This is a genomic window from Streptomyces sp. CS113 (genome assembly GCF_002188365.1).
GTDB lineage: Bacteria > Actinomycetota > Actinomycetes > Streptomycetales > Streptomycetaceae > Streptomyces > Streptomyces tendae.
Genome location: NZ_KZ195574.1, coordinates 4,715,443 through 4,755,906, shown reverse-complemented (window position 1 = coordinate 4,755,906; position 40,464 = coordinate 4,715,443). Strand labels below are relative to the sequence as shown.

General features: G+C 71.6%; 37 protein-coding genes, 1 tRNA gene and 3 pseudogenes. 26 read left to right on the top strand and 15 right to left on the bottom strand.

Going from position 1 to position 40,464, the window contains the following annotated elements:
* The 9 genes from B9W62_RS40805 to B9W62_RS21190 form a co-directional block, all read left to right on the top strand.
* The coding region (locus B9W62_RS40805) for a hypothetical protein (protein WP_256976537.1) at nt 1–2,373 on the top strand (2,373 nt) is incomplete at its 5' end.
* A gap of 89 nt (nt 2,374–2,462) precedes the next feature.
* Nucleotides 2,463–2,885: a phage tail protein gene (locus B9W62_RS21225; RefSeq protein ID WP_076975496.1), complete on the top strand. Its 423-nt coding sequence runs from the start codon at nt 2,463–2,465 to the stop codon at nt 2,883–2,885.
* Nucleotides 2,886–2,913: 28 nt separating this feature from the next.
* Entirely contained in the window at nt 2,914–3,636 is a 723-nt protein-coding gene (locus B9W62_RS21220) for a CIS tube protein (protein ID WP_076975495.1), read from the top strand.
* The gene (locus B9W62_RS21215) at nt 3,636–5,570 is read left to right on the top strand and encodes a VgrG-related protein (RefSeq protein WP_087808648.1); all 1,935 of its coding nucleotides are present in this window, start codon (nt 3,636–3,638) and stop codon (nt 5,568–5,570) included. The genes B9W62_RS21220 and B9W62_RS21215 overlap by 1 nt, the downstream gene beginning before the upstream one ends.
* A 34-nt stretch (nt 5,571–5,604) precedes the next feature.
* On the top strand, nt 5,605–6,057 hold the full coding sequence (locus B9W62_RS21210; RefSeq protein ID WP_003974730.1) for a GPW/gp25 family protein: 453 nt from the start codon (nt 5,605–5,607) through the stop codon (nt 6,055–6,057).
* The gene (locus tag B9W62_RS21205) at nt 6,057–8,015 is read left to right on the top strand and encodes a putative baseplate assembly protein (protein ID WP_087808647.1); all 1,959 of its coding nucleotides are present in this window, start codon (nt 6,057–6,059) and stop codon (nt 8,013–8,015) included. The genes B9W62_RS21210 and B9W62_RS21205 overlap by 1 nt, the downstream gene beginning before the upstream one ends.
* 59 nt (nt 8,016–8,074) lie before the next feature.
* On the top strand, nt 8,075–8,584 hold the full coding sequence (locus B9W62_RS21200) for a phage tail protein (RefSeq protein ID WP_179236069.1): 510 nt from the start codon (nt 8,075–8,077) through the stop codon (nt 8,582–8,584).
* Nucleotides 8,581–10,020: an NADase-type glycan-binding domain-containing protein gene (locus B9W62_RS21195; protein WP_087808645.1), complete on the top strand. Its 1,440-nt coding sequence runs from the start codon at nt 8,581–8,583 to the stop codon at nt 10,018–10,020. The genes B9W62_RS21200 and B9W62_RS21195 overlap by 4 nt, the downstream gene beginning before the upstream one ends.
* Before the next feature lie 106 nt (nt 10,021–10,126).
* On the top strand, nt 10,127–11,776 hold the full coding sequence (locus B9W62_RS21190; protein WP_087808644.1) for an alpha/beta hydrolase: 1,650 nt from the start codon (nt 10,127–10,129) through the stop codon (nt 11,774–11,776).
* A gap of 64 nt (nt 11,777–11,840) precedes the next feature.
* Here the strand turns inward: B9W62_RS21190 and B9W62_RS21185 are convergent.
* Nucleotides 11,841–11,914: transfer RNA gene (locus B9W62_RS21185), tRNA-Thr, on the bottom strand.
* 219 nt (nt 11,915–12,133) lie between these two features.
* Here B9W62_RS21185 and msiK point away from each other — a divergent pair.
* From msiK to B9W62_RS21170, 3 genes are all read left to right on the top strand, one after another.
* Entirely contained in the window at nt 12,134–13,270 is a 1,137-nt protein-coding gene (gene msiK, locus B9W62_RS21180) for a diacetylchitobiose ABC transporter ATP-binding protein MsiK (RefSeq protein ID WP_087808643.1), read from the top strand.
* Between the two features lie 264 nt (nt 13,271–13,534).
* Nucleotides 13,535–13,990: a hypothetical protein gene (locus B9W62_RS21175; RefSeq protein WP_087812012.1), complete on the top strand. Its 456-nt coding sequence runs from the start codon at nt 13,535–13,537 to the stop codon at nt 13,988–13,990.
* A 42-nt stretch (nt 13,991–14,032) separates the two neighbouring features.
* Complete coding sequence (locus B9W62_RS21170) at nt 14,033–14,770, top strand: nucleotidyltransferase family protein (protein WP_087808642.1); 738 nt, start codon at nt 14,033–14,035, stop codon at nt 14,768–14,770.
* 82 nt (nt 14,771–14,852) lie between these two features.
* On the opposite strand, the gene B9W62_RS21165 is transcribed toward B9W62_RS21170, so the two are convergent.
* From B9W62_RS21165 to B9W62_RS21135, 6 genes are all read right to left on the bottom strand, one after another.
* The gene (locus B9W62_RS21165) at nt 14,853–16,601 is read right to left on the bottom strand and encodes a DoxX family protein (protein ID WP_179235591.1); all 1,749 of its coding nucleotides are present in this window, start codon (nt 16,599–16,601) and stop codon (nt 14,853–14,855) included.
* A 117-nt stretch (nt 16,602–16,718) separates the two neighbouring features.
* Nucleotides 16,719–17,663 carry a 23S rRNA (guanosine(2251)-2'-O)-methyltransferase RlmB gene (gene rlmB / locus B9W62_RS21160; RefSeq protein ID WP_087808641.1) on the bottom strand — a complete coding sequence of 315 codons (945 nt, stop codon included), beginning with the start codon at nt 17,661–17,663 and terminating at the stop codon, nt 16,719–16,721.
* Nucleotides 17,664–17,782: 119 nt separating this feature from the next.
* Nucleotides 17,783–19,183: a cysteine--tRNA ligase gene (cysS, locus tag B9W62_RS21155; RefSeq protein WP_087812010.1), complete on the bottom strand. Its 1,401-nt coding sequence runs from the start codon at nt 19,181–19,183 to the stop codon at nt 17,783–17,785.
* Between the two features lie 158 nt (nt 19,184–19,341).
* Complete coding sequence (gene ispF / locus B9W62_RS21150) at nt 19,342–19,854, bottom strand: 2-C-methyl-D-erythritol 2,4-cyclodiphosphate synthase (protein WP_087808640.1); 513 nt, start codon at nt 19,852–19,854, stop codon at nt 19,342–19,344.
* Nucleotides 19,844–20,620, bottom strand: a complete 777-nt coding sequence (gene ispD / locus B9W62_RS21145; RefSeq protein ID WP_087808639.1) for a 2-C-methyl-D-erythritol 4-phosphate cytidylyltransferase — start codon at nt 20,618–20,620, stop codon at nt 19,844–19,846. Before ispD ends, ispF begins: the two co-directional genes overlap by 11 nt.
* Before the next feature lie 314 nt (nt 20,621–20,934).
* A complete protein-coding gene (locus tag B9W62_RS21135) occupies nt 20,935–21,417 on the bottom strand; it encodes a CarD family transcriptional regulator (RefSeq protein WP_003953493.1) in 483 nt (160 codons plus the stop codon).
* 620 nt (nt 21,418–22,037) lie between these two features.
* Between B9W62_RS21135 and B9W62_RS21125 the strand changes: the two genes are divergently transcribed.
* A complete protein-coding gene (locus B9W62_RS21125) occupies nt 22,038–22,790 on the top strand; it encodes a copper chaperone PCu(A)C domain-containing protein (RefSeq protein ID WP_087808638.1) in 753 nt (250 codons plus the stop codon).
* Between the two features lie 145 nt (nt 22,791–22,935).
* On the opposite strand, the gene B9W62_RS21120 is transcribed toward B9W62_RS21125, so the two are convergent.
* Nucleotides 22,936–23,616: a two-component system response regulator PhoP gene (locus B9W62_RS21120; RefSeq protein WP_003974745.1), complete on the bottom strand. Its 681-nt coding sequence runs from the start codon at nt 23,614–23,616 to the stop codon at nt 22,936–22,938.
* Complete coding sequence (locus B9W62_RS21115) at nt 23,613–24,902, bottom strand: two-component system sensor histidine kinase PhoR (protein ID WP_087808637.1); 1,290 nt, start codon at nt 24,900–24,902, stop codon at nt 23,613–23,615. The genes B9W62_RS21120 and B9W62_RS21115 overlap by 4 nt, the downstream gene beginning before the upstream one ends.
* 214 nt (nt 24,903–25,116) lie before the next feature.
* Here B9W62_RS21115 and phoU point away from each other — a divergent pair, with 214 nt between their 5' ends.
* The 3 genes from phoU (at nt 25,117) to B9W62_RS21100 (ending at nt 26,692) form a co-directional block, all read left to right on the top strand.
* Nucleotides 25,117–25,806 carry a phosphate signaling complex protein PhoU gene (phoU, locus tag B9W62_RS21110; protein ID WP_087808636.1) on the top strand — a complete coding sequence of 230 codons (690 nt, stop codon included), beginning with the start codon at nt 25,117–25,119 and terminating at the stop codon, nt 25,804–25,806.
* Nucleotides 25,807–25,939: 133 nt separating this feature from the next.
* Nucleotides 25,940–26,095, top strand: coding sequence for a hypothetical protein (locus B9W62_RS21105; protein WP_167458176.1), 156 nt, complete (start codon nt 25,940–25,942; stop codon nt 26,093–26,095).
* Nucleotides 26,096–26,335: 240 nt separating this feature from the next.
* Nucleotides 26,336–26,692, top strand: a complete 357-nt coding sequence (locus tag B9W62_RS21100) for an SCO4225 family membrane protein (protein ID WP_087808634.1) — start codon at nt 26,336–26,338, stop codon at nt 26,690–26,692.
* Between the two features lie 55 nt (nt 26,693–26,747).
* On the opposite strand, the gene B9W62_RS21095 is transcribed toward B9W62_RS21100, so the two are convergent.
* Nucleotides 26,748–27,632, bottom strand: a complete 885-nt coding sequence (locus tag B9W62_RS21095; protein ID WP_143665470.1) for an SDR family NAD(P)-dependent oxidoreductase — start codon at nt 27,630–27,632, stop codon at nt 26,748–26,750.
* Nucleotides 27,633–27,732: 100 nt separating this feature from the next.
* Between B9W62_RS21095 and B9W62_RS21090 the strand changes: the two genes are divergently transcribed.
* The gene (locus B9W62_RS21090; RefSeq protein WP_087808632.1) at nt 27,733–28,383 is read left to right on the top strand and encodes a TetR/AcrR family transcriptional regulator; all 651 of its coding nucleotides are present in this window, start codon (nt 27,733–27,735) and stop codon (nt 28,381–28,383) included.
* A gap of 91 nt (nt 28,384–28,474) precedes the next feature.
* The gene (locus B9W62_RS21085; RefSeq protein ID WP_179235590.1) at nt 28,475–29,344 is read left to right on the top strand and encodes an AraC family transcriptional regulator; all 870 of its coding nucleotides are present in this window, start codon (nt 28,475–28,477) and stop codon (nt 29,342–29,344) included.
* 12 nt (nt 29,345–29,356) lie between these two features.
* On the opposite strand, the gene B9W62_RS21080 is transcribed toward B9W62_RS21085, so the two are convergent.
* The gene (locus B9W62_RS21080; protein ID WP_087808630.1) at nt 29,357–29,737 is read right to left on the bottom strand and encodes a VOC family protein; all 381 of its coding nucleotides are present in this window, start codon (nt 29,735–29,737) and stop codon (nt 29,357–29,359) included.
* 108 nt (nt 29,738–29,845) lie between these two features.
* Here B9W62_RS21080 and B9W62_RS21075 point away from each other — a divergent pair, with 108 nt between their 5' ends.
* Entirely contained in the window at nt 29,846–30,244 is a 399-nt protein-coding gene (locus B9W62_RS21075) for a cupin domain-containing protein (RefSeq protein WP_087808629.1), read from the top strand.
* A gap of 192 nt (nt 30,245–30,436) precedes the next feature.
* On the opposite strand, the gene B9W62_RS21070 is transcribed toward B9W62_RS21075, so the two are convergent.
* Entirely contained in the window at nt 30,437–31,171 is a 735-nt protein-coding gene (locus tag B9W62_RS21070; RefSeq protein ID WP_087812009.1) for a dienelactone hydrolase family protein, read from the bottom strand.
* A gap of 235 nt (nt 31,172–31,406) precedes the next feature.
* Nucleotides 31,407–31,598 (bottom strand): DUF6381 family protein, encoded by a 192-nt coding sequence (locus B9W62_RS21065; protein ID WP_087808628.1) that lies wholly within the window; start codon nt 31,596–31,598, stop codon nt 31,407–31,409.
* A 150-nt stretch (nt 31,599–31,748) separates the two neighbouring features.
* Between B9W62_RS21065 and B9W62_RS21060 the strand changes: the two genes are divergently transcribed.
* The 3 genes from B9W62_RS21060 (at nt 31,749) to B9W62_RS21045 (ending at nt 34,754) form a co-directional block, all read left to right on the top strand.
* Nucleotides 31,749–32,327 carry a TetR/AcrR family transcriptional regulator gene (locus B9W62_RS21060; RefSeq protein WP_087808627.1) on the top strand — a complete coding sequence of 193 codons (579 nt, stop codon included), beginning with the start codon at nt 31,749–31,751 and terminating at the stop codon, nt 32,325–32,327.
* Nucleotides 32,328–32,451: 124 nt separating this feature from the next.
* Complete coding sequence (locus B9W62_RS21055) at nt 32,452–33,828, top strand: hypothetical protein (protein WP_256976533.1); 1,377 nt, start codon at nt 32,452–32,454, stop codon at nt 33,826–33,828.
* 44 nt (nt 33,829–33,872) lie between these two features.
* On the top strand, nt 33,873–34,754 hold the full coding sequence (locus B9W62_RS21045) for an alpha/beta fold hydrolase (RefSeq protein WP_179235589.1): 882 nt from the start codon (nt 33,873–33,875) through the stop codon (nt 34,752–34,754).
* 167 nt (nt 34,755–34,921) lie between these two features.
* Here the strand turns inward: B9W62_RS21045 and B9W62_RS21040 are convergent, their stop codons facing one another.
* Nucleotides 34,922–35,680, bottom strand: coding sequence for a GntR family transcriptional regulator (locus B9W62_RS21040; RefSeq protein WP_087808625.1), 759 nt, complete (start codon nt 35,678–35,680; stop codon nt 34,922–34,924).
* Between the two features lie 332 nt (nt 35,681–36,012).
* On the opposite strand from B9W62_RS21040, the gene B9W62_RS21035 reads away from it, so the two are divergent.
* Nucleotides 36,013–36,453 carry an ATP-binding protein gene (locus B9W62_RS21035; RefSeq protein ID WP_087808624.1) on the top strand — a complete coding sequence of 147 codons (441 nt, stop codon included), beginning with the start codon at nt 36,013–36,015 and terminating at the stop codon, nt 36,451–36,453.
* A gap of 420 nt (nt 36,454–36,873) precedes the next feature.
* Here the strand turns inward: B9W62_RS21035 and B9W62_RS21030 are convergent, their stop codons facing one another.
* Nucleotides 36,874–38,418 carry an ATP-dependent nuclease gene (locus B9W62_RS21030; protein ID WP_087808623.1) on the bottom strand — a complete coding sequence of 515 codons (1,545 nt, stop codon included), beginning with the start codon at nt 38,416–38,418 and terminating at the stop codon, nt 36,874–36,876.
* 211 nt (nt 38,419–38,629) lie between these two features.
* On the opposite strand from B9W62_RS21030, the pseudogene B9W62_RS40245 reads away from it, so the two are divergent.
* From B9W62_RS40245 to B9W62_RS21015, 3 pseudogenes are all read left to right on the top strand, one after another.
* Nucleotides 38,630–38,901 (top strand): annotated as a pseudogene (locus B9W62_RS40245) (replication initiator); the annotation flags it as partial.
* Nucleotides 38,897–39,138, top strand: a pseudogene (locus tag B9W62_RS21020) (helix-turn-helix transcriptional regulator). The pseudogenes B9W62_RS40245 and B9W62_RS21020, both read left to right, overlap by 5 nt.
* A pseudogene (locus B9W62_RS21015) lies at nt 39,024–40,350 on the top strand (tyrosine-type recombinase/integrase). Before B9W62_RS21020 ends, B9W62_RS21015 begins: the two co-directional pseudogenes overlap by 115 nt.
* Nucleotides 40,351–40,464 lie beyond the last annotated feature (114 nt).

The window sequence follows — 40,464 nt, the reverse complement described above, 5'->3', positions numbered from 1 at the left end:
CAGCCCGGCGGCGGCACCCCGGCAGCCACCGCACCGGGCGACAGCACCACGCCCGTCCAGCGGGCCACCACACGACCGACCGGCGCTGGCAATCCGACGCCCCCCGCACCGGCCAACAGCGGCACCGCACCCGGCACACCCCCCGTCCAGCGCGCCGCCACCCGCCCGTCCGGCTCCCCGGCCCAGCCCGGCAGCAACAGCCCGGCGGCCGCACCGGCCGACAGCGGCACCGCGGCGGACCCGGTACGGCGAGCCCCCGCACCACACGGCGGCGGCAACCCGGCGGCGACCGCACCGGACATCGGCACCACGCCCACCGCCCGCCCGTCCGGCGGCAGCAGCCCGACGCCCCCCGCACCGGCAAGCAGCGACTCCCCGTCCGGCACACCCCCGGTCCAGCGCGCCGCCGCACAGCCGTCCAGCCCTCCGCCGGCCGGCGCCGCGGGCAACGGGCCCGCGTCCAGCGCCCCGATGGGCAGCGGTGCCGCGGCCCCGACGCCTCCGGTGCAGCGTGCCGTGCGCCGCACGGACGGCGGCACGCCTCCCCCGGCGGGCAACGACACACCCGGCGGCCACCGAGCCACCGCACGGCCCGACCGGCCCGCCCCCGCAGGTGACCGCCGGACCGGTTCGCCAAAGGACACGACGGCCGGTGCCCCGGTGCAACGCGCCGTGCCGCAGCCCGAGTCGGGGTCCCGCGCTCCCGTGCGGCCCGCCACGCCCGCGTCCGGCACCACCTCGGACCCGGCGCGGGGCGGGGCCGCCCCGGTGCGCCGGGCGGAGTCCCAGCGCGCCACCGGCCCGGCGACTGGCGGCGCGGCGGCACCCTCGCCGTCGCCCTCGCCCACGCCGGGAGCCACCCCCGCCGGTCCCCCGGTCCAGCGAGCCGTGTCCGCGGCCGAGGGGCCCACGGCAGCGACTCCGGCCCGGACCACCCCGGCCCCGGCGCCCGGCGGCGCCCCGGCGGCACCGCCCGCCGCACACCCCACCAGCACCGGCACCGGCGATCCCGCCGCCTCGGACGGCCGGCAACCCCCCGTCCAGCGCCGGGTGTCGGCCGCCCAGCCGTCGCGCCCCGTGCAGCCGTCCGGGGCTCAACCGGGCGGCGCGCGGCGGCCCCCGGCCGCACCGGCAGTGCCGTCGGCACCGACCGGACCGACCCCCGCGACCACCGTCAACGCGCCTACCGCGCCCACTTCGCCCACCCCCGCCATACCGCTGTCCCGGCCGGAGACCGGCAAGACGGTCACCCCGTCGGCCCCCGTGCAGCGCAGCGCGGCCGGGCGGCGTCCGGGGCTCGGCGCGCCCACCTCGTCCGGCCCGGTCGGCGCCGTACGTCCGACCGCGACACCGGCACCGACGGCGGCGCAGCCGTCGGCACAGGCACAGGCACAGGCACCGGCACCGGCGTCCACCGCCCCGGCGGGACCGCCCGCGGGGCCCGCGCGTCGTTCTCCGCTCGGCGCGCCCCTCTCCGCGCCGCCGCCCGACACCACGTCGCTCACCACCCGGCCCCCGGCGCCGCTGCCCTCCGCGACCGAGGGCGGCGCACCGCGACCGCCGGTCCAGCGGGCCACCGCCCGGTCCGTCGCGCCCGCGGCACCTCCCGTCACGACGACCGCGGCCACCGGCACGCCCCCCTTCGCCGCCGTGACCACGCCCGCCACCTCCGCCCTGCCCGGCATGCCCCCCTTCGCGGCCATGACGGCGCCCCCGGCGGTGCCGTCCCTCACGCCTCCGCCGCTGCCCGGCGGCGACGGGCCCCCGCCCCCCGTCGTGCAGCGCGCGCCCGCCCGGGCCGTGCCCCTGCGCAAGCCCGTGTCCCCCGGCGCCGCCACCGGAGCCCCGCTCCCGGTGGCCCCGCTCACGCCGCCCCGGCCGTCGGCCGCCGCGCCCGCGCTGCCCGTCGCCCCGCAGGCCGCGCCCGCGGACACCGCGCCGGGCACCCTCGGCCCGTCCGACGCCCCGACCGGCGCCGCGCCCGCAGGCATGCCGCCGGTCCAGCGGTTCTCCTTCCGCCGTTCCCGTCGCGCCGGACACACCACCGCGGCCCTGGCCTCCCACACGGCCGCCACCGTGGTGGACAACCTGACCCGGCTGGACCCCCCGGCGTCCCGGCCCGCCCCGAACGACCCGCCGCCGCCGTACGACGACCCACCGCCCTCGTACGAGGCGAGCGGGGGCGCACGGCCTCCCGAGGATCCGCCGCCCGCGTACGCGGCGGTCCCCGAAGGCGGGTTCGACCCGCGGGAACTCACCGACTTCCAGCTCGACGAACTGGTGCACCGGATCATCGGCCGCGTCACCCGTCTCGTCCGCACCGAACTGCGTATGGACCGCGAACGGATCGGCAGACTCCGCGACCCGCGCTGACCGGACCGCACCGGCCCCGCCGGACGGCCGGACCGCACCGAGGGCCACGCCGCCCGCCATCGTTCCCCGACAAGAAAGGTCGACCCCCGATGTCCCGTAAGGACCCGGGCTCTTCCATCTGGTTCAGCCTCGCCATCGACGGCGAGAGCCTCGGCTACTTCAACGGGTGCGAGGGCCTGTCGACCCAGGTGGAGGTGGAACAGCGCCAGGAGGGCGGCAACAACGGCTTCGTCTGGCAGCTGCCCACGCGCGTCACCTACTCCAACATCCGGCTGACCCGCCCGCTCACCCCGGACACGGCGAAGGTCGCCAAGTGGATCTCGTCCGTGCAGACCGGCATCCAGCGGCCCACGGCTCAGATCTCCGCCCTGCGCGCGGACGGGTCGCTGGTCGCCCGCTGGGGGCTGATCGACGTCCTGCCCGTCAGCTGGCAGGGCCCCAGCCTCGACCCCGGCAGCGCGTCCGTGGCCAACGAGGTGCTGGAGATCGCCCACCACGGGTTCACGGACTGACGGCGCCGCGGAGCAGAGAGGAAGAACCATGGCCAAGAGCAGCAAGGGCGCCGGCAAGAGCCTCGTACGCGCCAATCTCGCCATCCACGAGCCGCCCACCGGCAAGTCCACCTCGCCCGGTGCGCTGATCAAGCGGTTCCCGTTCGAGTTCAACCCGGCGCAGCTGTCGATCAGTCAGCGCTCCCAGTGGAAGTCGACCCCGACGGCGGCCGTGCGGAAGGCCGCGAAGCCGCAGTTCATGGGTGCCGAGCCGCGGGAGATGACCCTGGAGATCTTCCTGGACTCCTCGATGAAGCCCGGCGGCAACACCGTCATGAAGAAGGTCGAGTCGCTGCTGATCTGCTGCGAGGTCACCGCCAAGAGCCTGGCCGCCAAGCAGCCCTCCCCGCCCTGGGTGATCTTCGAGTGGGGCTCGTTCTCCACGGCCCGGTTCAACGCCTACGTCGCCTCCATCGAGACCCAGTACACGCTCTTCGGCACCGCCGGCGTGCCCATCCGCGCCACCTGCCAGATGGCCCTGGTGGAGATTCCCGGCCCGACGCCGAGGCAGAACCCGACCTCCGGCGCCCTCACCGCCCAGCGCGTGCACCGGGTCGTCGCGGGGGACTCGCTCCAGTCGCTGGCCTGGAGCGAGTACGGCAGCGCCAACGCCTGGCGGGTGATCGCCGAGGCCAACGGCATCGACGACCCGTCCCGCCTGCCGACCGGTACCGAACTCATCCTGCCGGCCACCGAGGAGGTGCCTCACTGATGGTGCGTCCCGCCTTCTCCAGCATCGTCGAGGTGAAGATCGGTGGCGCCCCGCTGTCCGACACCGTCGCCCCGATGCTCACCGACGGCTGGGTCGACCAGGGCGTCAACGTGCCCGCGGCGTTCCGGCTCACCTTCCGCGACCCCCACCACAAGCTCCTCGGCGACCTGAACGTGCAGTTCGGCACCAAGGTCGTCATCACGCCGATCGCCGACGGCGAGGGCAAGGGCAACCCGCTGCTCACCGGTGAGGTCACCGGCCTGGAGGCCGACTACGACGGCACCGGCAGCTTCACCGTCATCCGCGGCTACGACTACGGGCACCGGCTGATGCGCCAGCGCCGCGTGGCCGCGTACCGCAACCAGAAGGCCTCCGACATCGCCCGCAAGCTCGTGGCGATGGACGGCGTCTCCATCGGCCGCATCCAGGCGACCAAGGGCACCTACGCGTTCATCTCCCAGTCCAACGTCACCGACTGGGACTTCCTCGCCCGGCTCGCCGACGAGAACAAGATGATCATGTACCTGGACTCCAAGGGGAAGTTCCGGTTCGTCACGCCGAAGCCGTCGGCCGGCGCGCCCTCGCCGAACACGGACGGCGACCAGAGCACCTTCGTCCTCCAGGCCGAGCACGACATCCTGCGGCTGCGGGCCGCCGTCACCGCCGCCGACCAGATCGGCAAGGTCGAGTCGCGCGGCTGGAACGTCACCACCAAGAAGAAGATCACCGAGACCGCGCCGGCCACCACCGACCCCGGCATCAACATCAAGTGGACGCCCGGCACGGCCGCCGGCAAGTTCAAGCCCGGCAAACTCGTCGAGACGGCCAACCCGTACGACAAGCAGGACGAGGTCCAGAACGCCGCGAAGGCCCTCGCCTCCGACGTCACCGCCTCCTTCGCCGAGCTGGAGGTCGCCGCCAAGGGCCACCCCGACCTGCGGCCCGGCGTCCCCGTCGCCCTCGCCGACGTCGGCACCCCCTTCGAGGGCAAGTACACCGTCACCTCGGTACGCCACCACTTCGGCGACGGCGTCCCCTACGAGTCCTGGATCACGGTCAGCGGACGCCAGTGGCGTTCCCTGTACGGGCTCGCCTCGGGCGGCGGCGGGAGCGCGGACCCGGCGAGCGCCGCCCGGCTGCCCAGCGTCGCCAACGCCATCGTCACCGACGTGCAGGACCCCCTCAAGCAGGGCAGGGTCAAGTTGCAGTTCCCATGGCTGGACGACACCTACGTCAGCGACTGGACGCGCAGCGTCCAGATGGGCGGCGTGGCGGGCGGCGGCATCTTCCCCATGGACGTCGGCGACGAGGTCCTGGTCGCCTTCGACCGGGGGGCGCTGGACCACCCGTTCGTGATCGGCGGCCTCTACAACGGCCGGGACGTGCCGACCAAGAGCGACGTGCCGCTGCACGACGGCCTGAAGAAAAAGGCCGTGCGGCACACCCTGTCCGACCGCCAGGGCAACCGCGTCGACCTGCTCAGCCAGCGCACCGGCGGGCGCAAGCAGGGCGTGCGGATCGCCAGCGGCAACGACAAGCTGACCATCAACCTCGACCGCACCAAGACCGAGATCACCGTCGACAGCAAGGGCTCCGTCAGCATCACCGGCAGCCGCTCGGTGTCGGTGGACGCGGGCACGGACCTGTCGCTCAGCGCCAGACGGTCCCTGACCATCAAGAGCGGCGGCCCCCTCAGCATCCAGGGCGGCAGCATGATCAACATGCGCAGCGGGGGCGTGGTCGGAGTCAACGCGGGAGGCGCCCTGAACCTGGGGGCGGGCGGCGCCGCGACGCTGAGCGCCGGGGCCGCGACGACCATCTCCGGCACCGTCAACGTGCAGATCAACTCCGTCATGACGAGGGTCATCGGCGCAACCTTCGAGGTCAAGACCCCCATCTTCAAGGTCGCGACCGTCCCCGTGCCGGGCCTGTGACGAAGCGTTTCCGAGGAAGGCAGGTTGCTCTCTGATGGCCGAACAGTTCGTCGGCTCCGGCTGGTCGTTCCCCCTGCGGATCGGGCCCACCGGCGGGATCGCCCTCGTCAGCGGCGAGCAGGAGGTGGAGGAGGCCATGCGGCTCATCCTCGCCACCGCGCCCGGAGAGCGGCCGATGCGCCCCGAGTTCGGCTGCGCCATCCACGACCTCGTCTTCGCCCCCGTCAACGAGCAGACGGCGGGCCGCATCCAGCACGAGGTCTATGTCACCCTGGACCGCTGGGAACCACGCATCGAGGTCCACGACGTCGACGTCACCACCGGCGAGGAGCAGAACGTCCTCTTCATCGACGTCCGTTACTCGATCCGCGGCACCAACAACCCGCGCAGCCTCGTGTTCCCGTTCTACGTCATCCCCTCCCACGACGAGCCCGACCTCCCCGACGCTCCGGCCGGTCTCCCGGGCTCTCCCGAAAGCGACCGCTGATGCCCCTGCCCTCTCCCAACCTCGACGACCGCCGCTTCCAGCAGTTCGTCGACGATGCCAAGCGCTACATCCAGCAGCGCGCCCCGGAGTGGACCGACCACAACGTCTCGGACCCGGGTGTCACGCTCGTCGAGACGGTGGCCCACATGGCCGACCAGATCGTCTACCGGCTCAACCGGGTCCCGGACAAGAACCACCTGGCCTTCCTGGACCTGGTCGGCATCACGCTCTTCCCGCCGTCGGCCGCGCGCACGGACGTCACCTTCTGGCTCTCCGCGCCGCAGGAGGACGCGATCCTCGTCCCGGTCGGCACCGAGGTCGCCACCCTGCGCACCGAACGCGACGAGGCCGTCGTGTTCGCCACCGAGCAGGACCTGCGCATCGTCCCGTGCACGATGAGCCGCCTGGTGACCCAGGTCAGCGGCGAGGCCGTCAGCGACCGCACCACGGACCTCGCCGAGAGCAAGGACGTGCTGTGCTTCGCGGAGGCACCCAACCCCGGCGACTGCATGCTCATCGGCCTCAGCGCCGCCGTCCCGGACTGCGCGCTCGCCCTCGAACTCGACAGCCGCGTCGACGGCGTCGGTGTCGACCCGCGCCAGCCGCCGCTGGTGTGGGAGGCCTGGACCGAGGACGGCTGGCAGCCCTGCGAGGTCGACCGCGACGGCACCGGCGGTCTCAACCGGCCCGGTGACGTGGTGCTGCACATACCCGGCGGGCACGTCCTGTCCCGCAACGGCGGCCACGAGGCCGGCTGGATCCGCTGCCGGGTCACCGAACCGCTGACCGGCCAGCCCTTCTACACCACCTCGCCGACCATCCGTTCCGCCGAGGCCTACACGATCGGCGGCACCACCGGCTCCATCCACGCCGAGACCATCCTCGACGAGCCCCTCGGCGAGTCCACCGGCCTGCCCGGCCAGCGGCTGCGGCTCGAACACGCACCCGTCGTCGCCGGTGAGCCGTCCGTCCTGCTCCAGACCGCCGCCGACGACGGCTGGCAGGACTGGCAGGTCGTCCCGCACTTCGCCGGCTCCCACCCCGACGACCACCACATCACCGTCGACGCCACCACCGGCGAGATCGCCTTCGGCCCCGCCGTCCGCGAGGCCGACGGCGCCCTGCGCCAGTACGGAGTCGTCCCGCCCAAGGGCGCCGTCATCCGCGCCCGCCGCTACCGCACCGGCGGGGGCCGGGCGGGCAACGTGGCCCGCGGCGCCGTACAGGTGCTGCGCACCTCCATCCCGTACGTCTCCGAGGTCGTCAACCGCGAGGCCGCGCTCGGCGGCGTCGACGGCGAGACCATCGAGGAGGCCAAGCTGCGGGCCCCCATCACCCTGCGCGCCCAGGAACGCGCCGTCACGCTGCGCGACTACGAGGAACTCGCCCGCCGCGCCGCCCCCGAGACCGCCCGCATCACCTGCCTGGAGGGCGCGGAGAACGAGTACGGCGCCCACGCCGTCCGCGTCCTCGTCGTCCCCCAGGCCGTCCCGGACCCCGGCGGACGCCTGCGCTTCGAGCAACTCGTCCCCAGTGACGCCCTCCTGAACCGCATCACCCGCCACCTCGACGAACGCCGCCTGATCGGCACCCGGCTCGCCGTCGGGCCGCCCTACTACCAGGGCGTCACCGTCGTCGCCACCGTCCACGCCTTCCGCGACGTCGACGCCGACCGGGTGCGCCGGCAGGCCCACGACGCCCTCTACCGCCACCTCGACCCGCTCACCGGCGGCTCCGACGGCAAGGGCTGGCCCTTCGGACGCCCCGTGCAGACCGGTGAGCTGTTCGCCGTCCTCCAGCGGGTCCCCGGCGTCGAACTCGTCGACGAGGTCGTCCTGCACCCGGCCGACCCCCTCACCGGCAAGCGCGGCGACCCCACCAACCGCATCGACCTCGACGCGCCCGCCCTGGTCTTCTCCTACGACCACCGGGTCCGCGTGATCGGGGACAGCGCGTGAAGTCCGCCTCGCAACGGGGCTCCGTCGACGGACTCGGCTCGTCGCTGCCCATCGCGTCGATGCTGCCGGCCGTCTTCGCCGACGACGACCTCGCGCTGCGCTTCGTCGCCGGGCTCGACGACGTCCTGGCACCCATCCTGAACGTCCTGGACTGCCTGGACACCTACTTCGACCCCGCCCTCACCCCGGCGGACTTCGCGCAGTGGCTCGGCACCTGGGTCGGCGCGGAGACCGACGGCACCGAGGCCGAACCCATGCTGCGCGCCGCCGTCGCCGCCGCCGCCCGGCTGCACCGCGTACGCGGCACGCTCCAGGGCCTGTCCGAGACCGTCCGGCTCGCCTTCGGGGTCGCCCCGGAGATCACCGAGAGCGGCGGCGCCGTGTGGAACGCCCGGCCGCTCGGCCCGTTCCCCGGCCGGCCCCGCCCGCAGCTGCACGTCGCCCTCCGGCTGCCCGAACCCAGGCCCGTCGACGTCCACCGGCTGGACGCCCTCGTCGCCGCCGCCCGCCCCGCCCACATGCCCTACACGGTCGAAGTGACCGCCTCCGAAAGGACCCCGGAGAGATGACCACGCAGAACTGCGCCGAGTGCGGAACCCGCGCGGAACCGGGCCAGTCCTTCTGCGACGCGTGCGGCGCCGTACTCAGCTGGGACCAGGCCGGTGCCGCCCGCACCGCGCAGCCCGCGGCCGCCACGTCCGACCAGCGCCCCGGCTTCGACGCCTTCGCCGGGGCGGGCGTGCCCCCCGCCCGCACCGACCGCCCGGCCGCGGCACCCGCCGCGGGCACCGCCGACGAGCCGGCCGGCGCCCTCGGGGACAACCCGACGCTGCCCCAGCCGCGCCGCCCGGCAGGCGCCGCGGGCACCGCGGCCGCGGACACCCCGGCCGCCGACGCCGCGGCCGCCGACGCCGCGGCCGCCACCGGGGACGCGCAGGGCACGGGCCCCGCGGGAGGTGCCGCGGGAGGTGCCGCGGGGCCGGACGACGCTCCGGAAGGCGCCGCCCGCCCGGCGCCCGCCACCGACGAGACCGCCCCCACCGCCCCGGTGCCCTCCGCAGCCGCCTCCGCGCCCGCCCCGAACGCGCTCACCGACACCATGTCGGACCGGGCCCGCTCCCTCCTCGTCCCGGTCGCCGACCCCGAGGCCCCGGCCCCGGCGGCGCCCCCCGCCGTCGCCCCCGTCCTGCCCGGCCGCCCCGACGCGGACCGGCCGCAGGTGCGCGCCCCCGGCCACCAGCCGGACGTCGCCAACGGCCCGCCCTGCCCCTGGTGTTCCACGCCCAACCGGCCCGACCGGCACTACTGCGCCCGCTGCGCCATGCCCCTGGTCGCGAGCGGCGACCAGGCCGCCGTGCGGGCCCCCTGGTGGCGCCGGCTCTTCGGCGGACGGCGTCAGGAGACCCCGTGGGCCGGCGACCGCCCCCGCCTGCGCCGCGTCTTCGACCGCATCGGCACCTGGATCACCGTCGCCGTCGTGGCCACCCTGGCCGTGCTCGGCTTCATGTACATCCCCGACGGGGTGCAGAACACCCGCGACCACTTCGCCAAGCGCGCCCCCGTCTCCCCGGACGGCATCAAGGCCTCGCGCTCCTTCCCCGGCCACAAGCCGGAGCTGCTCATCGACAAGCTCAGCAACACCTGGTGGGGCCCGGGCATCGTGCAGTCCGGCCAGGGCGAGTGGGTCGAGGCCAGCTTCACCGAGCCGACCCGGCTCCTCGACGTGATCATCACCCCCGGTGTCTCCACCCGCGCCGACAAGCTGCGGGAGTCAGCCCTGCCGCACCGCGTCAAGGCGACGATCACCATGAAGGACGGCTCGATCAAGACCCGCGACCTCACCCTGGACCAGGGCGCCGGCGGCCAGCGACGCCCGTTCCGCGTCGGCGAGGTCACCAAGGTCCGCTTCACCATCGAGTCCGCCCACGCGGCGTCCGCGAAGAAGCAGGTGGCCATCTCCGAGATCGAGTTCTTCGGCCCGTCCAGCGCCAACCGCTCCTCCTGACCCGGGCCGGGGGCCCCACCGCCGCGCACCGTCGCCGACCGGTGGGGCCCCACCCGAACGGACGCCACACCATGCGCCCCCCTCCGGGCCACCGGAGGCTGAGGCCATGCCCCCAGCACGAGCGATATCCACCGCCGTCCTGCTGTCCGCGGCCACCCTGCTCGCCTCCTCCCTGGCCGCCTGCGCGCCCACGGGCCAGGACGGCGACCGGCACGGCGGCACCGGCGGCGCCACCACCGACGCGCAGGCCCTGACCAGCCTGCGCGAGCAGTCCCCGGCCTGGAAGGACTGCCCCGCCCCCGCGCCCATCCAGGGCGGTGGCGAAGCCCCCGGCGCACTCCCCGACGGCACCCGGTGGCAGTGCGCCACCCTGCGCACGCCGTTGGACTGGAAGAACCCCTCCGGCGAGTCCATGGACCTCGCGCTGATCCGCGCCCGCACGAGCGGCGACCCGGACGACCGGATCGGCTCCCTGCTGTTCAACTTCGGCGGCCCCGGCGGCTCCGGCGTCGCCACCCTCCCCGGTCTCGCCCCCGACTACGAGAAGCTCCGCGCCCGCTATGACCTCGTGAGCTTCGACCCGCGCGGCGTCGGCAACAGCGGCGGCGTGCGCTGCCTGGACGCCGGCCTCCCCAGCGAGGAGGAGATCGACAACACCCCCGACGACGGCGGCGACGAGACCAACGCGCTCGTCCGCTTCAACCGGGAGACGGCGGCCGCCTGCGAGCAGAATTCCGGCGACGTCCTCGCCCACGTCGGCACCACCCAGGCCGCCCAGGACATGGAGCTGATGCGCCAGGTCCTCGGCGACGAGAAACTGCACTACTTCGGCATCTCCTACGGCACCGAACTCGGCGGCGTCTACGCCCACTTGTTCCCCGAGCACGTCGGCCGCGCCGTACTGGACGGCGTCGTCGACCCCACCCACGACCTGATGGAGCAGGCCCTCGCCCAGGCCGGCGGCTTCCAGCTCGCCTTCGAGCACTTCGCCACCTGGTGCGCCCGCCAGGGCTGCGCGCTCGGCGACGACGCCGAGGACATCGTGGACCTCGTCGTCGGCCTCGAAGCGGCCCTGGACGACACCCCCCTGCCCACCTCCGGCGACGGCGAACTCGACGGCGACGCCCTCGTCGACGCCATCAGCGGCGCGCTCTACCGGCAGGACTACTGGCCCGCGCTCCGCGTCGGCCTGGAAGCCGTCGCCGACGACAATGGCGAGGTCCTGCGCGACCTCGCCGAAGCCCTGGGCCAGCACGGCAGGGGCGGCGACACGGACGACGGCAGCAGCGACGGCACGACCCCCGAGGAGAGCAACGAGGACGCCGCCTTCCGGGCCATCACCTGCGACGACTCCAGCAGCCGCTACACCGTCGCGGACGTCCTGTCCCGCCTGCCGGACTTCCTCGAGGCCTCCCCCCTCTTCGGCCCCGGCCTCGCCTGGAGTGCCCTGTCCTGCGACGGCTGGCCGGTCCCCGGGGCCGCCCGGCACCCTGAGGTCGGCGCGCCGGGCGCGCCCCCCGTCCTGCTCGTCGGCAACACCGGCGACCCCGCCACCCCGTACGCGGGCGCGGCCCGCATGGCGGAGCGCCTCGGCAAGGGCGTGGGCGTCGAGCTGACGTACGACGGCGAGGGCCACGGCGCCTACGACAGCGGCAACGGCTGCGTCCAGGACGCCGTCAACGCCTACCTGCTGTCCGGCACGCTCCCGGGACCCGGCACGGTCTGCGAGGCGGAGCCCCTGCCGCAGGGCAAGTGACCCGCACCACACACCGAAGCCCCCGCGATCCGTGATCGCGGGGGCGTCGGTGTGCCGGGTGCGGAGCCCCCTGTCGGATTCGAACCGACGACCTTCGCTTTACAAGAGCGGCGCTCTGACCAGCTGAGCTAAGGAGGCGGGCGCGCGACGGGCGCGCGCAGGCTGCACCACTGTACACAGAGCCGGTGAACGATGTGATTCGAAAGTTTCGGCGAAATTCACCGACCCCCAGCTACTGACAGATCAGGTGAACGCCGGGTACCGTCCTGCTCAGCTTCACCCGCGTGGACTACACCACCACCTTCCTACAACGGATCGTCCGGCACGTTCCTGCCGGTAGAAGGGGGCCCTTTCACCATGGCCACTGTTACGTTCGACAAGGCGACCCGTGTGTACCCGGGTTCCACGAAGCCCGCCGTCGACGGTCTCGACATCGACATCGCGGACGGCGAGTTCCTCGTCCTGGTCGGCCCGTCCGGTTGTGGCAAGTCCACCTCGCTCCGGATGCTCGCGGGGCTCGAGGACGTGAACGGCGGCGCCATCCGCATCGGCGACCGCGACGTGACGCACCTGCCGCCGAAGGACCGGGACATCGCCATGGTGTTCCAGAACTACGCGCTGTACCCGCACATGTCGGTCGCCGACAACATGGGCTTCGCCCTGAAGATCGCCGGCGTCAACAAGGCGGAGATCCGGCAGAAGGTCGAGGAGGCCGCGAAGATCCTCGACCTCACCGAGTACCTGGACCGCAAGCCGAAGGCGCTCTCCGGCGGTCAGCGCCAGCGTGTGGCGATGGGCCGCGCGATCGTGCGTGAGCCGCAGGTGTTCCTCATGGACGAGCCGCTGTCCAACCTGGACGCCAAGCTCCGCGTCTCCACCCGTACGCAGATCGCCTCGCTCCAGCGCCGCCTGGGCATCACCACCGTCTACGTCACCCACGACCAGGTCGAGGCCATGACGATGGGCGACCGGGTGGCGGTCCTCAAGGACGGTCTGCTCCAGCAGGTCGACTCCCCGCGGAACATGTACGACAAGCCCGCGAACCTCTTCGTCGCCGGCTTCATCGGCTCCCCGGCCATGAACCTGGTCGAGGTCCCGATCACCGACGGCGGCGTGAAGTTCGGCAACAGCGTCGTCCCGGTCAACCGCGACGCCCTGAAGGCCGCCTCCGACAAGGGCGACCGCACGGTCACCGTCGGCGTCCGCCCGGAGCACTTCGACGTGGCGGAGCTGAACGGCGGCGCGGCCAAGACCCTGTCGAAGGACTCGGCGGACGCCCCGGCCGGCCTCGCGGTCTCGGTGAACGTCGTGGAGGAGACCGGCGCCGACGGCTACATCTACGGCACGGTCGAGGTCGGCGGCGAGACGAAGGACCTCGTGGTCCGCGTCAGCAGCCGCGCGGTGCCGGAGAAGGGCTCGACCGTCCACGTCGTGCCGCGTCCGGGCGAGATCCACGTGTTCTCGTCCTCCACGGGCGAGCGCCTCACCGACTGAGCGCGGTTTCGCGGGTGATCCGCCCGCGAAACCCCCCGCTGAGAAACCACGCGACCGGGTGATTTCACCCGCGTTGACGAAAAGAGCCCCGCGGCCTGCTGCGGGGCTCTTTTCGTTGTCGACAAATACCCCGGCACACCGGACGTTTCGACCCGTGTTCGTCAACCCTCTACCGCGCCGAAGGCGGCTCATCATCCCCCGAAGGGGTGACTAAATGTCGCCAAATCATTACCGGGCGCTACCCTCACTCGCGTGAAGCACTCCGTGAAGCACTCCACCACCCGACAGACGCGACGCGGCCGGGGCCCCGCCCGCCGGATCGGCCGCTCTCTCGCCTTCGTCCTGCCCGTCGTCCTGGTGCTCTCCGGGACTCTCGCGGTCACCCGCGTCAACTGGTCCGGGGATCCCTCGGACTCGGTGCTCGCCGCGTCGGAGGCGTCCTCCGCCAAGGCCTCCGCCGCCCGCGCCGCCCGCGCCCCGCACGAGGTGCTGCGCGACCGGCTGCTGACCGAGTTGCAGGAGGAGGACCCGGGCGTCGCCCTCACCCACCTCCAGCAGGCGGTGAACGAGCGCCCGTCGCTGGCCGACCACTGCGCGACGATCGCCCGCGCCCTCGGCCGCGCCGCGGTGAAGGTCTACGGCCCGACCCGCGCCCAGTCCTACGCCCGCCCGGTCTGCGACACCGCCTTCGCCTCGGGCGTCCTGGCCGCGCACGGCTGAGCGCCCTCCGGAGGCGGCAGGGGCGCCGCGTACAGTTCGGGCATGACCGATCCGAGCGCCGCGTCCCGCCGCCCCGTTCAAGCCGTCGTCCTGGCCGGCGGACAGGGTTCCCGGCTGCGCCCCTACACCGACGACCGGCCCAAGCCGATGGTCGAGATCCCGGGCACGGGGACTCCGATCATCGGCCATCAGCTCGCCTGGCTCGCCGAGGAGGGCGTCACCGACGTCGTGGTCTCCTGCGGCCATCTGGCCGAGGTGCTCCAGAAGTGGCTGGACGACGCCGACCTGCCGCTTTCCGTCACCACTGTCGTGGAGCCCGAGCCGCTCGGCCGCGGCGGCGGCCTCAGGTACGCCGCCGCCCACCTGCCGCACCCCGACCGGTCCTGGTACGCCACCAACGGCGACATCTGGACCCGTTTCTCGCTGCGCGACATGGCCGACTTCCACGCCGAGCGGGACGCCGTCGCGACCCTCGCCCTGGCCCGCCCCCGGCTGCCGTGGGGCGCCGTGCAGACGGACGGCTTCGGTCACATCACCGACTTCATCGAGGCCCCGCCGTCGACCTTCGAGATCAATGCGGGTGTCTACGTCTTCTCGCCGGAGTTCGCCACGATGCTCCCGGAGCGCGGCGACCACGAGCGCACCACCTTCCCCCGGCTGGCCCGCGAACGCCGCCTGGCCGGCTTCCCGATCCCACAGGGCTCCTACTGGCGCGCGATCGACACCGCGAAGGACCTGACGGAGGCGGCCCGGGAACTGGCGGCGCTGCGCGGCCGCTGAGGGCTCCACCACGACGACGCCGGCCGGGCCCCGCACACGAGGTGCGGGGCCCGGCCGGCGTATGGGGTGCGGCGGGCCGGTGCTAGCCCAGGAGGCCGCCCACCAGGCGGCCGCCCGGCTCTCCGGTGGACGACGAGCCGCCGCCGTCACCGCTGCCGGTGGAGCCGGTGGAGCCGCCACTGCCGCCGCCGCTCGTGGTGCCGCCCGCGGTCGGTCCGGCCGTGGTGCTCGGCGCCTGGTCCGCCGGGGTGGACTGCCGCGGCGGGGCCTGGCCGCCCGTGGTGCCCTGGGTCTGGCTCGGCGTACCGCCGCCGGTGGAGGTGCCGTTACTGTCGCGGGTCGCGCCCGGGGTGGTCGCGGAGTCCTCGGCGGGGGCGGACGCGCCGCTGGTGGCGCCCTGGGTGGGGGACGCGGAGGCCTCCGGGGAGGTGGTCTTCGGCTTGCGGGTGCCGGGCTCCTGCGGGAGCGGGGAGCCGGGCAGCTCGTTGCGCGGGGCCTCGCCGGGGCCGGGCACGACCACGCGGTCGGCGTCCCGGACGGCACCGCCGAGGACGGAGCCGACGAGCAGGGTGACACCGGCGACCAGGAAGGTGATGACGGCGCCGCGGCGCAGGACGTAGCGGCGCAGGTCCCAGATGTCGGAGCGGGGGCCGAGCCGGCGCCAGGCGCTGCCCGCGAGCCTGCCGTCCACGGAGTAGACGGGCGCCCCGGCGATGATCAGCGGGGACCAGGCGGCGAGGTAGATGATGTCGGGCGCGTCGTAGACCGGGACGCTCTTCCAGCTGACGGTGACCAGGAGCGCCGCGGACAGGCCGGCTCCGATGACGGCGGCCACGCGCTGCCAGCAGCCGAGCACGGTCAGGACGCCCACCAGCACCTGGAGGAAGGCGATGACCAGCCCGGCCCCCACGGGGTGGGCGAGGGCGAACTGGCGCAGCGGCTCGGCGACGTCCCAGGGGTGCAGGGTGTTGAGCCACTTGACCATGGAGCCGCGTTCGCCGCCGTCGAAGTAGACGGGGTCGCAGAGCTTGCCCATGCCGGCGTAGATGGAGATGAAGCCGAGGAAGACGCGCAGCGGCAGCAGGACGACGCCGAGGTTCATCCGGCGGCCGGGGAAGTAGGCGTGCCGTGCCGGATCGTCGGTGCGGCGCCTGCCGCGCGGCCGGTCGGTGCCGGTGTCGTCGCCGTAGCCGTCGGGGCCGTACCCGTCGTCGTATCCGTCGGTTCCGGTCCCGAAGTCCTGCGGGCCGTAGGCGGATTCGTCGTAGGCCGGCTCGTCGTAGGCGCTGCCGACGGTGCGCATCGCGGGCAGCAGCCGGGTGCCGTCGGGGAGCGGGCCGCGCTGGGCGCCGACGAGGGGGGTCTCGAGCGTCTGGGTGGCGGGGCCGTCGTCGTAGTCCAGGGGCCCGCCGTCGAGGTCGACCCGGGGGATGACCTGCGTGGCTCCGGCGTCGGCCGGGACGTCGGCGGAACGGGCCGCGGCCGGGTCCTCGGCGTGGTGACCGGCTCCCGCCCGCACCGCCTGGAGCAGCCGGTGCGCACCGGTGTCGTCCGGGTCGGACCGCCCGCTCCACACGACGGCGCGGCGACGGCCCGCGGCCGGGGCGGCGGGCATGCGGGCGGTGTCCTGGGTGGCGCTCAGGTGCCGCGCGATCCGCGGGGACTGGGTCCGCCGGGCGGAGGCACCGAACTGCACGCGGAAGCTCGCGTGGTTGACGATGACCTGGGCCGGATCGCTCGGCACCTTCACCATGCTCAGCGCGGGAGCGTCGTCGTATCCCGACGAGCGGTCCCCCGTGGGTGTGCGGGGTGTTCTGGTGTCCACACTCATCTAACCGAGTGATGTGTCGTTAGGACACTGCCTTGACCGCCCCGATCTGTCCGGACCGCGTCAAGCATGTCCGGACAGCCTCGAACACCCCGTACGGGCTATACGGCGAACGCGCGTTCAGCCTCGCCGGCGCGCCACCTCGTACAGCACGATCCCCGCCGCCACACCGGCGTTCAGCGACTCCGCCCCGCCCGGCATCGGGATCCGGACCCGGAAGTCGCAGGTTTCGCCGACCAGTCGGGACAGGCCCTTGCCCTCGCTGCCGACGACGATGACGACGGGACCGTCGAGGGCCGCCAGGTCGCCGAGTTCGGCCTCGCCGTCGGCGGCGAGGCCGACGACCGTGATGCCGGCCTTCTGGTACGACTCCAGCGCCCGCGTGAGGTTGGTGGCGCGCGCCACCGGCGTACGGGCGGCCGTACCGGCGGACGTCTTCCAGGCGCCCGCCGTCATGCCGGCCGCGCGCCGCTCGGGCACGACGACGCCGTGGCCGCCGAAGGCGGAGACAGACCGGACGACCGCGCCGAGGTTGCGCGGGTCGGTCACCCCGTCGAGGGCGACGATCAGCGGGTCCGCGCCCTCGTCGTGGGCGGCGGCGACCAGGTCCTCGGGGTGCGCGTACTCGTACGGCGGCACCTGGAGCACGAGACCCTGGTGGTTGAGCCCGTTGGTCATCCGGTCCAGCTCGGGACGCGGCGCCTCCATGAGGTTGATGCCACCGCGCTCGGCGGCGAGCTGGAGCGCCTCGCGCACCCGCTCGTCGTTGTCGATGAACTGCTGGACGTAGAGCGTGGAGGCGGGCACGCCCTCGCGCAGTGCCTCGTAGACCGGGTTGCGGCCGACGACCAGCTCGGACGTCGAACGGCCGCCGCCGCGCCGCTGCTGCGGGCGGCCGCCGGTGGCGCGGCGCGCCTTGGCGTTGGCGGCGCGCTGCTTGGCGTGCCCCTTGCGCATCTCGGCGGGGGGCGTCGGCCCCTTGCCTTCCAGGCCCCGGCGTCGCTTGCCGCCGCTGCCGACCTGCGCGCCCTTCTTGCCGGACATGCGGCGGTTGTTCGCGGCCATCAGTACCTGTCTCCGCTCTCTACGGGAGTGTGCGTCGTACGTGCGTCTTATGCAGTGTGCCGCCCGGAGGGCCGGGCGGCACAATCGATCTACAGCTGATCTGCGATTCCGGGCCCGGGTCAGCGGGAGCCGAGGCTCCAGCGGGGTCCCTGCGGGCTGTCCTCGATGACCAGTCCGGACTGCCCGAGCTGGTCGCGGATGGCGTCGGCGGTGGCCCAGTCCTTGCGCGCCCGCGCACCCTCGCGCTGGTCGAGCACGAGCCGTACGAGGCTGTCGACGACGTGCCGCAGGTCCTCGCCCTGCTCCTGCTCCCCCGCCCACTGCGCGTCCAGCGGGTCCAGGCCGAGCACGCCGAGCATGGCCCGCACCTCGGCGAGCCGGGCGACGGCGGCGTCCTTGTCGTCGGCGGCCAGCGCGCTGTTGCCCTGCCGGACGGTGGTGTGCACGATCGCGAGCGCCTGCGGGACGCCCAGGTCGTCGTCCATCGCCTCGGCGAAGGCGGGCGGCACCTCGGCGGCCGGCTCGACGGCATGACCGGCCAGCTCCGTCACCCGCTGCACGAAGCCCTCGATCCGCGCGTACGCCGACTCGGCCTCGCGCAGGGACTCCTCGCTGTACTCGATGGTGGAGCGGTAGTGCGGGGTGCCCAGGTAGTAGCGCAGCACGACCGGCCGCCACGCCTTCACCATCTCGCTCACCAGCACGCTGTTGCCCAGCGACTTGGACATCTTCTCGCCGCTCATGGTGACCCAGGCATTGTGCACCCAGTACCGGGCGAAGGCGTCGCCGAACCCCTTGGCCTGGGCGATCTCGTTCTCGTGGTGCGGGAAGATCAGGTCGATCCCGCCACCATGGATGTCGAACTCCTCGCCCAGGTACTTGTGCGCCATCGCGGAGCATTCCAGGTGCCAGCCGGGCCGGCCCCGCCCCCACGGCGTCTCCCAGCTGGGCTCTCCGGGCTTGGCCGCCTTCCACATGGCGAAGTCGCGCAGGTCCCGCTTGCCGGTCTCGCCGTCCTCGGAGGGCTGGCGCAGGTCGTCGAGGTCCTGGTTGGAGAGGGAGAGGTACCCGGGCAGGGACCGTACGTCGAAGTAGACGTTGCCGTCGGCCTCGTAGGCGTGGCCGCGCTCGATGAGGCCGCGCATCATCTCGACCATCTCGGTGATGTGCCCGGTGGCGCGCGGCTCGTAGGTGGGCGGCAGGCAGCCGAGGGCGGCGTAGGCGTCGTTGAACGCCCGCTCGTTCTCGTACCCGATGGACCACCAGGGGCGGTTCTGCTCGGCCGCCTTCCTGATGATCTTGTCGTCGATGTCGGTGACGTTGCGGATGAACGTGACGTCGTAGCCGCGGTAGGCGAACCAGCGGCGCATGATGTCGAAGTTCAGCCCCGACCGGATGTGCCCGATGTGCGGGGCGGCCTGCACGGTGGCGCCACACAGGTAGATCGAGACACAGCCCGGCGTGAGGGGGGCGAAGTCACGGATCTGCCGGGCGCTGGTGTCGTACAGGCGAATAGTCACGTGTCCAGGGTAGTAGGCGCCGAGCAGTGCCAGGGGCACGGAGTCGGCGTTGCTGCCCCGCCTCTTTCCCGACCGAGTCGGTTGGCGGGTGGGCACAGGCGGGGTCCAGGGGCGGAGCCCCGCACGGCAGGGCAGCGCGGGGTGCCCACCCCCGCGCTCTAAGACACCCGCACGACCAACGCCGTGGCCACCGCCATCAGCCCCTCCCCTCGCCCCGGGAACCCCAGTCCGTCCGTCGTCGCCCCCGACACGGACACCGGCGCCCCCACCGCCGCGGAGAGCACCGCCTCCGCCTCGTCCCGCCGCTTGCCGATCTTCGGCCGCGCCCCGACCACCTGCACGGCGACGTTCCCGATCCGGAACCCCCGCGCCCGCACGATCCGCGCCGCCTCCGTCAGCAGCGTCACCCCGGACGCCCCGGACCACTCCGGCCGCCCGGTGCCGAAGTGCTGCCCCAGGTCCCCGGCCCCCGCCGCGGAGAACAGCGCGTTGCACGCCGCGTGCGCGACGACGTCCGCGTCGGAATGCCCGGCGAGCCCGGTCCCCTCGCCCTCCCACTTCAGCCCGGCGCACCACAGCTCGCGCCCGTCCTCGAAGGCGTGGATGTCCGTGCCGATCCCTACCTGCGGCAGCAGTGGCGGCTCGCCCGTACCGGAACCCTCAGAACCCATCGTTCAGCCTCCTGCGCGCCAGTACCGCCTCCGCGAGCACCAGGTCGAGCGGGCGCGTCACCTTGAACGCCTCCTCGTGCCCCGGCACCACCACCACCGCGAGCCCCAGCTGCTCGACCATGCTCGCATCGTCGGTGACGTCGTCGGTCACCGTCCCGTGGGCCCGCACCAGCGTCGCGCGGTCGAAGCCCTGCGGGGTCTGCACGGCACGCAGCCGCGCCCGCTCCGGCGTCGCCACCACCGGCTCCGGCTCCCCCGGCACCGCCGCGGGCTCGACCTGCTTGACGGTGTCGGCGAGCGGCACCGCCGGCACCACGGCGGGCGCGCCCTCCCGTACGGCGTCGATCACGGCGTCCACCGTGTCCACCGGCACCAGCGGCCGGGCCGCGTCGTGCACCAGGACGATGTCGTACTCGGGCGGCAGCGCGTCCAGACCGAGCCGTACCGACTCCTGCCGGGTCTCGCCCCCGGGCACCACGACGAAGTCGGTCCGCTCGGGCAGCGAGTGCGTGTCGAGGAGGCTCTTGACCTCCCCCGCGCCGTCGGGCGGGGCGACGACCACGACGAGGGAGACCCCGTTGGAGGCGGCCATCGCCCGGACCGCGTGGATGAGCATGGGCGTGCCGCCCAGCGCGCGCAGGGCCTTGGGGGCGCCCGGGCCGAGCCGTACGCCCCGGCCCGCGGCCGGAATTACGGCGGCGGTCCTGGCATGCGGACGGTCCACGGCAGACGTCTCGGTGGGTGAGGGACGCGATTCGTCAGACATCGGTTCCTGTCAGGTTTGTGTGCTCGACCTAGTTGGGTATGGCCTCACCGTGCCGGGCGCGATGCCTTGACCGGACCCTTCCGTGACCCTGGTCGAGCCAGCAGCCCGGGCCCGGCACGCCAGGACCCGGGGAAACCTCCCGGGATGAGCGTACGAGGATCATGGCATCCGGACGTCCGGATGCCGGAAACCGTGTCCGGGTACGAACATGCCGCAGCGCCCGGCGACAGCAAGGATGTCATCGGGCACCGCGGCATTTCAGTGCGCTGAACCGAGTGGCTGACGGTCTGCGCCTCGCCTCGGATCCAGTCGGATCAGGAGGCGAGCACCTCGTCGAGCAGGGCCTCCGCCTTGTCCTCGTTGGTGTTCTCCGCGAGAGCCAGCTCGCTCACCAGGATCTGGCGGGCCTTGGCGAGCATGCGCTTCTCACCTGCGGAGAGTCCGCGCTCACGCTCCCGGCGCCACAGATCGCGCACGACTTCCGCGACCTTGATGACGTCGCCGGAGGCGAGCTTCTCCAGGTTTGCCTTGTAACGACGCGACCAGTTCGTGGGCTCTTCGGCGTACGGCGCGCGCAGTACTTCGAAGACCCGGTCCAGCCCGTCCTGACCGACCACATCACGCACGCCGACGAACTCCGCATTGTCCGCTGGCACACGTACCGTCAGGTCGCCCTGGGCGACCTTCAGCACCAAGTAGGTCTTGTCCACGCCTTTGATCTGGCGAGTTTCGATAGCCTCGATCAGCGCGGCCCCGTGATGGGGATAGACCACGGTGTCGCCAACCTTGAACGTCATGTGACAGGTACCCCTTCCGTGGCTATCCAGGGTAACACGGAAACGGCGTCTTCTGAATGGCGTTTTCGCAGGTCAGGGCATATCTCGGGGCTTGACAACAGCGACAGGAACGTGCTGCGCCGGGCCGGCGGAAGAAAGTATTCGCAGGTCGGAGCGGCTCTCCAGGCCGGGCGAAACACGCACGTCACACACATCCGGAGCCCTCGCCACCCGCCCGAAGATCCCGATATGTCCGGTTCCATGCGTGCGACTTCCGCTACTCCGTTCGGTGACCGTGACGGGGTTCCGGACGAATCCGGAATTGATCACGAGGCGCTCCGGCCGGCCCGCCGGTGATCAATTCCGGGCCGCCCGCGCATTCCTTCACGGAAATTTCGCGTGCCGATCCGCAACCTGTATGGCGGAGGGCTTCATAGCTGAATGTCGGACGAGTACGAGCCGCTAAACGGCCCTCCGGAGCGTCCGGGGCCTACCGCCTGCCGAGCGAAGCCGGGCGGCTTCGGGGAGGGTCGGGTGCGGCGGCCCGAGAACGGCTCGGTAGCCTAAGGCCGCTGACAGCCACTTAGGGCGGCTTTATCCGTTGCCGCCACCCCGCTCGAGTCCAAGGAGTTGCCGCCGCCGTGAGCAGCAGCCTTCGACGCGGTGCCCTCGCCGCCGCCGCCATCGCGTTCTCGATCGCCTCGCTCGCCGCGTGCGGCGCCGGTCACAACGCCCAGACGCTGGAGATCAAGCCGGACAACGCTGCGACGTCCGTCGGCGACATCAAGATCCAGAACGCTGTCGTCATCACCCAGCCCGACCTGGAGTCGACCGGCCCGGCCGTGGTCTCCGCCACCCTGTTCAACGGCGGCGACAAGGACCAGACCCTCGAGTCCGTCACCGTGGCCGGAACCGACAAGTCCGCCGAGCTGAAGCCCGCCAAGGGCGAGAAGGGCGACCTGACCGTCCCGGCCGGCGGCCGCCTGATCCTGGGCGGCAAGGACAACGCCGCCGCCGTCCTGCCCAGCAGCCGCGAGGCGATCCGGGACGGCAACGCGCAGAAGATCACCTTCACCTTCAGCGAGACCGGCGCGGTGAGCCTGCGCGCGTTCGTGGTCCCGGCCGAGAGCTACTTCTCCGAGTGGGGCCCGAGCGAGACCCCGGCGGCCCCGGGCGCCTCCGCGCAGCCCTCCGGGGAGGCCTCCGCCGAGACCTCCGGCGAGCCGGCCGACGGGGAGTCCTCGGGCACCCCGGCGGACGGCGGGACGGCCGGGGCGGGCGAGCCCACCGGTGAGTCCTCCGGCGAGGCGAACGGCACTGGCACCGGCACCGGGACCGAGGCCGGCACCGACGCGGGCACCGGTACCGGTACCGGCTCCGAAGCCGGTCACTGAGCGCCGTACCGCACGGACGCGCCGCGTACGACCGGCGCGTATGACCGGCGCGTATGACCGGCACGTACGACCGAAGGGCGGGACCTCTCCGTGAGGTCCCGCCCTTCGGTCGTGTCCGGTCCGGTCACCCGGCCGGTGGGCCGGCCTACGGCTCGAACTTGTAGCCCAGCCCGCGCACCGTCACCAGGTACCGCGGCGCGCCCGGGTCGGGCTCGATCTTGGCGCGCAGCCGCTTGACGTGGACGTCGAGGGTCTTGGTGTCACCGACGTAGTCGGCGCCCCACACCCGGTCGATGAGCTGCATGCGGGTCAGCACGCGGCCCGCGTTGCGCAGCAGCATCTCCAGCAGGTCGAACTCCTTCAGCGGCAGGTCGACCTTGGTGCCGCCGACGGTCACCACGTGCCGGTCGACGTCCATGCGGACGGGACCGGCCTCCAGGGCGGCCGGGGCGACCTCCTCCGGCTCGCCGCGCCGGCGCAGTACGGCACGAATGCGGGCGACCAGCTCGCGGGAGGAGAAGGGCTTGGTGACGTAGTCGTCGGCCCCTATCTCCAGCCCGACGACCTTGTCGATCTCGCTGTCCTTGGCCGTCACCATGATCACGGGGACGTTGGAGCGGCCGCGCAGCTGGCGGCAGACCTCGGTGCCCGGCAGGCCGGGCAGCATCAGGTCGAGGAGCACGAGGTCGGCGCCGTTGCGCTCGAACTCGTCAAGTCCGTCGGGGCCGGTGGTCGCGATGGCGACCTCGAAGCCCTCCTTGCGGAGCATGTACGACAGGGCGTCGGAGAAGGACTCCTCGTCCTCGACGACGAGCACACGGGTCACGGAAGGACCTCCGGGGCGGGAAACGTTTCGTACGCGGACGTATGGGGGGTATGCGGCGATGGTGCGGGTGAGGACGGCCGCTCGGTCTCGTCGCTGAGCCCGGCGCGGTCGGGGCGCTGCCGCGCGCGGTCGCGGGCGAGGCCCGCCTCCGGCAGCCGCAGGGTGAAGGTGGAGCCCTGGCCTTCGGCGCTCCACACCGTGACCTCCCCGCCGTGCGAGGCGACCACGTGCTTGACGATCGCGAGACCCAGACCGGTGCCTCCGGTGGCCCGGGAGCGGGCCGGGTCGACGCGGTAGAAGCGCTCGAAGACGCGCTCCTTGTCCTTCTCCGAGATACCGATGCCCTGGTCGGTCACGGCGATCTCGATCAGGTCGCCGCCGGTGGCGGCGACGCGGCGGGCGGCTATGCCGACGCGGGTGCGGGCCGGCGAGTAGTTGACGGCGTTCTCGACGAGGTTGCCGAGGGCGGCGGCGAGCTGGCCGCGGTTGCCGCGTACGTGCAGATCCGCCGTTCCTCCGGCGGCCATGGTGATCTGCTTGGTGCCGGCCGCGTGCCGGCAGCGGTCGATGGCCTCGGCGACCAGCTCGTCCACCCGGACGGGCTCGGCGTCGTCGAGGGGGTCGTCGTTCTGGACCCGGGAGAGGTCGATGAGTTCCTGGACGAGGTTGGTGAGCCGGGTCGCCTCGATCTGCATGCGCCCGGCGAACCGCTCCACGGCCTCCGGGTCGTCGGAGGCGTCCATCACGGCCTCGGACAGCAGGGAGAGCGCCCCGACCGGCGTCTTCAGCTCGTGGCTCACGTTGGCGACGAAGTCGCGCCGTACGGCCTCGATGCGGCGGGCCTCGGTGAGGTCCTCGACCAGCAGCAGCACCAGCCGCGACCCGAGGGGCGCAACGCGTGCGGAGACGGCGAGGGCCTCCCCCCGCCCGGTCCCGCGCCGGGGCAGGTCCAGCTCGACCTGCCGTATCTCTCCGTCCCGCCGGGTGTCCCTGGCCATCAGCAGCATCGGCTCGACGGCGAGCTTGCCGCCCCGGACCAGGCCGAGGGCGTACGCCGCCGAGCTGGCCTTGACCACCGCGTCGGCCTCGTCGAGGACCACGGCGGAGGAGCGCAGCACGGAAAGGACCGTGTCGACACCCGGCGGCAGCACGGGGTCCGTGTGGAGAGAGGTGCGCGTGGGGCGCTTCTGCTCCCGCTCGCTCCAGCGGAACGCCAGTACGGCGATGACGCCGGTGAGTACTCCGGCGATCGCCGCCACTGCGGCGACCGCCGCGTTCACGTCCATGTCTCCAGGTTAGGCACGCCGAACCGTCCCGCCCCAGCCATCGGAGTGCGACCTCGAACACTCGTCGCCCAGAGTTCACCTTGGAGCCAGGGACGGTTCATTTGGGGTGCCGGAAACGGACGCGTACAGGCCGGAACGTGTAAGCGTGGGGGCACGGCGAGGGGCGCGAGGCCGTCTTCGAGCCCCCGAAACGGACGTACGAGAGGGAATCCTGATGCGGGACGCGTACCACGAGGAACTTGATTCGATCGGTGACGGTCTGGTGGAGATGGCCCGGCTGGTCGGGTCGGCCATCGGACGCGCCACGACCGCGATCCTCGACTCCGACCTGAAGCTGGCCGAGGCCGTCATCGAGGCGGACCAGCGGGTCGACGACCTCCAGCACGAGCTGGAGGCCCGGGCGATAACCCTGCTGGCCCGGCAGCAGCCGGTCGCCACCGACCTGCGCATCGTCGTGACCTCGCTGCGGATGTCGGCCGACCTGGAGCGTTCGGGCGACCTGGCCCAGCACGTGGCCAAGCTGGCCCGGCTGCGCTACCCGGAGCGTGCGGTGCCGCACGACCTGCACGCCACCATCCTGGAGATGGGCCAGCTCGCGCAGCGCCTGATGGCGAAGGCCGCCGAGGTGATCATCACCAAGGACGTCGACCTGGCCCTCCAGCTGGAGCAGGACGACGACGCGATGGACCTCCTGCACCGCGCCCTCTTCCAGCACCTGATGGACGACCGCTGGAAGCACGGCATCGAGACGGCGGTCGACGTGACGCTGCTGGGCCGCTACTACGAGCGCTTCGCCGACCACGCGGTCTCGGTCGCCAAGCGGGTGGTCTACCTGGTCACCGGCGAGCACGCGGACGACCTCCAGTCGGACATCCAGCCGGCGACCCAGGTCGAGGGGGCCTGAGGGCCCGAATCCCGGGCGCGTCAACGGCGCGACGGGGCGCGCGTTCGCTTCCGTGCGCCGTTGATGCGACGGCCGTTCGGGCGTGCAATGGACCCGGGCACCAGGGCCCCAGGCACCGCTTCCAGGAGGAACCATGGCCGATTCCCCCAGCACGAAGCCCGACCCCGCACAGGAACGCCCCACCGAGCAGCCCGCCGAGATCCGCAGCCTCCCGCTGATCGCCGCCTGCGGCTGCGGTTCGGGCTGCGGCTGCGGCTGCCAGTCGGGCAGCCCCTGCCAGTGCGGCTGACGCGGCGACGGAACGGCGGCGGCCGGCAGCCCCGGCCGCCGTACGGCCACCGCTGATGACCACTGCCGGCGGCGCCTGCCCGTGGCCACGCGGCCACCGCTGACGACCGCTGACGACCACCCGTGAGTGTCGCGTCGTACGACTTGAGTACGGGTACTCAGGCTCCGGAACCGCTCCCGCCCGACCCTGGAGACAGGAAGCCGGACGAAGCAGACGACGAGCACGGGGAGCCCGATCCCGATGACGAACGCCACCAGCCGCATACGCACCCTGACCCGCCTGACCGTCGCCAACCGGGTCTCGGCGCTCTACCTCGCCCTGGTCGGCGGCGCGATGGCCGTCGCCGCGGCGGAGCCCCTCTTCGCGACCGGCCCCGACGCCTCTCTCGTCTGGGTCTGGCCGGCCCTGTTCACCTTCCCGGCCTTCGGCTTCGTGGCCTGGCTCGGCGAGGCGGGCTGGGGCGGCGAGGCCCCGACGTGGTTCTTCATCGGCGGCATCGTCCTCTCGGCGCTGGTCCAGTCGCTGGCCCTGGGTGCGGTGTGGCAGACCCTGCGGGGCCGCCGGGGCGACCGCGCCCGCCTGACGACGGCGAACTGACCGCGCCACCCACAGGCGCCTGCCCCACGGGCGCCTGCCCCGCTCCGGTACGCGTTCACGTGGCCGGGCCGGCCGCCGGTGGCCGCCGCGCCGGGTCGACCGCGTCCGCGGTGAGACGGTGCAGGCGCAGCGCGGCGTCCTGGTCGAAGGAGGCTCCCTTCAGGGAGAGCCGGCGTGTGGTGCGGTAGGCGGTGAACGGTTCGACCGGGGGTTCGTCCAGGAGGCGGACCATGGGGGCGACCGCCTTGGCCACGGAGGCGGCGAACAGGGCGAAGGACGCCTTGGTGAGAGTCCGCAGGGGCTGTGGCAGATGCTCGGGCATCCCGGTCGCCACGACCCCGGGGTTGTACCCGACGTAGCGGACCGGTGTTTCGGGATGGACGGCGCCGAAGGCGACGCCGAGCAGGTCGTTGGCGCGGAAGGACTGGAGCGTGGCCCTGGTCCCGCTGTACCCGGTCTCCAGCTGTAGATCGTCCCAGCGGATCCGGCCCAGCGGGGTGCCGGGGGTGCCGACGTTCATGATGACCGGCCGCGGGGCGGACTCCAGCGCGTGGCGCAGTCCGTGGCTGAGGACGTACCGGCTCAGGTAGGCGAGCGCGAAGCTGTGCTCGAACCCCTCGGGGGTGACGGCACGGGGCCCGAAGAGCCGGTACCGCTGGGCGCAGAGGACGAGCTTGTCGACCGAGGGACAGGTGTCCTCGATCGTGGTGACCAGTGCGCGGGCGGCCCGGACCGAGGTGAGGTCGCAGGGCACGAAGACGGCACGGCCGTCGGCGGACAGCGCCGCCGCCTCGGCCAGCAGGGCTTCGCCCTTGGCGGGCGTACTGCCCACGGCGATCACCCGCGCCCCCTGGCGCAGGTAGTGCAGCGCGAGCCCCTTGCCGAGCCCGTCGGTGCCTCCGGTGATGACCACGGTCTGCATCGCCAGCTCCTCAGCCACATGTGGATAGTGGATATCCGCTTACCGTCGTCAGGACGCTACCACGAAGCGGATAGGATGTATCCGATTGTGTCCGGTCAAGACGGCGGAAGGGGCCTGCGTGAGCGGGGAGCGAGGGGCCGGGGAGGCCGGCGCGGCAGGAGGGACGGCACCGGCCGCGTCAACGGCACGTCCGCTCAGGCGCGACGCGGAGCTGAACCGTCGGCGCATCCTCCGCGCCGGCCGGGAGGTCTTCGCCGTCCGCGGACTGCACGCCACACTCAACGACGTCGCGCACCACGCCGGGCTCGGAGTGGGCACCGTCTACCGGAAGTACCCCGACAAGCAGGCGCTGGCCGAGGCGGTCTACGCCGAGGAACTCGACGAGATCGCGGCGATGGCGCGGCAGGCCCGGGACGCGGACGACGCCTTCGGCGCCCTGGCCGGCTTCCTGGAGAAGGCGCTGGCACGGGCGGCACACAACCGCGGGCTGCGTGAACTGATGCGCCAGGGCACCGTGGAGGGTGCCGGTCTCACCAAAGCACGGCAGGCGATCACCGCGCACTGCGAGCACCTCCTGGCCCGGGCCCGCACCGAGGGCGCGCTGCGCGCCGGGGTCACCGAGGCCGACCTCGCGCCGATCGCGGCGATGATCGACGCGGTGATGGCGCTGCCCGCCGGGCAGCCGTCACAGCTGTGGCGCCGCTATCTGGTGATCATCCTCGACGGACTCCGCACCCACCCGGGTCAGGCGGAGCTGCCCGGCCCCTGACCCGGGAGGGCAGACCCCGACCGCACCGAACCGCAGCGATCGGGCGCCGCGACGGTGCCCCCTGCCACGGTGGATGCCGAAGGGAGGCCGCATGATCTCGGCACTGAACCACCTGGTCGACCTGGTCGAGGACCACCTCGGCGAGGAACCGGACGTCCCCGCGCTGGCGGCGACGCTCGGCACGACCGAGTACCACTTGCGCCGGATGTTCTCGTCGCTGGCGGGCATGCCGCTGTCGGAGTACGTCCGCCGGCGCCGCATGACGGTGGCCGCCGCCGACGTCGTACGGGGCGGGGACGACCTGCTGGGCATCGCCGTCCGGTACGGATACGGCTCCACGGAGGCGTTCGGACGCGCGTTCCGGACGGTCCACGGCGCCGCCCCGCGCGACGTACGCCGCGACGGAGGCCCCCTTCGGACACAACCGCAGCTCAGGTTCCGCCTGACCGTCGAAGGGAACACCCCCATGGACACCCGCTTCACCGACCGCCCCGCCTTCCGCCTGATCGGCCACGCGACCCGCGTCCCGCTCATCCACGAGGGCGTCAACCCGCACATCCAGCAGCACGTCGCCGCCCTCCCCCAGGAGGCCCACGCCCGCCTGAAGTCCCTCGGCGACACGGACCCGGCAGGACTGCTCCAGGTCAGCGACGACCTGGCCCAGGACAGCCCGGAGGGCACCGAACTGACCTACCTCCACGGCGTCGCGGTCACCGCCGTCACCCCGGCCCCGGACGACCTCGACGCCATCGAGGTCCCCGCGGGCACCTGGGCGGTCTTCCGCAGCTCGGGCCCCTACCCGGACGCCCTCCAGACCACCTGGGCGGCCACCGCGTCCGAGTGGTTCCCCTCCAACCCGTGGCGCCTGCGCCCCGGCCCGTCGATCGTCGCCGTCCTGGACCGCGCGGACGACTTCACGACGGCGACGACGGAACTGTGGCTCCCGGTGGAACCGGTCTGACGAGCCGACGGCTCACAGGGGCCCGAGGCGGGTCTTGAGCAGGCAGAACTCATTGCCCTCGGGATCGGCGAGGACGTGCCACGACTCCTCGCCGGTCTGCCCGACGTCGGCCGGGCGCGCCCCGAGCTCCAGGAGGCGTTCCAGCTCGGCGTCCTGGTCCCGGTCGGTGGCGTTCACGTCGATGTGCAGCCGGGCCTTGCCGGGCTCCGGCTCGTCCCGGCGGCTGAGGACGATCGTGGGCTGCGGCCCGCCGAACCCTTCCCGCGGCCCGATCTCGACGTACTCGTTGTCCTCACTGTCGAGCACGACGAAGTCCAGCACCTCGCACCAGAAGCGCGCCAGCGCCTCGGGGTCACGACAACCGAGCACCAGCTCACTGATCCGACATGCCATGAACGAACCTGCTCTCGACGTGGGCGGCACGGGATACGAACGCGCTGGTGACCGTACCCGGAGGGTCGGCCGGAGGCGAAGGATTTGCCACTGCTAGCTTCCGGAACCATGACGGACGGCGTGTACGTGGGCAACGCGGGCAAGGACGCGGCACTGGACCGGGGGTGGTTGCTGGGGCACTTCAAGGACCCCGCCGACCCCCGCCACAGTGAGGCACTGGAGATCAAATGGGGCGTCCATCCGCGGGGCGACGAGCGCGCCCACTGGGTCACCGGCGAGGAACGGACCGCCTTGCAGGTCCTCGTCAGCGGACGCTTCCGGGTGGAGTTCCCCGGCCGCAGCGTCGTCCTCGCCGAGCAGGGCGACTACGTCGTGTGGGGCAGGGGCGTCGACCACTCCTGGTACGCGGAGGAGGAGTCCGTGGTGCTGACGGTGCGGTGGCCGTCCGTGCCCGGGTACGCGGTCGTCGAGCAGGACGACTCCGGCGGGCCGCCCGCCGGGCACTGACGTTCTGCTCGACAGCGGTGCCTCCGCGGCCCTGACCTGCGGACTCTTCGCTTGCCACTCCAGCGGCAGGGCCGAGCCGCGTATCAGGGCCACCTGGCGGCACTACGCGCGATCACGGCACCGTCGGACCGTCGGACCCGGCTCCCCGACCGAGCCCACGGCGACGGCCTCACCCGCTCCCCGGCCGGAGGCTCAGCGCTCGGTCAGGGTGCGGTCGAGCAGGGACAGCAGTCGGTCCCAGTGCAGTTGCGATGCGGCGGGGTCGAAGGCATCGGTGTCGGACATCGTGAAGCCGTGGACGGTGCCGGGATAGATCTCGGAGGTGTAGCCGACACCGGCGGCGTCCATGGCCTGGTTGAGCCCGTCGAGCCCCTCGGGCGTCAAATCGCCCTCGGCGTGACCGAAATGGACCTCGGCGGTGAGCTCGGCGAGGCTGTCGAGCCCGTCGGCTCCCACGGGCGCGTGGAACGCGGCGAGGGCGGCCACCTGCCCCGGGTGGGCCACGGCGGTACACGTCGCCAGGAGGCCGCCGATGCAGTAGCCGGTCACCGCGACCGGCCCGGCGCCAACCTCGGGCTGAGCGGTGAGGAACGCGAGGTAGGCGTCGGCGTCCCTCAGAGTGCGTTCCGCGGTGTGCGCCTCGATCAAGGGCATCAGCTCGGCGAAGACCGCGGGTCGCTCCGCTTCTCCGATGCGCTCGGGAAGCTCGATGACCGGTGCCGGGCCGTGCCGGTAGAAGAAGTTGGGGACGAGTACGTAGAACCCGTGCCCGGCCAGTTCGCGGGCCAGCTCCCGCAGCGCGGGCCGGATCCCGAAGCCGTCCGCGTACATCAGTACCCCCGGGTACGGCCCGCCGCCCCCGGGGAGGGCGGCGAACGCGTCGGACTGTCCGTCCGCGGTGGGAATATGCAGCGTCTTGGTGGTCATGGACTCGGTCATGGCCTCAGGCATGGACTCTCTCCTGTCGTGGTTGATGTGTGGTGCCTGTGATCAACCCGACGGAGGCGGAGCCCGCGCGGCGCTCAGAGGAGCACCGGGTCACCAATCCGTGTGTGGCGCGAAGCCGTCCCGGTAGTCATAGCTGCACAACGTAGCCCACCGAACGCCGTAGTGCCGAGGCCTGGGCGGGGCCGGTGCCGGTGCCGGGGCCGGGGCCGGGGCTTCACTCCGCGGGGTAGATGTCCCCGCCCCGCTCCATGCTTTCCTCTTCACTCTGGCTCTGTAGCCGTCGCGCCTTCTCCTGGAGCCTCTTGCGCTCGCCAGGGTCGCCGGTCCGTTCCGAGGCGGCCTTCAACTCCTGGGCCTTGTCGCGCATCTGCTGGAGTCGGGCGCGAGTCTCTCCACCTGCACTCATGGGATCCGTCCTCGCATCGTGAGTGTGCAGTTGCGTATACCAGCGAATCACGCTCGGCTACCTTCCGCACCCTCTCCGCCCCCGCTCCGCCAAGCACACGCCGGAGCCTCCTTTCTTGGGCGAACGATCCAGATAGGTTACGGTGAGGTCATGGCAAGAACCCGGGAGTTCGACACCGAGGCGGCGGTGAGCCGCGCCATGGAGCTGTTCTGGACGCGCGGCTACGAGGCCACCTCGGTGCGCGACCTGACCGGGCACCTGGGGATCGGCCAGGGGTCCCTGTATGCCGCGTTCGGCGACAAGGGCGGCCTGTACCGGGCAGCGCTGGAGCACTACCGCACCACGCTCGCGGCGGCCGCCCTGCGCAGCCTGGAGGAGGGGGCGGACGCCCGGTCGGCGATCCGCGCGATGCTGGTCGAGCGGGTCCGGATCGCCGTGAAGGACGACGGCCGGGGCTGCCTGGCGGTCAATGCCGCCTGCGAGCGCCTGCCGGAGGACGCGGCGACCCAGCGCACCGTACGCGACATGCAGGACGCCAGCCGGGACGCGCTCGCTGACGTACTGCGGGTCGCGGCGGAGCGGGGCGAGATCGCGAAGCGGCACGACCCGTACGCCCTCGCCGCTTTCCTCGTCACCTTCCTCAACGGACTGCTGGTCTCCGCGAAGATCACGCCGGACGTCCGCACCCTCGAACCCCTCGTGGAGGTCGCGCTGGCCGCCCTCGACTGACTTTTTCATGCCCGCAATCTGTAACAGGCGATCCAGAAAAAAACGCACCTCGCGGTGCCCGCCCGGACCCGAGATCCGGCGCCCCCGCCCCGCTCGCACCCTGACCGAAGACCTCGGAGGACCCATGCCCCACGCATCCACCCCGGGTACGCCCGCCATCCCGGGTACACCCGCCACCCCGAGTGCGCCCGCCACCCCCGGTACGCCCGCCATCCCGAGTAGGCCCGCTCTCGGCGGAAGCCGCTGGAACACCTTCCCCGCGGCCGGCACCACCCTGACCGCCCGCGCGTTCTTCACCGCCACCGAACCGCTGCTCCAGGGCATCATCGACGACAACGCCCTCACCAGCGCCGACATCGAGGTGCTGGAGGGTCAGATCCACGCCACCCTCGCCCTCGGCACCCGGGAGACCGCCCTCCCGCTGTTCCTCGGCCCGGACAGCGCCTCGGCAGCGCGCGAACTGGGCGCGCAGGCCGAGACGATCGGCCGGGAGCTCGCCTCCTGGTCGACCGAGGCGCTGGAAAGGCTGCTCACCGATCCGGTGCCGCTGCCCGCCGGCCCGCTGGTCGTCCGCAGCCACTGCTACGGCCACCTGCTCACCCCACCCGCAGCCGATCTGCTCCTCGGACGTCGCGGTGGACCGGTCTCGATGCAGCTCTACAACGAGTGGCTGCACCAGATCGTCCTGCTGCGCGACGCCCTGCTGCCCTTCACCAACTGGCAGGAGGTCCCGCTCCTGACCACCCCGGCCGGACTGCGGCACACCGAACCGCCCCGCGACGCGTTCCTCACCGAACTCCTCGTGCGGCAGATCCGGCACACCAGCATCGTGGCCTTCGCCCGCAACGTCGTCACCGGCACCTCCGGTCCGGCCGGCTACGGCTTCGAGGCGGGTGGCGGCACCGCCCTCCCCGCCGTCCTCGACCAGCCGCCCCTGACCGCGCCCCGGCACCTGCTGACCTGGCGCCCCGACCCGTCCGCCGGTGAAACCGCCACGTACGTCGCCGAGGTACAGGACTACTACGCCGCACCCCGCACCCGGGTCGAGGACCTGGCGCCCGCCCGCACCACATCGGGCCCGCTCGCCGCCCGTCCGGTCACCACGCCGGTCATCGACGGGACCCGCACCGCCCGCATCGAGGTCACCCACGACGGCACCACCGCCCACGTCGACCTCGGCCAAGCCCTGCGCGGCCACCGCTTCGCCCATCGTGAGAGCCCCGCAGCAGGGGACGCGTCCGGCACCGCCGACGCCTGGTCCGCGCTGCGCGCGCCGGGACTGGTGTGGACGCAGAGCGGCGACGTCACCCTGGACGCCACCGCTCAGGACGACCTCGTCGTACTGGCCCTGCTGGGCCGCCTCTACCCGGAAAACCTCACCCTGCGCCCCGCCAACCATCCCGCCGGCCACTCCGCCGGCCGTTCCGCTGCCCGGACAACCGCGGACGGCCCCGGACCGAGCCGCCTGACGCTCCTAGTCGACCCCGCACAAGCCCGCTGACGCCCGCATCGCCGCGCACACCAAGAAGATCGAGGAAGAACAACATGATGCTCGACCACGAAGGAACGCCCGTCCGCACGGGCCGAGCAGCCGTGAACGGCACGAGTATCCACTACCGCACAGCCGGGTCCGGCCCCGCGGTGGTGCTCCTGCACGGCGTACCCAAGACCAGCTACCACTGGCGCCACCTCCTTCCCAAGCTGACGCCCCACTACACCGTCGTCGTGCCGGACCTCCGCGGTCTCGGCGACTCCGCCCGGCCGTCGGACGGCTACGACTCCGCGACCATGAGCGACGACATCGCCGAACTGATGAACCACCTCGGCCACCGGAGCTACGCCGTGGTGGGTGAGGACTGGGGAGCGGTGATCGGCTACCAACTCGCCGCCCGCCACCGCGATCACGTCACGGCTCTCGTGTTCGCCGAGGCACTGTTCCCCGGATTCGGCTTCGAGGACCACACGGCCCTCACCCCCGAGAACGTCTCCAGCGGCATGCACCTGTGGCACCTGGGCTTCTACTTCCAGCCCGACGTACCCGAGATGCTGATCAGCGGACACGAGCGCGAGCTGATCACCTACATGATCAAGTACGAGCGCAGCCGGCCCGACACCGCCACCCCCGACGCGCTCGACGAATACGTGCGCTGCTACTCCATGCCCGGCGGCATCCGCGCGATGCTCTCCATCTACCGGGCCATGCTCGTCGACGCGGAACAGAACCGGCAGTCCGCACAGAAGAAGCTGGACATCCCGGTCCTGGCACTGGGCGGATCCGCCTTCATCGGCGACCGCAACGAGTCCCAGATGCGGCTCATGGCCCACGACGTCACCGGCCACGTCTTCGACGCCGGCCACGACCTCGCGGAGGAAGTACCGGACGAGATGGCCGCCGTCCTCCTACCGTTCCTGACCACGCACCAGTAACGGCCCCGGCACGGCGAGGGCCTCGTGGCTGTGCGGAACCGAACGATCTGGTTCCGCACAGCCACGAGGCCCTTGGCCCCACCAGCACCCGCCGGCGCTCTCAAGCACTCCTCAGGCACTCCTCAGACTCGGAGTCGGCGTCGTGCCGTGGGGCGAGACCGCCCGGCCTACGCGTCGAAGTCGTACTCCAGGACGTACGAGGCGGCGTCCAGCTTCATTTCGTTGACCTCGACGGCGCGGCCCTCGTCCGTGAACGCGGTGCGGCAGATGACGATGACCGGGGTGCCCGCGGCCATGCCCAACTGGTCGGCCTCGCCCTTCGAGGGCATGCGTGAGCGGATCTCCTCACGGAAGTGCACCGGCCCGTGGCCGAGTTCGGCGAGCCGGGCGTACGTCCCGCCCTTCCCGGTGTCCTCCTGAGTGATCGCGGACCCGGCGACCAGGGCGGCTGGCAAGTAGCTCGTCGCAAGCAGGACCGGCTTGCCATCCAGAACGAAGCGCCGGCGCCGTACGCACACCGTCTCCCCGTCGGCCAGGTCCAGGACCGCGGCGACGACGTCGGGCGCGGCTTCCTCGGACACCGCGACCTGGTCCACATCGAGTGAGCGGTTCTCGATGTCGGCCGACCAGATGGACCTGCCGTTGCCCCATTGCTGCTGGGCCAGACGCTGGATGCCCCGGCGCCGAAGCGGGCGGAACTCCCGGACGAACACGCCGGCGCCCTTGCGGGCCTCGGCGACGCCTTCGTCCCGGAGGACGCTCAACGCCTGGCGGGCCGTCATACGAGCCACGCCGTGCGTGGCCATGAGGTCGTTCTCCCCCGGGAGCCGATCACCGGGACCGTACTCGCCCGACCGGATCGATTCGCGCAGCATGTCGGCGATCCGCTGGTACTTGGGCCGTCGGTCGTCTCCGGTATTGGCCATCCCGTGGGCCTCCTCTCCTTCTCTAGACACCTTAGGCCACAGGTCTGTGGCTCGCTCGCTCCGAGTAGCCACTCGATCTCCTCAAGAGCGCTACCGAATGGGGGACTTGACGTCTCTAGAGATGTTGGCCACAGTACATGTCTAGAGATGTCGCGAATGACTTCCTGAATGAGGGGTGTTGTATGGCGTCGTACGGGATCGGTCCTTCGGCTGCCGCGTTGGCAGCGGCGAGAGCGTCGACTCGGACGTTCGTCGGCATGGACAGGCGGGGCCTCGTCAGACGGCGGCGGCATCGCCCCCATCGCGAACTCAGTGGCGGGGAGTGAGTACGGGTGGCCTACGCGATCGACCGCTTTCCGTGTGCGGAGTCGCCGCGCCTCGGCGCGATGACCTTGCATCCCGTCGCCGAGTCCGTGCCCCGGGCCAGACGCTGGTTCCGAAAGTTCGTCACTCCCTACCAGCTGACGTGCTCGATCGACGACTGCGTCCTGCTGCTCTCCGAGCTGGTGACCAATGCCGTCGTCCACGGCACGTCGGACGCACCCTGGCTCGTCCGGGTCGAGTGGTTCCGTGTGGAGGCGTCGTTCCGGGTCGAGGTGCACAACCCGGGGCTCCCGGAGAGCGTGCGGCTCAGGCACCCCGAGGCCAACGACGCGCACGGGCGCGGACTACTGCTGGTCGACTCCGTCGCCGACTCCTGGCACGCCGGCCCCAGCCGCTTCGGCGGAACGGTGGTCTCCTTCGAGATGGCCAACACCTGGCCACCGCCCTGACACGACCGCCCGCACGAGCGCCGCCCCGATACGCCAGTCGGCCCCCGCCCTGTCGAGTAACGGCAGACAGGGGCCGGCTGAGGTCGGCCTACTTCCTCTTGCCCTGGGTCTTGCCGGTGATCTTGGCAAGCTGGGTTTTTGCAGGTCGGGGGCGGTGCCCCTGCGTGCGTGGTGGTCATCGTTGGTCGCTGTCGGTGACTGTTGAGCGCCCTCGGACGGCCCAGAGACGGCACCCCGTTCGAACCTCAGCCGACGACAGTCAGCCACGACGGTGGGTGCGTCGACCGACCAGGCGCGCGCATGCCTCGCTGCACTCGGCCTCAGCCACGTAACCGACGTTCGTCGACCAGCGGAAGCCTTGGCCCGTGTCGACAGTGGAAAGCTCACAGGCTGAGAAGTCGCGATCGCCGAGACAGCAGGCTAAATCCGTTTCACCAAGAGCGAGCGGATTGGATCCCACATTTCATCAATGTCGCCGGGATAGGCGTAGGCCCATGTTGTAATAAATGCCCGCTGAACCAGCTCTTCACTGAGAAAGTCCAAATCTTCTCCAATTTGGCGAAAAATATTATGGCGGTCGCCATTAGTGTAGGACCTCTGCACTACGGACTGCCGCACCTGCTCCTGCATGAAACTATCCAAGTGCAGTGAGATCGTCAGCTTACCCAGAAGGGTTGGAATCTCTTTCAGGCCGGTCAAAATACGATCAATAATCAGCTCTTCCGGGTCACTTTCTCCAGGAATGAAAGACAAATCCGAGAAAGTATCTGCGTCGTCTTCGGATGCGGTAATCATTATTCGTTTCGGCTCGAAACCGTCCTCTTTCCTCTTATCTCCGTCCAGTAGGGCAACCGCAAAGAACCTACGTGCTGGGCTAGCGTTATGGAATCGGGTGTGATCTCTCGCAGGTGCAGCACCACCAAGCTTGTGAATTTCGATCCCAGAGCGGTCGAGACCGTGTTTCTGACAGTAGGTGCGCAAGGTGATGTCGGCGACAATCTCGTCAAATCGATCTTCAGTAAATACTGCAACCCGGGCGTTGATTTGACCGGTCAATGCTCGCAGTGAGGCAACGTCCAATTTCCCCTGTTTCACTTCCCCCCTGTATGCGACCCACACAGCCTCGTTCGGGAGGGGTATAAGAGCATCGTTGGAGTGAGTTGTAAAAATCACCTGGACGGACTTCCGCTTAGCGACGCCAATGAAGTATTCGACGAGTCGTCGCGTCGCGACAGGGTGCAACCCGTTCTCAATCTCTTCTACGAGGATCAACGCGTGATTCTGTGCCGCTTCGATCTGGGACACGATTCGTATTACGCTGGCCTCGCCTGCGCCGAAGTGAAATTCGGAGTAGCCAGCAGTTTCGTCCGTTTCCTGAGAAGCGAAGATGGAAAGATCTCCCTCGCCTGAATTGACGCGGAGATATGCCGCGGCGTCCTTGCCCAGGATCGCTTCCACCGCTTGAATGACCGGGGCCGTCAATTGATCCTCGGAGAACCCCTGGAAGCCCGATCCGATGAATCGGGAAAGCTCCTTTCGCTCGCTAGCGGGGAGTGTTCTGCTTACGCCAAAAATCAATACGTCGCGATCGACCGCGTCTCGATTCCACTTCGCCTTGAGGTAGCTCGCCGTGCGACTGATGGTGGTGCTGCTCATTTCGCGTTTGTCGAGAATTTCGTATTCAACCCTCCAGTTCTTCATGCTCTCGTCGTACTTGCCACTCTTGGCGAAGAACCGTCGGGGAACTACGCCTTGGTGAATCAAGGCGGCTGCCCCCAAGATTGTGGTCTTTCCAGAGCCGTTTGGCCCCACAAGGGCTGTCACTGGAAAGTCGAAATTGATTTCCCGATTCTCGAATCCACGGAGCTTTACTAGGCGGACGCGACGGAGGTATTTGTCGTAGGCTCGCTTATTTACCCGCGAGAAGAGTGCCGTAATGTCGCTGTTGCGGATTTCGCTTTTCACTCGCGCCCCTCCGGTGTGCCTCTCAATGGCACCGCCAGCATACGAGGCCGCCCTAGCTGTGGTGTGCGGTTTCTCTGAGGTCAAGCGGTTGCTTGATGAGAGCGCGGCACGGGCGTCGGCTGGGCTGTAGCGGGGCGGAGACAGGAGCGCAGGCCCGACCGGGGGCCGGGCCGCGCGCGGTGAGCGGAGCGAGCCGCCTTGAACCAGTAGAGAACCCCTCCGCCTGCACGCCTGGGCCCACATGCTCGGCTTCCGCGGCCACTTCTCTACCAAGTCCCGCCGCCACTCCACCACCCTCGGCGCCCTCCGCGACGTCCGCGCCGTATGGCGCCGCGCAAGGCGGCCACCACCGACACCGGGCCCGAGACGACGTACGTCCTCGCGCACTGGGCCTTCGCCAGAACCGACCTCTCCGACGCCGAAGCCTGGCTCGCTGCCTCCCTCGAACCCACCCCCGGAACGGAAGGAGAACCCACCCGTGGCGGACCAACGCCTCACCGTGGCGGGCACGGTCGCCGCACCGCACACCCTGCCCTCGCGCTACCTCACGCCCCACGATCTGGTCGTGCGGGGTTCGACCTGCCCAGCGTCGAGACGGTCTACCAGTGGCGCCGCAAGCGCACCGGACCGCGCGGCTTCCGGGTCGGTCGGCACCTGCGTTTCGACCCGGAGGACGTACGGGCCTGGGTGGACGCGCAGCGCGAGGGAGTTGCCGCCTGACGTCCGGGCACGTCCAAGACCGGTGGTATCGGACCGAGACGGGCCCGGACGGGAAGGTCCGGAAGGTCAAGAGCGAGCGCTACGGCTCGGGACTCCGCTACCGGTACGTCGGGCCAGACGGTACGGAGAAGTCCAAGAGCTTCCCCGACAGACAGAAGCGGCTTGCCGACCAGTGGCTCGCGCACATCGAGGCTGACATGGCGCGCGGGCAGTACATCGACCCGCGCGCCGCCCGAATCACCTTCCAGCAGTACGCCGAGCGCTGGGTCGCCACACAGGGCGCCGACCCGAACACCCAAGCCTCGATAGAGTCGCAACTCCGGCTGCCCGCCTTCCCCTACCTCGGCACACGTCCGTTCGACTCCTTCCAGCCGGCGCACATCCGCGACTGGGTACGGCAGTTGCAGGAGAGCGGCATCCGGGGGTCGTACGCCCGGACGATCTACTGCAACGTGCGCGGTGCTGAGCGCGGCCGTGGACGACGGCCACCTGCCCCGGAACCCGTGCGCGGCCCGTTCGGTCCGGCCGCCGACCGTCGACCACAAGCGCGTCGTTCCCTGGACGCCCGAGCGGGTCTTCGGCGTCCGGGCCTCCATGCCCGAGCGCTTCCCCGCGATGGTCGACCTGGGCGCCGGCTGCGGGCTCCGCCAGGGGGAGATCCTCGGCGTCGCCGTCGATGCGATCGACTTCGGCTCGGACACGCTCCACGTGGTCCAGCAACTGAAACTGAGCCGCAGCAAGGCGGTGTTCGCCCTGCCCATGGGCGGCAGGCTCCGGGACGTGCCGCTTCCGGGGCCGGTCGCCGATGCGCTCCGAGCGCACATGAAGGAGTTCCCGCCGGTCGAGATCACCTTGCCGTGGAAGGTGGCCGACGGCCCTCCGGTCACTAAGCGACTGCTCTTCACCGGGCCGCGCGGCAAGCACGTCTGGCGGACGTCGCTCAACGAGGAGGTGTGGAAGCGGGCGCTAGCCGCGGTCGGCGTCATCCCCGTGCCCAAGCAGGGCCGGCCGTACGCGGAGTCACGCGAGAACGGCATGCACGCGCTCCGCCACGTCTACGCCTCGGTGCTCCTGGACGCGGGCGAGAACATCAAGGCCCTCGCCAAGTACCTCGGCCACTCGGACCCGGGCCTGACCCTCCGCGTGTACGCACACCTCATGCCGTCCAGCCAGGAGCGCACCCGCAAGGTCGTGGCCTCTGTCTTTGCCTGACTCAACGTTCGAATCGGGAGCCCACGGGGGACAGCATTTTGAATCACCACACGTGAACCGACACCAGAAACCAAATCACGGACAGCAAATCGCGGGAGTCAAATCACGGACACC

Coding starts and splice junctions, on each gene's coding strand:
- B9W62_RS21225 (WP_076975496.1), top strand. CDS start 2,463: ATGTCCCGTAAGGACCCGGGCTCTTCCATCTGGTTCAGCCTCGCCATC.
- B9W62_RS21220 (WP_076975495.1), top strand. CDS start 2,914: ATGGCCAAGAGCAGCAAGGGCGCCGGCAAGAGCCTCGTACGCGCCAAT.
- B9W62_RS21215 (WP_087808648.1), top strand. CDS start 3,636: ATGGTGCGTCCCGCCTTCTCCAGCATCGTCGAGGTGAAGATCGGTGGC.
- B9W62_RS21210 (WP_003974730.1), top strand. CDS start 5,605: ATGGCCGAACAGTTCGTCGGCTCCGGCTGGTCGTTCCCCCTGCGGATC.
- B9W62_RS21205 (WP_087808647.1), top strand. CDS start 6,057: ATGCCCCTGCCCTCTCCCAACCTCGACGACCGCCGCTTCCAGCAGTTC.
- B9W62_RS21200 (WP_179236069.1), top strand. CDS start 8,075: ATGCTGCCGGCCGTCTTCGCCGACGACGACCTCGCGCTGCGCTTCGTC.
- B9W62_RS21195 (WP_087808645.1), top strand. CDS start 8,581: ATGACCACGCAGAACTGCGCCGAGTGCGGAACCCGCGCGGAACCGGGC.
- B9W62_RS21190 (WP_087808644.1), top strand. CDS start 10,127: ATGCCCCCAGCACGAGCGATATCCACCGCCGTCCTGCTGTCCGCGGCC.
- msiK (WP_087808643.1), top strand. CDS start 12,134: ATGGCCACTGTTACGTTCGACAAGGCGACCCGTGTGTACCCGGGTTCC.
- B9W62_RS21170 (WP_087808642.1), top strand. CDS start 14,033: ATGACCGATCCGAGCGCCGCGTCCCGCCGCCCCGTTCAAGCCGTCGTC.
- B9W62_RS21165 (WP_179235591.1), bottom strand. CDS start 16,601: ATGAGTGTGGACACCAGAACACCCCGCACACCCACGGGGGACCGCTCG.
- rlmB (WP_087808641.1), bottom strand. CDS start 17,663: ATGGCCGCGAACAACCGCCGCATGTCCGGCAAGAAGGGCGCGCAGGTC.
- ispF (WP_087808640.1), bottom strand. CDS start 19,854: ATGGGTTCTGAGGGTTCCGGTACGGGCGAGCCGCCACTGCTGCCGCAG.
- ispD (WP_087808639.1), bottom strand. CDS start 20,620: ATGTCTGACGAATCGCGTCCCTCACCCACCGAGACGTCTGCCGTGGAC.
- B9W62_RS21135 (WP_003953493.1), bottom strand. CDS start 21,417: ATGACGTTCAAGGTTGGCGACACCGTGGTCTATCCCCATCACGGGGCC.
- B9W62_RS21115 (WP_087808637.1), bottom strand. CDS start 24,902: ATGGACGTGAACGCGGCGGTCGCCGCAGTGGCGGCGATCGCCGGAGTA.
- phoU (WP_087808636.1), top strand. CDS start 25,117: ATGCGGGACGCGTACCACGAGGAACTTGATTCGATCGGTGACGGTCTG.
- B9W62_RS21105 (WP_167458176.1), top strand. CDS start 25,940: ATGGCCGATTCCCCCAGCACGAAGCCCGACCCCGCACAGGAACGCCCC.
- B9W62_RS21100 (WP_087808634.1), top strand. CDS start 26,336: ATGACGAACGCCACCAGCCGCATACGCACCCTGACCCGCCTGACCGTC.
- B9W62_RS21085 (WP_179235590.1), top strand. CDS start 28,475: ATGATCTCGGCACTGAACCACCTGGTCGACCTGGTCGAGGACCACCTC.
- B9W62_RS21080 (WP_087808630.1), bottom strand. CDS start 29,737: ATGGCATGTCGGATCAGTGAGCTGGTGCTCGGTTGTCGTGACCCCGAG.
- B9W62_RS21075 (WP_087808629.1), top strand. CDS start 29,846: ATGACGGACGGCGTGTACGTGGGCAACGCGGGCAAGGACGCGGCACTG.
- B9W62_RS21070 (WP_087812009.1), bottom strand. CDS start 31,171: ATGACCACCAAGACGCTGCATATTCCCACCGCGGACGGACAGTCCGAC.
- B9W62_RS21065 (WP_087808628.1), bottom strand. CDS start 31,598: ATGAGTGCAGGTGGAGAGACTCGCGCCCGACTCCAGCAGATGCGCGAC.
- B9W62_RS21060 (WP_087808627.1), top strand. CDS start 31,749: ATGGCAAGAACCCGGGAGTTCGACACCGAGGCGGCGGTGAGCCGCGCC.
- B9W62_RS21055 (WP_256976533.1), top strand. CDS start 32,452: ATGCCCCACGCATCCACCCCGGGTACGCCCGCCATCCCGGGTACACCC.
- B9W62_RS21045 (WP_179235589.1), top strand. CDS start 33,873: ATGATGCTCGACCACGAAGGAACGCCCGTCCGCACGGGCCGAGCAGCC.
- B9W62_RS21040 (WP_087808625.1), bottom strand. CDS start 35,680: ATGGCCAATACCGGAGACGACCGACGGCCCAAGTACCAGCGGATCGCC.